The sequence below is a fragment of the Synergistetes bacterium HGW-Synergistetes-1 genome (assembly GCA_002839185.1).
Taxonomy (GTDB): Bacteria; Synergistota; Synergistia; order Synergistales; family Synergistaceae; genus Caenicola.
The window spans coordinates 321,395-362,503 of sequence record PGXO01000004.1 but is presented as its reverse complement, the minus strand read 5'-3'; the positions used below and the strand labels follow the sequence as shown (position 1 = coordinate 362,503).

Sequence of the window (41,109 nt, the reverse complement as noted above, 5' to 3'; positions counted from 1 at the left end):
TCAGCAAGCTTTCAAAGTACTCCCGTTCGACTTGCATGTGTTAAGCACGCCGCCAGCGTTCGTCCTGAGCCAGGATCAAACTCTCCGTTTGATTCTGGTCTCGTTCGCTTATTTCCTTACGTACTGTATTCAATTGGCAAGGTTCAGCGTCACCGTTTACTGTAATAAGATCTGATTGCAACGGCGACAGGAGGTAATATACTACGCTTTGGCGGAAAATGCAAGCTTATTTTAAAATTTTCATAAGGGGTGCTATTCATAAATTTTATTGCAAAATTTACCGTGTTATAATTCACATAATGATGATAGTTTATTAGTAATAAAGCTTAGACATCCGACCTATGGTTGGATCTACTAAATGACTGGAGGCTGCCGCAGTTATGCCTTTGATGCAGTTTAATGACAAAAAGTTTTCTCTTGAGAAAAAAAAGCAAGGAAAAAAGAAAAAATCGTTGATCAACAAGATCTTTTCTCACATAGCTCTTTTCACAGCAATATGCGCAGCTCTTCTGGCTGTTATTCTGGCTGTTTTCCTAAAAGACATATCACAGTCACTTCCGACAACAGAGGAGATACTCGCACATGAGCCCAGCCTGGCTACTATCGTATATGACAGAAATGAAAAGGTCATAACGAGACTTTTCCAGGAAAACAGGAACTGGGTAAAGCTTGACGTTGTCTCCCCATGGATGGTCAAGGCAATACTGGCAGCTGAAGACGACAGATTCTATGATCACTCCGGAATAAGGCCTGTTTCAATATTCAGGGCAGTCCTGGTCGATATTTTTCATCGCGGGGCACGGCAGGGCGGAAGCACAATAACACAGCAGCTTGCCAGGAATCTTTTCCTTACAAAAGAAAAGACAATCGTAAGGAAGGCAAAAGAGGCCATCCTCGCTTTAAGACTTGAAAGGATATACACAAAAGAACAGCTTCTCGAGATGTATCTCAACACTATATATATGGGTCATGGAGCCTATGGCATAGACTCCGCCTCAAAAAAATATTTCGGCAAAGCACCGGGTAAGCTTTCAATAACTGAGTCAGCTGTACTTGCAGGTCTTGTCGCAGCGCCTGAGACATACAGCCCTTTTAGAAACCCCTCAAGGTCTAAGACGAGAAAGGACTATGTTCTCAAAAGGATGCTGGATCTTGACTGGATATCAAAATCTGATTATGACACCAGCGTGAACGATGTGCCAAAACTGGTCAAAAGAGAGGCCAACAGAAGCAACCTCTCTCTTAAAGATTCACCTCACTTTGTCTCATATATACTTTTCAACAAGCTTCTGCCCAATTATGGGACAGAAATGGTATACCGTGGCGGATTGAAGGTACATACGACAATTGATCTGGATCTTCAGAAAAAAGCTGAAGATCTTGTTTCAAAGATGAAGTACGAAGGAGCTCTTGTAGCCCTCGATCCAAATACCGGAGAGATCCTTGCCCTGGTAGGAGGAAGGGATTTTGATGCCAGTAAATTTAACAGGGCCACTCAGGCCTTTCGTCAGCCGGGATCAGCATTTAAGCCCATAGTCTATGCAACCGCCCTGGAAAACGGATACAGAGCCGTTGACCACCTCCTTGACGCGCCTCTCATCTTTCCAAACGGCTGGAAACCGGGAAACTACGGAAGTAAATATGACGGAGAAGTTACCCTCATGGATGCGCTCGCAAGGTCTATAAATACCGTGGCGGTCAGGTTAGCACAGATCGATGGCGTAAGCAGGGTAGTGGAAATGGCAAGGAGGATGGGCATATCAACACCGCATCTGCCTGAAGACCTTTCACTTGCTCTTGGAACTGCGAGCGTTACCCCGCTTGAGATGTGTGTGGCATACTCTACCTTCGCAAACAACGGCTATAAAGTTGAACCATACGGTATAAAGGAAATAAAGGGCAAAAGTGGGGAATCCATAGAACAGAACGGCCCAAAACTGGCAAACGCGATCTCTGTTACAACTGCTGTGACAACGCGCTCAATGCTTGAACAGGTTGCGATGTGGGGAACCGGGGCAAAGGCAAGGATCGACGGGCACCAGACATTTGGCAAAACGGGAACGACAAACGACTGGACTGATGCCTGGTTCGCAGGCGGCATTCCGGGCCTGGTCGTAGTAGTTTACGTTGGGAATGACAACCACACACCGCTTGGCGGAAAAACAACGGGAACTATTGCAGCTGTCCCGGTATGGAAAGAGTTTGTCTCCTTCGCCGTGAAAAAACTCAAACTTCCATCTGATTTCGTTGTGCCTCCCGATGCCGGTGTGGAATCGGTAAGAGTATGCAAAAAGACAGGTTTCCTAGCTGCACCAGGATGTCCGGCTACAAATATACTTCTCCCAGCCGGCCATGCTCCTTCATCCCAGTGCCCATGGCACGGAGGCAGTCTCTCGGCGGCAAGGGCTGATGAAAATGCTCCTCAGCTGATACTCGCTCCTATAGACGACGAAATGACCCATTACAGATATGCAATGAAAGGACTTCCGCAACAGGAGAGCACTGAGGAGGAATCTTCTGTTCCGGAACCTGAAATCCCTATAGCAATAAAGAAAACAATAGATACTGAGCACGCAAAAGTACCTAACAAAACCCCTGATCCCTATAAAAAAGATACGAGCGAGGCTATAAATATGGAAGCAAAATATCAGGAGCTTCTAAAGAGATACAACATTATTGAGTAAAGCTCAAATAAACTCTTTACTTCACTGGGTCCGGCCCTTTGGCCATGGGGAAGGCACATAAATATCCTGGAATAGCTGAAGTGCAAACCTGTCGGTCATTCCTGATATAAAATCGACTGCACCCTGTGGGTCGTCTTTGCATTTTTCCATGCGGTATTTAAAAAGTGCCGTAAGTACATGCTCTACCCTGGAATCCTCTATCTGTGCGTTCGCATGCCTGTAAACACTGCTGTATAGAAACCCCCGCAGCGTCTCTATTGACATAAGCATTGATGGGCTGAATGTCGGCTTGCTGTCGATACTGTTCTCAATAATGTCCATTATCAGTGAGTTGATCCTCTCGGCGTGAGTCGTTCCCATTTTATCAACGACACTTCCGGGTATGTCTGAGAACCCAACTATTTGAGCCCTTAGCGCGTCATCCAGGTCATGGTTCAGGTAGGCGACAGAGTCTGATATCCTAACGACCCAGGCTTCAAGTGTCGAAGGTTCGGTTAGGTCAAATCCTGAATGGACATCCACCTGCCCTTTTGAATGCTGTATTATCCCCATCCTTACCTCCCAGGTAAGGTTCAGTCCCCTTCCATCTTTTTCCAGGCAGTCGACCACTCTCAGGCTCTGGACAGCATGGTGGAAACCGCCAAGTCCATGGTCTTTGGCAAGGGAATCGAGGACTTTTTCCCCCATGTGTCCAAATGGTGTATGGCCAAGGTCATGACCCAAAGCGATAGCTTCCGTAAGGTCCTCATTGAGCATGAGGGCCCTGGCTATAGTCCTGGCGATCTGGGAGACCTCAAGCGTGTGTGTAAGTCTGGTCCTGTAGTGGTCTCCTTCAGGTAGGAGAAGGACCTGCGTTTTGTATTTGAGCCTCCTGAACGACTTGCTGTGTATTATCCTGTCACGGTCTCTTTGGAAGCATGTCCTTACCGAACATGGCTCCTCCTTTTTTGCCCTGCCTTTGCTTTCTGAAGAAAGAGCTGCGAAAGGAGAGAGTATATGTTTTTCAATTTCTTCCCAGCGAACGCGGGTGTTCAAAATGACCATCTCCTAAGTAGGGGCAAGCTGCCGAAAAAACATCGGCGTGAAACAATGGTGAAGCAATGGTTTGGGCTTGAGGATCTTGCTCCGTCTCGTCGTCCCCGAGCGCTTAAATCGGGGATCCAGTGGCTCTAGGTCCTTGCTGTGACAAACTTTTTAAGACCTAAACACAAGTCGCTGGATTCCCGCTAAGGTTCATACAGGAATGACGGTGATTTTAGTTCTCACGATTGTTTAACCGCCCTTACAACTGCTTCACTACCGATTCACGCCGACGGTTTTCCGGCAGATTAACCATGGAGAACTAAAATCTATTTAAGTATGCCGAGGGCAGAATGCGCAGCTGCGAGCCTTGATACAGGCACCCTGAAGGGCGAACAGCTGACATAGTTGAGTCCAAGCTTGTGACAGAACGCGACGCTTGACGGGTTTCCTCCGTGCTCGCCGCAAATGCCCACCTGGATAGACGGATTTACTTTCCGGCCTCCTGTAGCACCGATCTCCATCAGGGCGCCTACACCTTCACGATCGAGTACTGCAAATGGGTTCTGCGGAAGTATTCCTTCCGAAACGTACTGGCCAAGAAACTTTCCTTCCGCATCATCCCTTGAATATCCAAAAGTCGTCTGAGTAAGGTCGTTTGTGCCGAAGCTGAAAAACTGGGCGTGCTGGGCAAGCTGATCTGCCACCAAGGCAGCTCTGGGAAGCTCGATCATTGTTCCAACAAGATATTCCACAGTGCAGCCGTGCTCCTTCATTATCTCGGGTGCTATCCTGTCGACCATCTCCCTGAGTATCCTCATCTCCTCTTTTGTCGCGACGAGCGGGATCATTATATCGGGCACTGGGGTAATGCCTTTGCTGACGAGCTTACAAGCTGCGCTGAATATTGCCCTGATCTGCATCTCATAAATTTCAGGATAGATGATGCCAAGTCGGCATCCCCTGAATCCAAGCATCGGGTTTGATTCATGCAGTTCGTGGACTCTTGCTATCGTATTTTTGACAGATTTTGCCTCGGGACTTCCTGCAGAAAGGTTTTTAAGCTCCTTCTTAAGATCAGGAAGCTTCGGCAGGAATTCATGAAGCGGAGGATCAAGCAGCCTTACTGTGACAGGAAGTCCATCCATCGCTTCGAATATACCCAGGAAATCTTCCTCCTGCATCTTTTCGAGCTTTTTAAGATGTTCGATCCTTTCATCCCTGGTGGATGCCACGACCATGCTCTGCATGACAGGGAGTCTTTCAGGAGCCATAAACATGTGCTCTGTACGGCACAGCCCAATTCCTTTTGCTCCAAAGCCTCTAGCCCTTATGGCATCTTCAGGTGTATCGGCATTGGCCCAGACCTCCAGAGTCGAGATCCTGTCAGCCATTCTGAGAAGTTCACTGAAATCTTCATCAAACTGCGGCTCCACAAGGTCAACTTTTCCAAGAATAACTTCGCCCTTCGTTCCGTCAATGGTGATTAAATCGTTCTTTTTGACAATTGTATCGTTTACTGTGAAGGTTTCTGCAGCAAAGTCGATCTTTATACTTTCGGCACCTGATACACAAGGTTTTCCAAGTCCTCTGGCAACAACAGCCGCATGGCTCGTCATACCGCCGTGCGCTGTTATGACGCCCTGGGCGGCAAAAAGTCCATGGATGTCATCAGGCGTGGTCTCAGGACGGACAAGGATGATCTTTTCACCTTTTTCTCCGCGCTCAGCAGCTTCATCTGCATCAAAAACGACAAATCCGACCGCCGCGCCTGGTGATGCCGGAAGTCCTTTTACAAGAGGTATTAGTTTAGCTTTCGGGTCTATCTGAGGATGGAGAAGCTGCTCGACCTGTTCAGGGGCAACTCGCTCAACAGCTGTCTTTTCGTCTATCAGCCCTTCCCTGAACATGTCCATAGCGACCTTGACAGCTGCTGCTGCTGTTCGCTTGCCGTTCCTGGTCTGAAGTATATAAAGTTTGCCACTTTCGACAGTAAACTCAATATCCTGGGCATCCTTGTAATGCTTCTCAAGGAGCTTAGCAATACGGCAGAATTCTTTATAGACCTCCGGCATAGCGGCCGCAAGGTGTGATATCTCCACAGGAGTTCTGATACCTGCAACTACGTCCTCTCCCTGGGCATTGATAAGGTATTCACCAAAGAGCCTGTTTTCTCCCGTCGACGGGCTTCTTGTGAAACAAACTCCCGTGCCGCAGTCATCCCCCAGGTTGCCGAATACCATGGTAACAACACTGACAGCTGTTCCGTATGACTCGGGAATGTTGTTTATCTTTCTGTAAGTAATGGCCCTTGGTGTGTTCCAGCTGCGGAATACTGCATCTATAGCGAGTCTGAGCTGCTGCCATACATCAACAGGAAAATCCTTGCCCGCTTCCTTTAGAATACCCTTGTATTCCTCGACAAGTTCTTTCAAAGCAGCCGCAGAAAGCTGGTTATCATCCTTAACGCCGTTCTGTATCTTCTTAGCATGAAGTTTTTTTTCAAAACTGGAATGCTCTACTCCCATTACAACGTCTGAAAACATCTGGATAAAACGGCGGTAGCTGTCATAAGCAAAGCGTTCGTCACCGGCAGCCTCAGCAAGGGCTGCAACGGTTTCATCGTTCAGTCCCAAGTTAAGAATAGTGTCCATCATGCCAGGCATTGAGACAGGTGCCCCAGAACGCACCGATACCAGCAGCGGATCTTTTTTTCCACCGAAAGTTTTTCCTGCAAGGGCCTCGACTCTTGATACTGCAGATTTCACATCATCCCATATATTGAGGATAAAATCATTTTCTTTCCAATATTCATGACATGCTTCCGTTGTAATGATAAATCCCGGAGGTACCGGCAGCCCGATCTTCCACATTTGAGCAAGGTTGGCACCTTTTCCGCCAAGAAGGATCTTCATACCTGCGTCACCTTCACTGAAATCATAGACAAACTTTTTAGCTTCGAGCATTGTGTGACCTCCCTGATTTAAAAATTAACGGGTATGCATTCTTATGTTAATATCATTATAACTATTTCAAAAGACTGAAATCTCCAACCAAGAGGAAGAAATTCTGACACTTTTTTAGAAGTGCCAGTCTGTTGTTCCTCAGAGAAATATCCTCGTCCATTACGAGCACATCATTGAAAAATTTTGCAATTACAGGTGCAAGTTCCGAAAGCACTGAAGCAAGTTTTTCCCAGTCAAATTTGTCAACAGAAACCCTGGCCTCTCCTTCAAGCAGGAGGAGCGTCTCATAAAGCTCTTTTTCAGATGACTCGAACAGTTTTGAGAGATCCACATCCCCCGGAGTACTCCCTGATTTATTCAGCAGATTCTTTACTCTTACGGCGGCTGTTATCAGGTCAGCAAAACAAACTTCATCACTTCTCTTTTGAAGAGTCTCAGCCATTCTGAAAGCCTGAAGCGGACGGTTTGATATCGTCTGAAGGACCAGTTCTACAACTTCATGCCTGAATCCTTTTTCCCTCAGCTGGACCTGGAGACGCAGACGTACAAATGCCTTGATCCTGTCCATCATATCCCTGTCCATATCGAATGCAGATGCTGACTTCTCAATGAGCTTATTCAGATCGATATCAAGCGGCAGGCCCCAGATGATCTCGTTTATACATCTTGCGGCCCTGCGAAGACCGTAGGGATCCTGTGATGAGGTCGGTTCTAGTCCGATCTTATATATAGCTGCCAGAGTGTCGGCCCGATCTGCCAGACCTATGAGAGCTCCTGCAAGTCCGGAAGGTATGCTGTCGCCGGCAAACCTTGGTAGATACTGCTCGTAAAGCGCAAGGGCTACCTCTTTCGATTCTCCTGCTTTTTTTGCATATTCCCGTCCCATGACTCCCTGGACATCAGCAAATTCGTAGACCATGCTTGTAACAAGGTCTGCTTTTGCCAGGACTGCAGCTCTCTCAACAACAGCTCGTTTGCTGCCGAGGGAGAGCTCGTCAGTAAGCCAGAGGGCAAGTGCTTTGGTCCTCTGCACCTTGTCATAGACTGATCCAAGCTGTTCCTGGTAAGTTACTGATCTCAGCTCGTTAGCGAGATCGTCCAACGATTTCTGCAGATCCTCTTTCCAGAAGAATGCTGCATCATAAAGTCTGGCCCGAAGGACTCTTTCGTTGCCTTCTCTGACTATTCTCATATCTTTGGCCTTATTGTTGCTGACACCGACAAAATTGGCCATCAGTTTTCCGTCCTTGTTCCTTACGGGGAAATACCTCTGGTTTTTTGCCATTGAAAGAACTAGTACCTCTTCGGGTATTTCGAGGAAATCCTTATCGAAACTACCGTAGAAAACTACAGGATATTCATTGAGGTGTACATTTTCCTCAAGGAGAGCCGGATCGACTTCGACCCTTGCGCCAAGTTCCTTCTCTACTTCAGCGATCCCGCCTAGTATCATGCTTTTTCTCTCTTCCGGATCGGTTATGACAAAATTGTCTTTCATTGCCTTTTTGTATTCGGAAGGATCTTTGATCAGTATCGAACCTGACCCCATGAATCTGTGGCCTCTTGTGCAATAGCCGCTTTTCACTTTTCCGAACTCGACGTTTATAAGTGATTCTCCGTAGAGAGCCATTATCCACCTTACAGGGCGGGCAAAACGAACTGTTGGATCAGCCCAATACATGCTCTTCGGAAAAGAGAGCTTCTTGAGTATTTTATCAAGTATGTGCGGCAGGACAAGCTCTGTAGACTGCCCCTTCTCCCTTTTTTCCGCAACTACATATTCAGTTCCGTTGATCTCCTGTACCTTGAGGTCTGAGACATCCACTCCCCTGCTGCGGGCAAATCCCTTTGCCGCTTTTGTGGGGCTGCCTTCCTGGTCGAAGGCCTGTGCCTTTAGCGGACCTTTGGATAACTCTACACTATCTTTCTGTGAATCAGAGAGATCACTGACCGTAAGAACTAACCTTCGTGGCGTGCACTCTGCCTTTACATTCGAATGATCTATGTGCGCTGAGGCAAGCTCTTCTTCTGTGTATGAAGAGAGGTCGGCCAAAACCTTAGGCATAAAACGCGCGGGAATTTCTTCTGTTCCTATTTCAAAAAGAAGGTCTTTAGCAGACATTATTTTGTGCCTCCTTCAGCTTTTTCAAATTTGTCGAATTTCCCTTTCAGAGGGTGTCCCATCTCTTCTCTCTGTTTAAGATAAGCCTGGCAGCAGGCGCTTGCAATTGCCCTGACCCTGCCAATGTAACCTGTACGCTCCGTTACGCTTATCGCATTTCTTGCATCAAGAAGGTTAAAGGAGTGTGAGCATTTCAGGACATAGTCGTAAGCAGGAAGGACAAGTCCCCTTTCAAGTATCTTTTTTGATTCCGCTTCATACATACTGAAGAGCTGAAAGAGCATCTCGGTGCTTGCCACTTCAAAATTGTATGTCGAATGCTCAACCTCGCCTTTATGATGGACATCGCCGTACTTTACGTTTCCGACCCACTCAAGGTCATATACGTTGTCGACCTTCTGGACGAACATTGCGATACGTTCGATGCCATAGGTAAGCTCTGCAGGGACTACATCCATATCCAAAGATCCCATTTGCTGGAAATACGTGAACTGAGTGACTTCCATTCCATCAAGCCAAACTTCCCATCCAAGCCCCCATGCGCCTGTAGTGGGGTTTTCCCAGTCGTCTTCTACAAATCTGATATCATGCTCTGCAGGATCTATTCCAAGGACCTTAAGGCTCTCAAGATACATCTCCTGGATGTTTTCAGGCGCAGGCTGGATTATTACCTGATACTGGTAATAATGCTGCAGTCTGTTGGGGTTTTCACCATACCTGCCGTCAGTAGGCCTTCTTGAAGGCTCTACATAAGCAACACGCCATGGTTCAGGACCGAGCACCCTCAGTGTTGTTGCAGGATTCATAGTACCAGCACCTACTTCTATATCATACGGTTGCTGGATAACACATCCCTGTGATGCCCAAAAACTTTCCAGGCGCATTATTATTTCTTGAAAATTCACTCTCTGCTGCCTCCTTCAGATAGCACAAAAACTATATTTGATGAATTTTAATCCATATCAGTGAAAAAAGTAACCAGTTTTTTTAACTCATCAGTATATAAAGACGATTTTTCCTGTGATCCTGTCCACTCAATAAATTTATCATGGTTCAAAAGAGCGGCAAACCTGAGGGATTTGAGAGCATCAGCATCAAGGTCCTCCTTATTTGTACCGGAACAGGAGGCACAAATCAGACCGTCGTTGGTCCATCTTGCCCCTGAATCAAGTTTTGAACCACAATTTACACAATACTGAAGCGATGGCGCGAGACCTGCCTCTTTTAGCAGCTTCCATGTAAACCTGTACTCAACTATGTCTACCGGGCAGTTTTCTTTGATCAACAGCATCGATGACCATAATAATATAAGAATATTATTGCTTTCATGTCCTACCATCAGTGTCTTGGAAAGTCTTTTATATAACCTCAGAGCTGATTTCAATTTTTCCGCAGAACATCTGAGGGAAATAAAGTCTTCCTTCACTTCAGCTCCCTGAAGGTAGAGCCTTGCAGGGCTCTGATACAGATCGAACTCTGCCCATACAAGCGGTTCTATTGCACCGCCAAACCTGCACTTGGTTTTTGATGCAGGTGCGCTTACCCAAATTGGACCCATGTCCCTTAAAAAAAGCAGAAGGGATTGCCCCTCTCCTGAGGAATCCCTTCTCTGCAAGACGGTTCCTACCTTCTTATAATACCCCTGAGGAAGTTTATCTGTTTCAAACGAAGATATCAAAAACTATACCCCAGCCGTCGCAGTTCTTCCTGTGACTTTCTCCAACCCGGCTTGACCTTTACCCAAAGCTGGAGATATATCGGATAACCAAATTTCTCTTCAAGTTCTTTCCTTGCAGCCATTCCTATCGTTTTAAGCTTTGCTCCGGACCTTCCGATTATTATCGCCTTCTGCCCTTCACGGTCAACTATTATCGTAGCTCTGATCTCACAGGTTTTAAGCTCCGGGTACTCTTCAGGGCTTTTGAACTCCTCTACCACAACGGCAGTTCCATGGGGAACTTCCTGATCGGTAAAATTCAATATTTTTTCCCTTATCACCTCAGCAGCCAGGAATCGTTCAGTTGCATCCATGAGCATATCCGCGGGATATATTGGAGGCTGCATAGGAAGCATTCCGCTTAAAGTCTCGATAAACACATCCATGTTTGTTCCTTTTTTTGCAGAAAGCGGGATTACAGCGGCAGGAGTGATCCTCGTCTCGTACATTTCCACAGTCTTCCAGAAAACTTCCTGGTCAGAAAACTTGTCGATCTTATTTACGGCCAAAACTATCGGGACGCTGCAATTGGAAAGGAATTCCAATATAAGTTCTTCTTTTTCTCCGATCATACGGTCCCCCGCTTCAACTACAAAGCAGATCAGATCGACCTGTGAAAGGGTTTTAGACGCTTCTTTCACCATAAAGTCCCCAAGCACATGCTTAGGTTTATGTATTCCTGGAGTGTCAACAAATATGATCTGTTCCTTCCCCGTGGTCAATATGCATCGTATCGCATTCCTCGTCGTCTGAGGTTTGGATGAGACAGCTGCGACCTTTTCCTTCAAGAGGGTATTGATTATTGAAGATTTGCCAACGTTAGGACGTCCAAGAAGCGCAACGAAACCGCATCTGTACTCCTGATCTTCATTTTTAATATTATTATTTATCATTTTTAGTCTCTCCTTTCCCGGAGAACTTAAACTGCAGCGGAAGCAGATCGCTAAGCCTGTAGATCACCGGTCTTCCATCCTCTTCAAGCACGACAGACATATCGCTGTTGAACTCCGAAAGAAACTGTCTGCAAGCTCCGCAAGGGGGACAGATCTTTCCTTCAATACCGCCAGCAACAGCGATCGCTACAGGCTTGAGACGGCCTTCCCCTACTGCGGTCGTCATCGCGTTTCTCTCCGCGCATATTGACAGCCCTAAACTGCCGTTTTCAACGTTGCATCCGGATACTACGCTTCCATCTTCAAAGAGTATAGCTGCCCCTACAGGAAAAGAGGAGTAAGGCACATATGCATAGCTCCCTGCCCTCTTTGCTTCATTCAAAAGGGACTTTGCGTCAAAGCCTCTCTCTTCAGGATATTTCATATCCGGCACCTTCTTCCTTAAAAAACTGTTCGACCATTCTATCCTGCTCCATCCACATTTTACCCTCTGAATCTATATCATAATGATCATACCCTATTAGATGGAGGAGACCGTGAGACATTACCAATACAAGTTCTTCTGTGAAGCTTTTATTATTTTCATCGGCATTCTCTGATATTTTATCAGGACATATCACTATGTCGCCAAGGGGCAGGCATTCCCAGCCCGGGGGAGGCACGAAATGTGAATCCTCTTCCCACAAAGGGAAAGACAAAATATCTGTCGATGAATCGATATCCCTGTAACTCAGATTCAGTTCCCTGATCCTTTCAGGATCAACAATAGAAAGAGATATCTCTGCGCACCCGCACTCCTCCGGAAAATTCTCCTTGTTGTTAAGGACGGATGCATAAAGGGCTTCTATCCTCTTCAGGAAATTGTCTGTGTCAGTATTGATCTTCTCTGTTATATACTCTTTTCCTTCAACAATTAGCTTTATTATCATTTGGCACCCGGCTGTCCCTTCTTTTCGGCAGCTGCCCTGATAGACGCGGATATTTCTTTTACCTCACGTGAGTGGTATGTTGACCTTAAAATTTCGATGAAAGATGATTCTATTACCGCCATCTCTCTCATAGTAAAGTCTACATCCCGCATCTGTCCGGCATCGATCTTCTGTTTTATGACGTTTTGTACAAGAAGCCTGAGATCTCGAATGTTTTCAAATGATTTATTTTTTGCCTTGACAGCTGCCTCAACAGAATCTGCAAGCATAATGAGAGCTGTCTCCCTTGACTGGGGGCTGGGACCGGGATACCGGAACTGTTCCTCTGTCGTGTTTTCATCAAGAGCAAGAGCCTTTTCATAAAAATACTTCTGGACTGTTGTCCCGTGATGCTCCGCTATAAACCTTCTCAGTGTCTTGGGAAGCTTTGTCTCTTCTGCTATTTCGAGGCCGTCACGGACATGGGAAATAAGAATAAGACCTGAAAGAGAGGGGGAAAGTTCATCATGGATGTTTTCTCCTCTCATCTGATTTTCAACAAAATATTTGGGATTTTTTAACTTCCCGATGTCGTGGTAGTAAGCCCCTGCTTTTACAAGCAGTCCATTCATCATAAGCTTGTCCGCGGCTGCTTCAGCCATGGTTCCGACCATTAATGTATGATGATAAGTCCCCGGCGCTTCAATCTGAAGCCTTTTGAGAAGAGGCTGCGATGGATGGCTGAGTTCAAGAAGGCGCAGCGGGGAGATAACATCAAAAAGATTTTCCCAGATTGGCAAAAGAGCAATGACCACCGTACTCCAAAAAAGGCTGAACACAAGAGATAGGACAGGCAGTTGATAAGTAAAAAACAAACCTAGCCCCCAGTGTACTGCTATTGAAACTGCCCCAAGACATAGTCCTAAAAAGAACAGGTTTCTCCAGATCGTTACCCTATGGTTAGGCGGGTCAAGGAACAGGATCCTGCCTATGCCCGCAGAAAAAGATGCCATAATGCAGCCAAGTGCCACGATCCCAGGATTGGTGCCAAAAGCTATCATAACGCTGATGATCCCGCCGCCCATTACAATGTGGTAAGAGAGGGAGACCGGCACGGTCAGACAGAGCCAGCCTGTAATACCTAAAACAGCCATTGAATAACCGCCCGTCCTCGCAAACAATAGTTCGAGGGACCATGACACAGCAAGGATGACTGATATATATAACCACTGTCGGAAAGACAGCTTCTCTTTAAGGCCGTTCTCTATCCAGACAGGCCAGAAGCTCCATAGGATGATGGCACCGAGTATAAAGATCAGATGTTTGAAAGGAAACCTGGAATCGGGATATCCCTGCGATGCGAGCAATTTTGCAAGTGAGGGCGTCACTACTTGACCTTTTTGTACAAGCACCTCGCCCGGGCGTATTTCCCTTACGACAGGAGGTATCTGTACGGCTACATCATCCCTCAGTCTCGACGCCATCTCTGAATCACTGTTTAGTGAGGGGTTAAGTACCTTATCTAATATCTGGAATGCAACATTCTTGTCTGACTGGGTCAGCCTCACTACAGAGAGCTCTTTCCATATCAGATCTGTCTGTTCTTCCTTGTTCTGAGACATATTCTTGATTTTTTCAGCTATATTTACGACAGTGCTGACTATGTTGCTCTGGGTAAGTTTAGGCATCCCCGAAAAAAGCCCTAAAAGAGGATTTTGCAGCACCAGTGAATAATCTCCGGACTTTAGGAGTTCTATCTTAGTGGCAACTTCAGAGGCGATCTTTTCGTCCTGAACCATGACGTCGATGATGCGTGAAGCAGCTCTCTGGCGAAGTTCCAGAGTAGCAGCCCTGTCTTCATATCTTGAGGAAGTGAGAGCAAAATATGTTTTTGCTGAAGTGTGTCCTATACGATAATTTTCAAGCCTGTCGAATACAAACCAGTTGCTTATTATAAGCATAGAAGCAACAGCAAGCAGTATCACTCTGAAAGCAATGTACTGTTTGTTGGAAGCTTTTAGTTCAAGATTAGCCTTAAACTGAGATATAAATTTTTTAATTGATGTCTGGCGCTTTTCTCCGTTGTTCATAATCTTCGTAAGCCCTCACTATCCGCTGTACGATCTCATGCCGGACAACGTCACGATTGCTCAATCTGACGAAAGCAATGCCTGGGATGTCGTTGAGGATGTTTTGTACAAGCTTCAGTCCTGATTCCTTGTTGGAGGGAAGGTCGACCTGTGTTATGTCCCCTGTCACTACAGCCTTGGATCCGAAGCCCAAGCGGGTCAGGAACATTTTCATCTGCTCAGGCGTAGTGTTCTGCGCTTCGTCAAGTATGATGAAACAGTCGTTAAGAGTCCTTCCCCTCATGTACGCCAGCGGTGCCAGTTCAATGATGCCTTTTTCAAAATATCTGTTGAACTTTTCAGTCGGCAGAAGATCATAAAATGCATCGTAGAGCGGTCTCAGATAGGGCTCTACTTTATCCATCAGATCACCGGGGAGATATCCCAGCCTCTCTCCAGCTTCAACTACCGGTCTGACGAGAACTATTCTGCTGACTTTGGCCGATTTTAAAAATGCCACTGCCTGCGCTACTGCAAGATATGTTTTGCCGGTGCCTGCCGGTCCAATGGCAAAAGTCACATCATTTTCTCTTATCGCTTGTGTGTATTCCTTTTGTCCGTTTGTGTAGGGACGTATAGGCTTACCCCTGTTGCTTACGCATACAACTTCGTCATAGAGAGATTTTAAATTAACGCTCTCTCCAAGCCCTATCTGGTTCAGCCCATAACGTATCTCTGCGCCGGAAAGTTTTTGTCCGTTCAGCGCAAGCTCCGCATACTGTGTAAGTAGGTTTTCAAGCCTTTTGATAAGTTCTTCGTCCTCGCCCTTTATCAAAAGGCTTGATCCCCTTGCGAAGATCTTGACTGGAAAAGCCTGCTCTACCATACTAAGTATCTCTTCATGTCCCGCAAGGAGCTTCACGATTGACTCTTCGTGAGATGTGAGCGGAGTCAGGCTGTTCTCTGTCATTTTATCGTTAGTCTCTTCCGTTTCTATCATTCCTTAAAAATAAATTATGCTCTTACTACAGATTTAACTTCAGGAACGACCTGCTTTATAGCAGCTTCAACTGTCATGCGAAGTGTCTCCTGGGCATAAGGGCACGTCCCGCATGAGCCGATAAGTTCTACGTAGAGCGTACCGCTTTCTTCGTCAAAACTTATGAAGGATACATCTCCCCCGTGTGTCTGAAGTGCCGGAGACACCTTGGTATTGATCGCATCCATTATCTTTTCCTGTACTGTCATTGATGATTCCTCCTGTGGTTTTTGTCTATTTCAAGCGTCTGGTACGCTTAAAAACTTATTGAATTTCAGCCTGTGCTTGTTCCACTTTCGCCACTGATAACTGCAGGTTTCTTCCGATTATTGGCTGTTAGTGCAATTGTGAAACTGCGACAAAATCAGTCGCGTGAAGCAATGGTGAGCGGTTGTCTTAAAATCTTTGCAGAGCAATGGCTGAGCTGTGGCTGAGCGGTTGCTGGGCCGTTGTAAAACCTTAAAAATCTTTTACCGAGTCATTCCGGTTTGTTTCTCTCCCCGTCATCCCCGTATGCTCTTGAGCGGGGATCCAGGTTTATCGTTTAAATCTTTAATAGCCTGTAATAACCAAAGTTCCAAGCCACTGGATTCCCGATGGATCCATTCGGGAACGACGTGCGGTGGATCTGGATTCCGGGCTCAGTGGCATACGGGAATGACGGGGAATTTAAGTCTTGAAGTTCAAAGATTTAATCTTTAATTCACCGCAGCTTGAAAAGCTGCAAATTCCCCGCGACAGGTCATATCGTAAATACCCGTGGCGCAAACGCCACAATTCCCCCGCTCTTGCAACCGCTTCACGGCGATAAAATCGCCGCTTCACTATTATTTTGTCTGAAGCTTCTTAGCCTTTTCCCAGAATCCGTCCAGTTCATCCAATGTAAAGTCGGCCCAAGCTTTTCCGGACTGCTGAACCTCTTTCTCAACGAACCTGAATCGTTCGGTAAATTTAACGCAGGCTTTGTGCAGAGTGATCTCAGGATCTGCCTTCAAATGCCTTGATAAATTGGCAACGGCGAAAAGGAGATCTCCAAGCTCTTCTTCTATGTCCTCTTTTTCGGCATTGTTGTTAATGTTTTCCTTCAGCTCTGACAGTTCTTCGTCTACCTTAGCCAACACCGGCGCAGGATCTCCCTTTGGCCAGTCGAAGCCGACTTTTCCGGCTCTTTCCTGTATCCTGTATGCTCTCAACAGACCGGGAATACCCCTCGGTACCCCTGCAAGAAGTGAGGAGTCCTCTTTCTTTTTTTGCCTCTCTCCTACTTTGATCTGCTCCCAGTTCCTCAGAACATCTTCGGAACCGTTGACCTCCGTATCCCCAAATACATGAGGATGGCGCCTTATGAGTTTTTCCGTAAGGTGGTCCAAAACTGCACAGATATCGAATTCACCGAGCTCTTCGGCCATACAGGATATAAATACTGCCTGCAGCATAAGATCTCCGCATTCTTCGCAGATGTTGTCCCTGTTATTGTTTTCTATGGCTTCGATAAGTTCATAGGCCTCTTCAATGATGTAGCGCCTCAATGACAGAAAGTCCTGCTCTCTGTCCCAGGGACAGCCGTCAGGAGCCCTCAGGCGTTTCATTACTTCCACTAATTTTATGAATTTATCTCCGGCTGCCTGGTTTATGTTCAATTACAAACCCCCTGATCTTTCTATTCTACCAGATTTAACTGATTTTTCCCTTTATCATTTCGGCCAATATAGTTATTCCCTTGTATCCTCCGGGACCGACAAATCCATCCAGCTTCCGCATCCACGGCAGTTTAAGCTGAAACTCAGTCCATCCCCCGTCAGGGTCCCCCTGGATAACTGTTTCCTGGCTGCTGCATATGATTTTTGTTATTTTAAGTTCATGGGCAGCAGACCTCACACAGGTCAGATCCATTAAAAACTCAAGTGAAGGCGGCAGTTTTCCATAACGGTCAATTGTCTCTTCCTTTAAACTTATCGCCTCAGCCGGAGAATCTGTCTTGAGCATCCTCCTGTAAAGAGTAACTCTCAAATTTTCCTGAGGGAGGTACCCGCTAGGTATAGCTGCAGGAAAGGATATCTCTACCTCAGCCTGTTTTCTTTTTTCTCCCTTAATACTAGCTATCTCTTCGGCCAGCATATCGCAGTATTTCTGGTATCCGACCCTTGTTGAGTTGCCGTGCTGGGCGATCCCTATCAGGTCTCCTCCGCCTCTTATCTGAAGATCTCTATGAGCAAGCTGGTAACCTGCACCCAGCTCATCCAGTTCTGCTATCGCCTCAAGTCGTTCGCTTGCTTCGACGGAAAGATGAACATCAGGAGGGTAGAATAAGAACGCATACGCCTGTTCCTCCCTGCGGCCGACACGTCCTCTCAGCTGGTACATTTGCGCAAGGCCAAGCTCCTGAGCGTCGTCAACTATCAATGTGTTTGCCATTGGTATATCGAGCCCGCTCTCAACTATAGTCGTGCATATAAGTATGTCTATCTCCCCAAGAGAAAATCTCATCATCGTTTTTTCAAGCTGAGCTTCAGGAGTCCGACTGTGTGCAACCTCAATATTTAGCTTCGGAAAAAGTCTTTTCAGCATAACAGTGCGTTCGTGTATGTCGTTGATCCTGTTATGCACGAAAAATACTTGTCCTCCCCTGTTTTTCTCCCTCAAAACTGCACTTTTCAAAAGTTCCTCAGACCATGGTCTGACTACAGTCAGTACGGGCAGACGTCTCTGAGGCGGAGTCTGGAGGACTGACATGTCTCTTAGTCCGCTCATGGAAAGCGAAAGGGATCGGGGAATGGGAGTCGCAGATAGCATGAGCACATCGACACCGGGAGTCATTTTCTTTAAATGTTCCTTGTGCATTACACCGAAACGGTGTTCTTCATCAACGACGACAAGCCCCAGGTCTTTGAATGCCACATCCTGACTCAGCAGTCTGTGTGTGCCTATGATTATGTCGACCTTTCCCTCTTTAAGATCTTCCAGTATCTTTTTCTGGGCCGAGAATGACACAAACCTTGATACAACCTCTACTCTTACAGGAAGGTTCCCAAATCTGGATGAAAAAGTTTCGTAGTGCTGTTGAGCCAGTAGTGTTGTTGGGGCAAGTATGGCCACCTGCTTGCCGCTGAAAGCGGCCTTACCGGCAGCCCTTATCGCAACCTCAGTTTTGCCGAAGCCAACATCACCTACAAGCAGCCTGTCCATAGGTACCGGTCTCTCCATGTCAGCTTCTACATGCTGTATGGCTTTTATCTGATCGTTTGTTTCGACGTAAATAAAACTATTTTCAAGCTCCTTCATCAATTCCCTGTTCGATGAGAAAGAAAAACCCTTCGTAAGCTCTCTGGCAGCATATATCTGAACAAGTTCTTTTGCGGCCTTTTCCGCCATCTCTTTTGCTTTGGCAGAGGCTTTTTTCCACTGCGTTCCCCTTAGGCTGTCTGGTGCCGGTTCCTGCCCGGGCAAAGGCGTCCACGGAGATATCTTATAAAAATGGAGTATCGGGATGAGCAGCCGCCTGTCCTCAGCAAACTGAAGGATAAGATACTCCTCTTCTCCCTCCGCTGATTCTATGGACTGTGGGCCAAGATATCTCGACACGCCGTAATCATCATGCACTACCCATTGACCAGGTATGAGTCCAACTCCCCAGTCGCTTGGAGCTATGACTTCAGTTCTATGCCTCGAAAGTGAGACACCTGAAAGTTCAAGGTCAGTCAGGACTGCCTTTTTAGTCTCCAAATCAATAAAGCCTTCTGAAAGAACTCCTTTTACAGTTTTAAAACCTCTTGACTCAGCCCAGGAAATATTTTGTTTAGATTCTGAATAGACTTCAATGTCGCAGCCCTCACGCAAAAGTTCTTCGCAGTAGTGGTCTACATCCCTCAATTTTCCCCTGAAAAGAGGGAACTGCTTTATTGCGAGCCTTTCGGAGGTATTCTTAACGTCTCTTGTCACCCTTATCCGCCTGTACTTTGTAAAGTAACTGCAGAGATCCTCCCATTGTTTCCACGGGACTGCGTTCTGTTTGTCGCGATCAAGGTTCTGCCATAACCAGACAGAATTTTCAGCTGTGGTATCCAAACCTTTGGGATCGAAGAAAACGACTCTCATTTTATCCGGAAGGAATTTTTCAAGCTCGACCTCTTTTTTCGAGATCAGGCTTTTTAAAGAACATTTATATAAGGTCCGAAGGCTTTTCTGTGTTTCAGGGTCGAAAAACCTTAAACTTTCAATTTCATCATCAAAAAATTCAAGTCTTACAGGAAAAGGGTCAGAGGGGCTGAATATGTCAACAATGCTCCCTCTTGAGACAAACTGGCCCGGCGACCATACAAGCTCATTTCTTTCATAGCCCTTCTGGGCAAGCCATCCAAGCAGTTTTTCCCTTGAAGTCTCTGTTCCCTGTTCGATCTCATAATATTCGCCTCCTACAGAAAACGGGGCAAGAAGTGATGCGGGAGTTGCAGCCATGACACCGCCTTCATGCCTGAAGTTTTCAAGGATGCCCCCCCTTTGAACTTTTAGTGCTTCTGACCTTGATTCATCTTCCGTCAGCGGCATATCCGGAAGCATTTCGACTCTATTAAAGACCCCCAGCATTTCACAATCAGCGGCGAAATCCCTTACCTGCCTCTGGTCAGGAAGCAAAACAAGCAATGAGACATCAGGGCCTCTTACGACCCAGCTCCTCATTGCTCCTTTTGATGCCAGATGTACTGATTTATTCCGCAGCCAGAACTCTTCATCGAGCTCAAAGAGGCTGCTTATTGATCTGCTCTCTTTTTCTTTATCCTGCATTGGTCAAAACTCCATAAAAAAACGCGACCTCCGGTCACGCTTTTTCCTGATCATTAAGCTTGAGTCCGTTAATAGAGCCCATAGCTTTTTGGATATCATATTTCAGCCAAATATTTAAGGCTTCCCATGCAACATCCTCAAGTTTGCACCAGAGTTCTTTCTGTCCGGGAGGGATCCTTCCAAGTACCCAATCAGCCATATTGATCGGCCCCTGCGGTTCACCGACCCCGATCCTAAGCCTTGGAACCTCCAAAGTTTTGAGGGCTCCCAAAATGGACATCATACCTTTCTGCCCACCTGCAGAACCTTTTTCCCTTATCCTTACCCTTCCAAATGGAAGGGCGGCGTCATCATAAATAACAAGGACCTCAGACGGCTCAATATTCTGATAGCGTACAGCTTCTGCCACAGATAAACCGCTGAGGTTCATGTAAGTGTAAGGTTTAAGGAGTGAGATCCTTTCTCCGTTATGAAGAATTGGCCCCCAAAAGGCTCCTTTGAATTTTGCCTGGGGCTCTGAAAGCCCAAGTCTTGAAACAAAAGTGTCTATCATAAGCCAGCCGGCATTATGTCTGGTCCAGGCATACTCAACGCCCGGGTTACCGAGCCCTACTATTAATTTCATAACGATGTCGAATCTTCTCCGATGTTATTCCTCGTCCCCTTCTTTAGCCTTGCCTTTCGCCACTACTTCAACCTCTGCTGATCCCTCTTCAAGGAGGTCTCCTTCTGTCTCAGAAACTGCTCTTGGCTGACTAATATGAAGTACCAGCGTGTCTTCGGCGGTCAGAAGATCGCAATCCTCAGGCAGGGTGAGATCCTTAATGAAGATCTCTCCTCCGATCATGAGTTCGGCAATGTCTACAACAATATCCTCAGGGATGTCGCGAGGCTTGATCTCAACAGAAAGTGACCTTGTGATCTGGTTAAGAAGTCCGCCCTCTTTTATTCCGGGTGCCAGTTCCTTGTTGATCACCCTGATCGGTATCTCGACTTTTATCTTGTGTCCTTTAAGTACCTGATAAAAGTCGATGTGACGTATGTTCTGGGTAAGAAGGTGGCGCTGTACGTCCCTGATTAGCGCCATGCATTCTTTGCCGTCAGACATACCGAGTTCGATAACTGTCGTCTCTCTTGCTTCGCTGTTCGCGATAGGAGCGATAGCTCTTGCAGATACAGTTCCGGCAAGTCCCTGCTTATATTCAGGTCCGTAAAGGATAACAGGTATAAGGTTCTTTGCGCGGATCTTCCTGCAGACGCCGGTTCCCGTCTTCTCTCTTATTGTAAATTCAATTTTCTGCTGCTGTTTTTTTGCTGCCATTGAATGTTTCCTCCTCAGATAATATATGCTTGGTAATTTTTTTTTTGCTCTATGTCTTTCAACGACGGAAACCGCCGCAGAGATACCGTGGGTCGTTTCTAGCGGAAAAGGATGCTTACTGAATGTTCAGAATGGATCCTTCTCAGCGCTTCTGCAAAGAGAGGTGCGATCGGCAGAACTGTCAGTCTGTCAAACTTCTTCTCTTCCTTGAGCGGGATCGTATCTGTTACAACGACCTCCTTGATGAGAGAAGCCTTCAGTCTGTCTATTGCAGGGCCGGAAAGGACTCCGTGCGTCGCGCAGGCATAAATTTCTTTCGCGCCTCTTTCGCGGAGCGCTTCGGCTGCCTTTACCATAGTACCGGCAGTATCAATTATATCGTCGACAAGGATCGCTGTCCTTCCTTCTATGTTTCCTATTATCTCCATCACTTCGCAAACATTCGTCACTTCGTGGGAGCGTCTTTTGTCAACAATAGCGAGTTCTGCGTTGCCTATCTGTTCAGCAAATTTTCTTGCCCTAACAACTCCTCCGATATCAGGCGAGACTACTGTTACCAGCCCCTGATCAACTTCTTTTTTGAGTGTCCTGTGAAAATAAGAAGCAAGAAGCGGAACGCCTGTAAGGTGGTCAACGGGGATATCAAAAAATCCCTGTATCTGGCCTGCGTGAAGGTCGGCAGAAATGACCCTGTCTGCTCCTGCCTTTTCAAGAAGGTTTGCTATCAATTTCGATGTGATAGGTTCCCTCGATCGTGTTTTTCTGTCCTGCCTGGCGTAGCCAAAATAGGGCATGACAAGGTTTACACGATATACAGATGCTCTTCTCAAAGCATCTACTATGATAAGAAGCTCCATCAGGTGCTCGTTGGCAGGTTCACAAGTCGGCTGCACAACATATACGTCGGCTCCCCTGACACTTTCTTCTATCGAAACGCCTATCTCACCGTCAGAAAACCTGAACAGTTTAGACGCTGAAAGGGGAACACCGAGATTCATGCATATGCTTTCAGCAAACTGCTGATGAGCACTCCCCGAAAAAATTTTGACTTCCCTTAAACCTGCAGACATGTCAATTTCCTCCCTTATGGATCTTTCTGCGGGAACTCCAGCCCTCTATATTTTTCTGTCTTGCTCTTGCAACACCAAGAGCGCCTTCAGGAATATCCTCTGTTATCACAGAACCTGCCGCCGTAACGACATTATTTCCTATAGTGACCGGCGCTACAAACATTGTATCACTGCCGACAAAACAATTGTTGCCAATTTTTGTAAAATTCTTTTTTTCTCCGTCATAATTACAGGTTATCGTACCTGCTCCAATATTTGTATGTTCACCAATATCAGCATCACCCACATATGATAAATGAGGAACCTTTGCACCCTTCCTCACAATGCTCTTTTTAATCTCGACAAATCTTCCGACGTGAACATTCTGATGAAGTTCTGCTCCGTCGCGGATAAATACGAAGGGTCCTATTATCGAATTTTCACCGACCCTGCTCTTTTTGATCCTTACTGATCCGACTATCTCAACATTATCCTCAAGCACAGAGTCCTGGAGGACGGTAAAACTTCCTATCCTGCACGCGCTTCCTATCGATGTTTCTCCCCATATCTGGACGTTGGGCTGGATCTCAGTGTCCTCTCCGAGGCTGACCCTGGGACCGATCCAGATAGAAACCGGATCATTACACCTTACTCCCATTCCCATCCACTTATCGAGTATCCTTTTCTTCATAACTGCAGCGGCATCAGCCAGCTGGTTAGGGTCATTTATTCCAAGGAATTCCGTAGGATCAGGCGCTTTAACAGCATCTGTCCGTCCGCCGTTTTTTTCTATAAGAGCTACAGCATCCGGAAGGTAATATTCTTTCTGGCTGTTCATGCAATTCAGATCGTCTATGACCGCTGACAGCGCGCCTGTATTGAATACATACATCCCGCTGTTCACTTCACGGCATTTCCGTTCGTCAGGCGTCGCGTCCTTGTGCTCTACTATCCTTACTGACATGCCGTCTCTTATCACCCTGCCGTAACCTGTGGGATCAGTGAGGTCGAAGCTGAGAAAGCTGCAGCTGTTATTTTTATCTATGTGCGTATCAATAAATTTCTGAAGGGTCACAGCCCTAATCAGAGGAGTGTCCCCAGGGAGAATGACTACGTTTTCAAAATCCTTCCACCAGTCCTGCGCAAGCTTTGCTGCATGTCCTGTGCCAAGCTGTTCCCTCTGCCAAAGAACATTTATTTCGGGAAACTCATTCTTTGTCCATTCCTCGACTGTTTCACCAGAAAAACCAACCATTACAGATATGTCATTGAAACCTGCAAACTTTAACTCAGAAAGGGGGTAGTAAAGAAGCGGTTCTTCCATTATTTTGTGAAGGACTTTGGGCGTTTTACTGCGCATACGTGTACCTTTGCCTGCCGCCAATATCAATACACAGAATCGTCTCTGTTCATGCTGCATGACTCCGGCTCCTTTCATCAAAAACATAAATTTTATATAAAACACAGTAAAACATTGAGAAGGCATTATCATTGCCTACCCGGTCAAAAAAATGCTGGCTGGGGTGGATGGATTCGAACCATCGGTGGCGGATCCAAAGTCCGCTGCCTTTCCTCTTGGCTACACCCCATAACGTGCAACGGACATTATAGCCTGTATATAGAAAATTAGGCAAGTAGAGGGGCTCTATATTATAGTCATTATATTTCAGCATTTTCCGCATAAGATATACAATTATTTTTATATGATTTATAATGACTCTTAAGTCGGATTCTATTTAAACCGGAGGTATAAATATATGTGGACAATAAGTGAAGGTATAAACATTTTAAGAGGACGAGGGGCAAAAATTACCGCTCAGAGGATCGCGATATTGAAGCAGCTTGAAGGCAGGACAGATCATCCGTCAGCTGACATGCTCTACAAAGAACTCGCTGTTGATTACCCGACGATGTCTGTTGCTACTGTTTACAGCACAGCTCAGCTTCTTGCGGATGCGGGGCTCATAAAAATACTCAGCATAGACGATAAAAGAGTATATTTTGATCCGACAACATCCACTCACGGTCACTTCCTTTGCAGAAACTGCGGAAAGCTTGTTGACCTCAAAATTGATGAAGAGGGATTCTTCAAGTCAGCCAGCACTGCTCAGAACAGCATTGCTCAGATAGACAACGCGGAAGTATTTCTCTACGGTCTTTGCACAGATTGCTTCAGCCAAAAATAACAGGTCCGTTTATATTTAATAAGGAGTTCACCTTTCTGCAGCATATCGTATCGAAAACCACAAACACTCTTCTTTTTGTAACGATAATTTTGCTGTCTGCAACTGTAGTTTATGCTCCTGCTCGCGCAAACACTGCACCTTCAACCCTTTACCAGATAAGTATTCCCATGGAACCAGGCAAAGATGTGACCGTAAGTTCAATAGACGGTACAACTGCTGTTATCGGTCAGGTAACCGCTTTGCCGCAGACGACAAGATGGCCCAGCTACAGTGCCAGTGCATGGGGTACTCCTGGAGAAGTATGCGCATCAGCTGTCAACGCTGTGCATATGCTCGTTTCTGTTGAAAAAGAAAAAGGAAGGACACTCAGTATCATCCCACGCGAGACAATCGCCCCTGCCGCGGGTCCCGGAGCATCCGTGGTAATCTCCTCGAAGGCAGGAACCGGAATTTTTGGTGCCTGGGCTCCTCCTGTAGGGTCAAAGATCTCGGTTATAAAAAAAGGAACAGATAAGCCATCCCAATTATCTGTCAATAATCTCCCCCAAAAGGGTGACACTCTTATCGTCACTGTTCAAACAATGGATCATGGATACATGGCTGAGATCGAAAACAGACCGGGTGGAAGGGTCACAGAGTGGAGCAAAGACGGATATCGCATCATAGGTCGTGTGATCAGGCCTCTTGCCGGAACAGGGCGTTTTGAAGGCACTTTGTTCCAAAAAACCGGCTCGCTTAGGGCAAATCACTGCGGTGTTATCGATTTCAGTTCCTCGCAAAGGGGCAAGATCGGGGGATTCCAGATAATTCCCTGGGATCACGCACTATTATCAAAAGAAATGCAGGGCTCGTGGGACATGACCCAATGGATGATAATCGGTCCAAGTGACGGAAGGTCTATGATGGGAGGTACATCCCCTCTTTTCAAAGGTGTTCTTGTCTCCGGTCCGTCAGAAGGGGAACTTCTATGGGACATATGGTCGACCTATGGAAGAAGATCTCTCATCCTGGCAAGAAAAAACGGGGGCCCGTGGGAAAAACTTCCTGAAGTCACCGGCAGAAATGATTACGCGCTTAAAGATGTGACACACCTCAAAATATATTTCCCGTTCACAGATGAACCGGCTCTTTAAAGAATTCTAAAACGATTTTGCAACCTAAAAATAGAAGCAGGGCAATTGCCCTGCTTTTTCATATCTTCACATTCAATTCTTTTTCGATAGTATCTATGATGATCTTCCTGAGATCATGATCCTGAAGGGCCTTTATAATGGTCGCTTTGATCCAGCCCTCCCTTACACCGCAGTCCAATCTTCTTCCCTTATACAAAAGCGCATAGACAGGCTCTTCTTCCAGCATCGAAGCAATAGCGTCAGTAAGCTGGTATTCGCCTCCCCTGCCCCTCTTTATGCTTTTGAGGTGCTTGAATATAGAAGGAGAGAGTACATATCTTCCCATTATTGCCAGGTTTGACGGAGCATCATTCGGATCTGGCTTCTCGACGAGCCCCTTCACCCTGTAAACTCCCGGTTCCACCTCTTCTGCATCAACTATCCCATACCTGGAAGTATCTTCTTTATCAACTTCCTCAAGGCTCAAAACTGAACCGCTGTATTTTTCTCTCACTGATTCAAGCTGAGCAAGCACTGTAGGCTCAGCTATCATTACATCGTCAGGCAGCAAAAGCCCAAAGTATTCATCATTACAGAATTCTTCTGCGCACATAACAGCATGGCCAAGTCCAAGAGGCTTCTCCTGAAGAGTGTAATGAAAGTCGGCAAGTTCAGGTATCTTTTTCAACTGTTCAGCCAGGTCTTCCCTGCCTATGTCCATAAGATGTCCCTCAAGCTCAGAAGAATGCTGGAAGTACTGAAAAATGGTTTCCTTCCCCGTACCTGTAACGAAAATTATTTCTTCGCATCCCGATGCTACCGCCTCATCTACTCCATAATGGATTAGTGGCCTGTCTATAAGAGGCATCATTTCTTTAGGGATGTCCTTTGTTACCGGCAGGAACCTCGTCCCAAGTCCGGCAACCGGGAAGACGGCCTTTCTGATATGATGGAATGTCATTTAATTACCCCCTGTACATGCTATTTCAAGTATAGTATTTTCAAGCATGTCTGCTGTAGCATTCATTAGATCGTGGTTCCTCGACTCAACAAATATTCTTATCAGCGGTTCGGTGCCTGATGGCCGCAGGAGCATCCTTCCTTTTCCTTTAAGCTCATTCATCGCAATTTTTTCAGCTTTCTTAAGCCTGGAACTGCCCAAAATTAAATCTTTGTTTTCAATCCTGAGATTTCTGAGTACCTGCGGGTATCTGTCAAATCGGTCAGAGAGCGTGGATATGTCTTCACCCAGATCAGAGATCGCTCTTAGAAACAAGAGGCCTGAACATAATCCATCTCCGGTGTTTGCAAAGTCAAGAGCGATCAGGTGACCGGACTGTTCCCCACCAACTCGGCTTTTTTTCTTACGCATAGTGTCAAGGACATATCTGTCTCCTACACCGCACCTGAAAACCTTTATCCCGTCTTTCCTGAGCAGATCCTCAAGAACCATGTTGCTCATAACGGTAGCTACAACACCGGAACCAAGAGTCCCCTTCATTGAAAGCCAGCGTCCTATCACCCAGAGCATGATGTCACCATCGATGATCCTGCCCTTTCCGTCGCACATCAGCACTCTGTCTGTGTCGCCATCGTAAGCTATACCTATGTCTGCCTTTTTATTTATAGTCTTTTCCCTGAGAAAACCCATATTTGTGACCCCAACACCCAAATTTATATTTAAACCATCAGGTTCGTTAGCGAAAATCGAGACTTTGCCCTTCCAATTCTTGAACAATGGTTCCACCAGCGCTGAAGCGGCACCGTTGGCAGCATCGATCACGATCGAATATTCCCTGTTTTCAACCTTATCCATAATTCCAATGAGAAATTTCAGGTAATCATCCGTTAGGCCGGGGGCGTTGGTGATCCTGCCTATGCTCCCATGGATCGGCCTCTCTATTTCTTCTTTCACATCGAAAAGAGATTCTATTTCCAGTTCCTCATCGTCAGATAGCTTGAAACCTTCTCCGTCAAGAAATTTAATGCCGTTATACTCTGCCGGGTTATGGGAAGCACTTATGACAGCCCCTCCGTCAAAATCGCCAGCCGCGACGGAATAACTTACCCCTGGAGTCGGGATCTCGCCTATTGTATAAACATCCCCTCCTGCTGATGTTATTCCTGCACACAGCGCATATTCGATCATGTGTCCGGAATAGCGGGTGTCTCTGCCAACAACGATCTTAGGCTTAGAATTGCCCCTTTTTAAAAGAAAAAGCGTAAATGCTCTTCCCAGTTTCATGGCCGATTCAGGTTTCATCATCCCCCTGTTTGCGATATCCCTGACACCGTCTGTGCCAAACATGCGTCTTACTTTAGTATTTTCCACCCAAGCCACCCCTTAATAAATAGCAGAACTGCGGCAAGAACATGCCGCTTGAGTCGGTTGCAAATCAGTCGGGAATCAGTGGGGAGTCAGTGGTTAAAATACCCAAACCCCAAATCACCATAATCCCGGCATATCACATTCTCTGCATCTCCGTGTGCCCTTGATCATAAAAACAGTGTTTCTCGTTAGATAAACTTATAGAAAAAGATTTATTTCCGCCTTACTACAAATGCGTTCTTGAATCTGAGATTCGTCTCTTTTGTCTCCCCGGTATGCCTCTGGTGTAACTACCAGCCGATTCGTGCAACTTGTAACTCGTTGGCTCTCTTCCCGTCAGCCGGGATGACGGAGATTGGGCTTAGGTCTTACCTATTGACTACCAACTGATTTGCAATTGATTCACCACCGATTCCCGCGACAAGACTATAGTCGCTGTCCCCAATAACCGCTTGCCAATAGCTTGCCCGTCCTTACAATCGCTTCACGGCGATAAGATCGCCGCTTCACTCAGGACACAAGTCCTGCCGTTTAGCCATTGCTTAGCCATGTCTTTAATCCACTACTGTTACTGTTACCTGTTCAGGTTCTATCCTTAGGACTTTGAAATCAGATCTTAGATTCTTTACAAGTACCGGCAGATTTAGCTGCTTTGAAACTATATTGGATACGTCTACGTAAAGATCACAAGGCACAGACCCCGACTGAAGTGCATCAACATCTGCCTTTGTACCCTGGATAGTCAGCTTTACAGACTGCGGAGAAATTTTCCATTCTCTCCCCTGTACAGCCCCCTCAGTCATGACCCCAACATTGTTATATGTCTTATCCGCAATTTTTTTTCGAATATATATTTCTACTCTTGCCCTTTCAGGGCCGCTTATCTCTATCTCAGGCGTTATTTCAACAGGCTGGAGCGGAAGCATAAGGTTCAGATTCTGATCAAGCCCGGATATATCCACCGGCGGCAAAACAAGGGATGTCATCTTTTTCACAGCAGTACTCTTTCCCTTGATCGCTACGCTCTCTGGTATTACCTTCACAGTGTCAAGCTCATATCCTTCGGCAGGTGTTCCGACAACAGAGACCTCGACAGGTATGCTCTCTCTCAGTATCTCGTTTTCGAGAGTGACAGTCACTCCGACCTTCTTCGGGGTTATGGTGATCCGATCGGCACTTCCGGAAGTATTTGCTACTGTAACAGGGAGCATCATGCTCTCACCGTCTTTGATCTTAGAGCCTGGAATAACTGTCTCAATAGCCTGAACGGCAAGAACATCAGATTCAGGACCGCTTATCACAGCTTCCTTGGGAAGGATCTTTGAAGATGATATGACCATACCTTCAGGTATATTTCCTTCGACCCTGTAAGATATACTCACCGTACGCTCTACATGCCTGTATATTTCAACATCAGCTGTTGAGGGCTGCCAGCTTCTTAGCCTTACGAAGGACGGTGTGCTGATGCTTATCGGAAGGCTGTATTTGCCCGGCTGCAGTCCCTGGAGGTCTACCCTGACCGAAATGTCAGTCTGTTCGACCCTGGAAAGAGCATTGAGGTTTCCTGCCAGCTTAATTTCTACTTTTCTTGAATTGTCGAACATTGAGTACCCCCTCTGGAGGTTCACATACTCAATGTTAGCAGACATCGAACGAGTTCCGTCGCTATTTCCGTCCCATGCGACAAAAGCCCACAACATAAGTGAAATTACTAGAGAAACGGTAAAAAGACCAAGGTTAGACCTAAGTCTTCCCGTTCCACGTATATTGATCCAGCGATTCAGCCTTTCAATATATCTTTTAGCTATATCCTGCATTCTCCGAACGTCCTTTGAGCTGCCGCTGCTGCTATTGTTATTATTCTTCATTTGGAACACTCCCCGGCCACTGCTGAACGATCTCTTCTCTCAGCCTGTCCATGAAGTTGGAACCTCTGCCTTCATAGCTGAAATAATGGCCGCATATACTTCTGAGCTGGACCTCGCTCAATGGTTTTGAGAGCCGGCCGCCAACTGCAACTGTGATTTCTCCTCGTTCTTCAGAAACAGCTATAGCAAGAGCATCAGACATCTCTGTAACACCGAGGGCAGCTCTGTGCCTGGTTCCGTACCATCTTGAAATGTCAGTCTTTTCTGTGAGCGGCAAATAACATCCAGCTGCTATGATATTATTCTGGTCTATGACTACCGCACCGTCGTGAAGGGGAGTGCCAGGCCAGAAGATCGATACCATCAATTCCTCTGTTATGTCTGCCTTGAGAGAAACAGCTGTCCTCCATACCTCTTTAAGACTTGTGTTTCTCTGAAGTACACAAAGAGCTCCTATCCTCTGAGATTTGCAGTAAAGCATAGCCTTGGTGAGGTTATCGGCTTTTATGTCTACCATCTCTTCATTGTTGTCAACTTTCCACAGGTGCCCCTTGCCAAGTTCTTCAAGCATGTGCCTCAGTTCAGGCTGGAACAGGATGGGGATTACAATAATGAAAGCACTCAAAAGTTTTCCAATCATCCAAGAAAGGCTTCTCAGTTCAAGGATGTTAGCTAAAGCGCCGATCAGTCCTATGATCATTACACCTCGTATGAGCTGCATGGCACGAGTTCCGACCAGGAGCAAAAGAACTCTGTATATAATAAAGGCAACAATAAAAATGTCAGGGATATCCTGCCAGCGCAAATCAAAAAACGGCAATGGTACCACCTCCTTTTACTATTATCACTTACTCTCCCCTGAGTTTTCTGAGCAGCGCAAGATTCCCCTCATCACCCATTCCCTCTTTGGGCGTTTCAAGTACTGCCGGAACATCTTCAAACCTTATATCGTTTACCAGCATTGAAAAGGGGGCAAGCCCTATAGTTCCTTCTCCCAGGTGCTGGTGCCTGTCTTTTTTGCTTCCTTTTTCCATCTTGCTGTCACTAAGATGCCAACAATGTATCCTTTCCAGGCCAACATTCTTTTGGAGTATTCCTACCAGCCTGTTATATGATTCGTAAGTCCTTATCTCATAACCTGCTGCAAAAACGTGGCAAATATCCACACAAAAACCTATCCTGGGATCATCTTCCAAAAGATCAAGAAGGCCGGAAAACTGAGCCACGTCACCGCCAAGCACTGAACCCTGTCCGGCCATGGTCTCAAGCAAGATCCTTACTTTCATCTCACAGGTAAGATTGAGCACTTTCCGGAGAGATGCAGATACCTGCTTCAAAGCCTCTTCCCGGGTCCCATTGACCGCAAATCCGGGATGGAGGACAACATCGCCGATACTTAGGTTATTACACCTTTCCAGCTCACTGATCAGCGCTTCTTCACTTCTTTCTCGTGTAGCGTCTGTACCTGCAAGGTTTATCAGGTAAGAAGCATGAGACACCACTTTTTTGACTGAGCTTTGTTTAGATGCTATGTAAAAATCCTCGATCTCCTGAAATGAGAGCGGTCTGTTTAGCCATTGACGCTGGTTCCTCGTGAATATCTGCATTGACTCACAGCCAATTGCGTCAGCTCTCTGATATGCTTTGTGAAGGCCTCCCGCAGTTGATATGTGAGCTCCTATAAGAGCCACTACTGGCTCCGCCCCAGATAAACAACGCCGCGTATCCCGTCAAGAGTAATTAACATACCGTCCTCGACCGCATCAAATATCCCGGAAACTCCAACAATTCCCGGAAGTCCCATATCTAAAGAGGCAACTGCAGTATGGCAGGAAAAACCGTCCTCTTCACTGACGACGCCTGCAGCCCTTTCCATGGAGGGGATAAACCCCCTGTCAGTTTTTCTTACGACCAGGATCGAACCAGGTGTTACCTTCTCATTTGCTTCCTCGCAGCTCTCTGCCTTGCAAACGACCCCTCTGACTTTTCTTTTTATAAGCGAAAGTCCTTTCCCAATTATTTCTCCAACAGTATAGACCTGAACTAAGTTAGTACTGCCCGGAACTCCAAGTGGGATCCCAGATGTGAACACTACGTTATCTCCGCCTTTAATAAGCCCTTCTTCCTGGACTAAGGAGAGAGAATTTGAAACAGATTCTTCTACATCTGTAGTGAATGGACAAACCAGTGGATATACTCCCCAGACAAGCGCCAGTTCACGCCATGTTGAAAATGATGGTGTCAGAGCAATGACCGGACAGTCAGGTCTGTATTTGCTCACCATTCTTGCTGTTGACCCGCTCCTCGTTAATGAAAGGATAGCAGCAGCACATACTGTTTCGGAAATATCCCGTGCAGCACGGCTTACAGCATCCGCTATCTCTCCGCAGTTGAAAAAGATCTTAGGTGTCCTTTGCCATTCCCTGAGGTTTTCTTCTGTCCTCATTAATATTTTATTCATTATCTTTACTGATTCAACAGGATATTTGCCGCTTGCTGTTTCACCTGAAAGCATAACTGCATCTGCACCGTCTATTACAGCATTGGCGACATCGCTTGCCTCTGCCCGCGTTGGCTTTGGATTACGGATCATTGAATCAAGCATCTGAGTTGCGACTATAGCCGGCTTTCCCTGTGAGCGGCATTTTTCGATTATCTCTTTCTGTACCATAGGGACATCCTCGGTGGGCATTTCTACACCAAGATCACCCCTAGCGACCATTATTCCGTCAACGACAGCAAGTATTTCATCTATATTTTCGACCGAGTGTCTTGTTTCTATCTTTGCGATTATCTTTGATTCGCCCGAATTTTCCTCCAAAACTTTTCTTACGCCAATGATATCTTCCTTTCCTCTGACGAAAGAAACAGCTATATAGTCAACTTTGTGCTCAACACCCCATCTGATGTCGCTAATATCCTTATCTGTAAGTGTCGGTACTGAAAGGTTCGCTCCCGGGACGTTGACGCCCTTCTTTTCACCAAGTTCTCCGCCAACCAGAACACGGCATTTGATCGCTGCGGGGTCAAGGGCTTCCACTGACAGAAGAATAGAACCGTCGTCTATAAATATTTCCTGACCAACAGAGACCTCCTTATAGAGATCAGGATAATCTACATATACTCCATCTGCGTTCCCCACAACGTGCTCAAAAAAAAGATAGAATTCTTTACCCGACTCAAGCAGGATCTTTTCATGATTTGGCAGCATGCCGGTTCTGATCTCAGGACCCTTTGTGTCGAGAATTGTTGCGACTGGCCTGCGAAGTGTGGCTTCGACCTTGCGGACATTGTCTATAGTCCTTGTATGCGATGCATAATCTCCGTGGCTGAAGTTAAGACGAGCAACATTCATCCCTGAGTTCACAAGCTGAGTGATGATTTCCTCCTCCCAGCACGCCGGACCCATTGTGCAAATTATTTTAACTTTTCTCTCTAATCTTTTCATAATAGGTTCATACACCTTTTACTTTCCGCTCTTGATCTCACCGTGTTTTGTCAATATAGTGGCAGAGCCTCTGATTTTCATTGCCGATATGTGTTCTGTAAACTGGGCGATCCATACTTCCCCTTCGTCAAGTTTCTCAGTGTGCAGAAACCTGTTCTCGGCACCTCTCGTTACACCTATGACTGTAACTCCGTTCTCAAGCGCTTTCACCGCGATATAATCTCCACCGGTGAGGCGTCCTTCGCTCTCGCTCTGAGGCATGAATACCTCTCCTCTCGTCTGCTTTTGTTCGTCAGGAACAATATGCCCTGCCCTTTGATTGATCTATGATATCCGCACACAGTTTCTCGTTAAGGTCTACCTTGATCGACTTGAGCAAGGAGACAACTGTCTGTTCAGAATTAACTAATTTAAGCAGTACGTCATACTTTCCCGGATGTTTGCGAAGCAGTTTGCAGAGATCTCCATAAAAAACCTCTCCCAATCCATCCGCTTCAACAGTAATTGTAACATGTGGCACAAGGAACAACTGAAAATCTTCTTCAGGGTATACCTCATCGGCAAGTATGGAAAGTCCCCTGTCCTGTCTCACCTGTCCCCTGATAAAGTAAAGAGCTCCTATATTCAGAATTGGTTTGTATTTGCTCCACTGTTTCGGGAACATCACAGCTTCGATAGTTGCTTCAGAATCCTCAAAATCCAGGACTCCCATAGGGTCTCCTTTTTTTGTATAGCGCTCCTTATATGAAGTAAGCAGACCGGCTGTGACGACCTGCTGGTTACCGGCCTGCCAGAGCTGCATATCTGAGAATGAGCAGTTGATATAGTTCTTGATAATGGGGAAATAGTTATCGTAAGGGTGACCTGAAATATAAAGCCCCATGCTCTCTTTTTCAAAATCGAGCTTTCCCCTGACAGAAAAATCTTCACATTCATCCATCACCGGGTCGAGCACAGCATCCTCAACATTGTCGAAAAGAGAGCATTGATTGGTATCAGTACACCTTTTTGACGCGTACTCCAGAAACGAAGGCAGCGCGTTAAGAAGCTTTGCCCTGTTTTTTTCAAGGCTGTCGAAGGCTCCGGATTTTATGAGGTTCTCTATTACGCCTCTGTTTACCACCCGCGTGTCTATTTTCAGGAAGAAATCCCAGAAGGATTGAAATGCACCCTCTTTATCACGCAATTCTATGATGTTTTTTACTGCGCTGTGTCCTACCTTTGCAACTGCAGATAGCCCAAGCCTTATTATCTCTCCCGATGCAGAGAAATCTTCTTTGGATTCATTAATATCAGGGGGCAATACGGAGAAACCGGCCTCTCTCACACTTCTTATATACTGCCCCAGTATGCTCATTTTGGATCCAACTATGCTGGAAAGATACGCAGCAAGAAACTCCGGCCCGTAATTGGCTTTGAGCCAGGCGGTCCTGTAGCTTATAAGGGCATAGGCCGCGCTGTGAGACTTGTTGAATCCATATCCCGCAAATTTTTCTATGATGTCATAGATCTCTCCGGCTTTTCTTGCATCTACATTGTTTTTGACTGCACCGCCGATGAATTTCTCACGCTGTTCAGCCATGACCTCGACTTTTTTCTTTCCCATTGCCCTCCTGAGGAGGTCGGCTTCCCCAAGAGTGTAGCCTGCAAGTGCGGACGCGCTCTGCATGACCTGTTCCTGGTACAGGATGACTCCGTAAGTCTCCTTCATAGATTCTGCAAGTGCCGGATGGAGGAAGTGGACCGGTTCTTCCTTGTGTTTGCACCTTACATACTGGTCTGCCATTCCACTTTCCAGCGGTCCCGGTCTGTAAAGGGCGACAAGGGCTATCAGGTCTTCAAAACAGTCAGGCTTCATCCTTATGACCAGTGCGGTCATACCGCTGGATTCGAGCTGGAATACCCCCAGGGTGTCACCACGCTGAAGCATTTCGAATGTCTTCTGGTCATCCATCGGTATCTCTTCGAGGTCTATGGTCCCTTTGCCGTTGGACTTGATATTTTCCAGCGCCCCCTCAATAACAGAAAGCGTCCTTAACCCAAGAAAATCCATTTTTACAAGCCCCAGCTTTTCAACAGGATCCATTGAATACTGTGTCACTATCTGGTTTTCTCCGAATTTTCTCACCGGGACCATTTCAATTATAGGTTTAGGAGTAATGACGACGCCTGCGGCATGCTGCGAACAGTGTCTTGAAATCCCCTCTATGTTAGCTGATATGTCGAGGAGTTTCCTTACCGCAGGTTCAGTATCGTATATGGCCTTGAGGTCAGGGACTCCTGCAAGCGCCTCGCCTATGTTGGTAATCCCGGATTTAAGTGAATCGGGTATCAGCTTCGTGACTCTCCTAACGTCAGGAACAGTCATTCCTAATGCCCTGCCAACATCCGTGATCGCGCCCTTACTCTTCATCCGGTCGAAGGTAATGATCTGTGCTACCCTGTCACTGCCGTACTTTTGCACTATATACTCTATAAGTTCGTCCCTTCTTTTATCGGAGACGTCAGTATCGATATCAGGCATGCTTATGCGTTCCGGATTAAGAAAACGTTCAAAGAGCAGATTGTATTTGATAGGATCAAGGTCTGTTATGCCAAGTGACCAGGCCACCACTGAACCTGCTGCGGATCCTCTTCCGGGGCCGATCGGTATGCCCCTGTCCTTAGCAGCGGAGATGATGTCCGCAACTATGCAGAAATAGCCTGGAAATCCCATTTGTTCAATTACGCCGAGTTCGTAGTAAAGGCGTTCAATATAATTTTCCGGAGGGGAATCGCTTTTAAGTCTCTTTTTGAGACCCGCCTCTGCTGTCCTGCGCAGATAAGACTCCAGGGTCTCACCCTCGGGAAGCGGAAATTCAGGAAGGTAATAATGTCCCATCTCAAGTTTTACATCGCATCTGTCTGCAATTTTCTGCGTATTGAGAAGGCATTCAGGGATATCTGTGCCGAACAAGTCCCACATTTCCTGGGGCGATCTGTAGTAATAATCATTTCCCCTGAACCTGTACCTGTTCGGATCATCTACATTACTGTTTGTCTGGACGCAAAGCAGGACGTCATGCCACTCCGCGTCTGTTTTACGCATGTAGTGAACGTCGTTTGTTGCTATCAGAGGATAATTTCCTTTTTTTGCCATCTCGATCAAACTTTTATTGACGATGGCCTGCTCAGGGATGCTGTTGTGCTGCAGCTCAAGGAAGAAATTTCCTTCACCAAGGATGTCTCTGTAAAGTGCAGCTCTGGATAATGCGCCATCCGTGTCACCTTTCAGTATCAGTCCCGGTATCTCTCCGCCAAGACAGGCAGAGGCACCAATTATCCCCTTACTGTATTTCGAGAGCAGTTCATGGTCGATCCTTGGTTTATAGTAGAAGCCGTCTGTGTTCGCAACAGAGACTATCTTCATGAGGTTATGGTATCCCTCTTCATTTTCGGCAAGAAGTATAAGGTGGTACTGGTTTTTGCCCTCCCTGCAGGTGTAGCCGTTAGGGTCGACATAGACCTCGCATCCAAGAATAGGTTTTACTCCCTTAGCCCTGCATTTGTTGTAAAACTCCACACATCCGTACATGACTCCGTGATCTGTAATTGCAATGGAATCCATTCCCATTTCGACAGCAGCCGATGCAAGGTCATCACACTTATTTGCGCCGTCCAGCAGGCTGTATTCACTGTGGACGTGCAAATGAACAAATGGTCTGTCACTCATCAGTCAGCGCTCCCAAAATCATCAGTCTCGTTATCTCCGTTCGCATCCTTGACATAAAGAACTTCAGCCCCAAGCAATTTTATGATTCTGTCAGTGTCGGCAATGAGTGATCCCTTTGGAGCTTTGTCGCGGATATTTGAATTATCCTCCCCGACTCGGTTTTCAACAGGAAGGTTTTCGGGCATCACCGCAGAATTTTCCTTCCCGGCCGGGTCTTTTACCCCACAAAGTTCTTCCAGGGCCTTCGAAAGGAGCTTACGGTTTTGGGGCACCATAAGATATGTATGTGATGGTGAGTGAACATCGGAATCAAGTTTCCATTCTGAATCTTCTATTAAAATGCCGTTATTCAGCAGAGCTGCCCCAATTGCTATCCCCCTGTTTCCAAGCTTTGAAAGGAGTTTTGCATAGTTCTTGTCCGGCAGCTCTTCAAAAGAGGCCGCTTCTGTGGCTTGCAAAGGCGGAATATCCGCAACTCTTTCAGTGAGAGGCTTATGGACATTCGCTGTCGGTTCCGCCTGCCGGACCATGTGGTCCGGTCTTGGCTGCTCTGTCTCTGCTGATCGTAATCTCTCCTGAGGTTTGATGATTTCCAGAACCGAAGACAAAGTATCATTTTTCCCCTCGATGATGTTGACCAGCTCTAACATTATCAGTCCGGAAAAAACCTCCATGCGCATGCCATACCTTGCCCTTGGCAATAGGCTGTTGCAGAAAATGCAGGCGGACCTAAGCTTTTCTGCATTCCAATGCGGAGTTTCTTCCCTGAGGAACTTGCCCTCTTCTTCAGATATCTCAAGGGCTTCCATTCCCTTTTCTCCCCAAAGGGAGAATATCCACATGTCCCTGAATACTGCAAAAAGAGATTCCGTAAGCCTCTCTACTGAAATACCCCTGCCAAGCATTGCGTGGAGTGCTGAGTTTGATTCATTGGGATCAAGGCGGAGGTTTATTACCCATTTTTCCAGTTCTGTCCTGTTGCTTCCACCTGTCAGAGCCTTAACGCTTTCAAGGGTAAGATTTCCCTTTCCAAGAGAAACAGCCTGTTCAGTAAGTGACAGCGCATCCCTAAGTGCACCGTCTGCCTGCCTTGAAATTTCCCACACTGCTTCCATGTCGGCCTGGATATTTTCGGTGGTGCAGACATACGAGACTCTGTTGACCATGTCCGCCATGGATATCCTGTGGAAAGGGATGTGCTGGCACCTTGACCTGATCGTAACCGGCACCTTGTGGGGTTCAGTCGTTGCAAGAAGAAAGACCACGTTAGCGGGCGGCTCTTCCAGAGTCTTCAGAAGTGCGTTGAAAGCTGCTTCGGTAAGCATATGGACTTCGTCGATTATATACACTTTATAAGGGGCGATCAGTGGCTTGAGGTTGACATGACTCTTTAGGTCACGGATCTCATTGATGCCCCTGTTTGATGCGCCGTCTATCTCTATAACATCAAGATGCTCACCCTGGGCGATCGCTTTGCATGCTTCGCATTCACCGCATGGTTCACCGTCTGATCCGAGATTTTGACAGTTGAGTCCTTTTGCGACAAGACGGGCAGCAGATGTTTTACCGCAGCCACGCGGACCTGAGAAGAGATATGCATGACCAAGGTGACCTTCTTTTAAAGCTTCACGGAGGACGCTTACTGCTGCACTCTGTCCTACCATTTCAGAAAATTTCTGGGGTCTGTATCTTCTATAAAGTGAAATGTACATTCTACCCCTCCTATTCAGCTCTATCTATTTTACAGGAAGAACAAGAATTATTGACCTCAGTTTGTGTGAGTAAATATAAAGATCCTATGATCATCAGGCTATTCGTAGTAATCTGCCAACGGGTTATCCCTTCTTGCATCAGCAAGCGTCGTGATCACTCTATCTCTTATTTCAGGTATTGAGGGCATTTCTTCCGGCATTTCATTTTCACTCAATATTACCTTGCCCTTGATGATAAGAGTCTGATCTCCCGGGTCACCATGAACTGTCACATCATATGGAGCAAGTTCCAGCGCAAGGTTATCGTCTAGCCGTCTTTTGAGCTCGTTTAGAAATTTAATTGATCTATCACCTTCAGGCAAGTCAACAAATGTTTTACTATCAATGATCAAAACTGCCCTGCCATCCTTAACTGAGACCTCGGTCTTAAGTCTCTGGACAACATCCTTTCTGTCGACCTCTATTCCATTGTCTTTCATATACTTAAGGGCTGCTTTTACCCTCTCTTCGACTTCAGGGTGGGTCTGGAATATTCCCGGATCTACATAAGCTCTTTTCATACGTTCGACCTGGAGGCGTTCCATCGTTGTAAGCATTGCTGCCGGGTTATAGCCGGCTTTGTACATTATGTCTATTCCTCTTGCATCGGCCTCTTTTTCAAGCTCTATACTGTATGCTCCCATTATCGCAGTCTGAATAGCGCTTGACAGCATTGCGGCAGCCATTCCTCCGCCCTGGGTCGCAGCTATCATTCCTGCCAGTGTCAGCAGATTGAGCCTGTTGTTCCGCGCAGCCTGAATTATGCCATGTGCTCTGTCGGCGTGTACGAATTCGTGAGCCAGTATCGCTGCTGTCTCATCCTCGCTCTTAAGGAAATCAAGCATTCCAGTAGTAATGTAAGTAAACCCTCCCGGAAGTGAAAAAGCGTTTGGATCCTTCATCTCCAGGATCTTCACGTAGTACTGAAGATCTCTCTGAAGATAAGGCGTCAACTTGTTTGCGATCATCGCAAGTTTTGCCTCTCGAGATGGGTCATGAACGCGCGGTATTTCCTTCTCGACCTGCTCGGCTGTCTTCTTCCCTATCTTTATCTCTCTTGAGATGGTCTTATCCGTAGGCTCTGGGGAGGCAGCTGCGAATGACTGTGCAGTACACAGGAGGAGCAGCGAAAAAACTGCCATGATAAAAAGAAAAGATCTTCTCAACATCTTATCCCCCCTTGAACGATGGTGGAACAGCGATTGCAGTTGTAAAAATCGGCTGAGCTGTTGCTGAGCAATGGCTGAGCGATCGCTGAGCAGTTGTAGAAACTTAAAAATCTTTTACCGAGTCATCCAGCTATGCTTCTATCTCCGTAATCCACGTATACCTCTGGTGTAACTACCAGCCGATTCGCGCAACTCGCAACTCGTTGGCTCTCTGGCCGTGAGCGGTGATCCAGTTTCTTTTGTTTAAATCTTTAAATGCCTGTAATAACCTAAGTTCTAAGCCGCTGGATTCCCGATTGGATCATTCTGGAACGACAGTGATTTTGAACCTCCGAGGCCTTGGACCGCAATTCTCCGCCTGCGGTTATCCCGCCTGCCTTTACGACCGCTCAGCTACTGCTTAGCTACTGCTCAGCCATTGCTCAGCTGTATTATTATTCGTAATAATCCGTCAAAAAATTCTCTCTTCTCGCCTTTGTAAGGGCCTTTATTATATGGGCCCTTATATAAAAAAGGTTCGGCATTCCATCGGTGAGGTCTTTCTCGTAAAGCAGAGGTCTGCCTGAGATCAAAATCGCTTTGGTGCCAAGTATATTTTGCACCTGTATGTCATATGGGGCTGTCTCAAGTTGCAGGTCTCTGTCAATTCTGGATTTGAATACTTCGAATATGTTATCAGTCCTGTCGTTCTTCTCTGCACTCATAACCTCCGTGTTGTCAATACTTAGGATTATCCGGCCTAAATGATCCTTAGTACTTACCCGAAGTATGTTCAGTACACTCTTTCTTTTTATATCTATGTTGTTCTCTTTAAAGTACTGTAATAATAGCGCCACTCTTTCTTCCATGTCTGTATTGGCCTGGATCATATCTGTCTGGACAGGGTCAGTCAGTCTTTTCTCGTCATTTCTCTTCAGGAATTTCATCGTTTCCATTACTGTCTCCAATGGTTTGAATCCGCTCT

General features: G+C 46.3%; 31 protein-coding genes, 1 tRNA gene and 1 other annotated feature (1 of these 33 running past the window's edge). Of the genes, 3 read left to right on the top strand and 29 right to left on the bottom strand.

Annotated features, from left to right (window positions below; genetic code table 11):
• Position 1 precedes the first annotated feature (1 nt).
• Positions 2-91 (bottom strand) — a sequence feature (possible 16S ribosomal RNA but 16S or 23S rRNA prediction is too short).
• 298 nt (positions 92-389) lie between these two features.
• Positions 390-2,684 carry a penicillin-binding protein gene (locus tag CVV54_05240; GenBank protein PKL04894.1) on the top strand — a complete coding sequence of 765 codons (2,295 nt, stop codon included), beginning with the start codon at positions 390-392 and terminating at the stop codon, positions 2,682-2,684.
• Between the two features lie 21 nt (positions 2,685-2,705).
• Here CVV54_05240 and CVV54_05235 read toward each other — a convergent pair whose 3' ends face one another.
• The 18 genes from CVV54_05235 to CVV54_05150 form a co-directional block, all read right to left on the bottom strand.
• Positions 2,706-3,719, bottom strand: a complete 1,014-nt coding sequence (locus tag CVV54_05235) for a deoxyguanosinetriphosphate triphosphohydrolase (GenBank protein ID PKL04865.1) — start codon at positions 3,717-3,719, stop codon at positions 2,706-2,708.
• A gap of 314 nt (positions 3,720-4,033) precedes the next feature.
• Positions 4,034-6,670 (bottom strand): pyruvate, phosphate dikinase, encoded by a 2,637-nt coding sequence (locus CVV54_05230; protein ID PKL04864.1) that lies wholly within the window; start codon positions 6,668-6,670, stop codon positions 4,034-4,036.
• Positions 6,671-6,731: 61 nt separating this feature from the next.
• Positions 6,732-8,792 carry a glycine--tRNA ligase subunit beta gene (locus CVV54_05225; GenBank protein ID PKL04863.1) on the bottom strand — a complete coding sequence of 687 codons (2,061 nt, stop codon included), beginning with the start codon at positions 8,790-8,792 and terminating at the stop codon, positions 6,732-6,734.
• Positions 8,792-9,697 (bottom strand): glycine--tRNA ligase subunit alpha, encoded by a 906-nt coding sequence (gene glyQ / locus CVV54_05220; GenBank protein PKL04862.1) that lies wholly within the window; start codon positions 9,695-9,697, stop codon positions 8,792-8,794. The genes CVV54_05225 and glyQ overlap by 1 nt, the downstream gene beginning before the upstream one ends.
• A 47-nt stretch (positions 9,698-9,744) precedes the next feature.
• Positions 9,745-10,470 (bottom strand): DNA repair protein RecO, encoded by a 726-nt coding sequence (gene recO / locus CVV54_05215; protein PKL04861.1) that lies wholly within the window; start codon positions 10,468-10,470, stop codon positions 9,745-9,747.
• Entirely contained in the window at positions 10,467-11,402 is a 936-nt protein-coding gene (locus tag CVV54_05210) for a GTPase Era (GenBank protein ID PKL04860.1), read from the bottom strand. Before CVV54_05210 ends, recO begins: the two co-directional genes overlap by 4 nt.
• Positions 11,392-11,826, bottom strand: a complete 435-nt coding sequence (locus CVV54_05205; protein ID PKL04859.1) for a cytidine deaminase — start codon at positions 11,824-11,826, stop codon at positions 11,392-11,394. Before CVV54_05205 ends, CVV54_05210 begins: the two co-directional genes overlap by 11 nt.
• Positions 11,813-12,331 (bottom strand): rRNA maturation RNase YbeY, encoded by a 519-nt coding sequence (gene ybeY, locus CVV54_05200; protein ID PKL04858.1) that lies wholly within the window; start codon positions 12,329-12,331, stop codon positions 11,813-11,815. Before ybeY ends, CVV54_05205 begins: the two co-directional genes overlap by 14 nt.
• Positions 12,328-14,400 (bottom strand): hypothetical protein, encoded by a 2,073-nt coding sequence (locus CVV54_05195; protein ID PKL04857.1) that lies wholly within the window; start codon positions 14,398-14,400, stop codon positions 12,328-12,330. The genes ybeY and CVV54_05195 overlap by 4 nt, the downstream gene beginning before the upstream one ends.
• Positions 14,366-15,379: a phosphate starvation-inducible protein PhoH gene (locus CVV54_05190; protein ID PKL04856.1), complete on the bottom strand. Its 1,014-nt coding sequence runs from the start codon at positions 15,377-15,379 to the stop codon at positions 14,366-14,368. Before CVV54_05190 ends, CVV54_05195 begins: the two co-directional genes overlap by 35 nt.
• A gap of 14 nt (positions 15,380-15,393) precedes the next feature.
• The gene (locus CVV54_05185; protein PKL04855.1) at positions 15,394-15,627 is read right to left on the bottom strand and encodes a NifU family protein; all 234 of its coding nucleotides are present in this window, start codon (positions 15,625-15,627) and stop codon (positions 15,394-15,396) included.
• A gap of 618 nt (positions 15,628-16,245) precedes the next feature.
• A complete protein-coding gene (locus CVV54_05180) occupies positions 16,246-17,052 on the bottom strand; it encodes a nucleoside triphosphate pyrophosphohydrolase (protein ID PKL04893.1) in 807 nt (268 codons plus the stop codon).
• Positions 17,053-17,092: 40 nt separating this feature from the next.
• Positions 17,093-20,200: a transcription-repair coupling factor gene (gene mfd, locus CVV54_05175; GenBank protein ID PKL04854.1), complete on the bottom strand. Its 3,108-nt coding sequence runs from the start codon at positions 20,198-20,200 to the stop codon at positions 17,093-17,095.
• A gap of 34 nt (positions 20,201-20,234) precedes the next feature.
• Complete coding sequence (locus CVV54_05170) at positions 20,235-20,825, bottom strand: aminoacyl-tRNA hydrolase (GenBank protein PKL04853.1); 591 nt, start codon at positions 20,823-20,825, stop codon at positions 20,235-20,237.
• Positions 20,826-20,849: 24 nt separating this feature from the next.
• Complete coding sequence (locus CVV54_05165; GenBank protein ID PKL04852.1) at positions 20,850-21,521, bottom strand: 50S ribosomal protein L25; 672 nt, start codon at positions 21,519-21,521, stop codon at positions 20,850-20,852.
• Between the two features lie 98 nt (positions 21,522-21,619).
• Entirely contained in the window at positions 21,620-22,591 is a 972-nt protein-coding gene (locus tag CVV54_05160) for a ribose-phosphate pyrophosphokinase (protein PKL04851.1), read from the bottom strand.
• 1 nt (position 22,592) lies between these two features.
• Positions 22,593-23,990 (bottom strand): UDP-N-acetylglucosamine diphosphorylase/glucosamine-1-phosphate N-acetyltransferase, encoded by a 1,398-nt coding sequence (gene glmU / locus CVV54_05155; GenBank protein PKL04892.1) that lies wholly within the window; start codon positions 23,988-23,990, stop codon positions 22,593-22,595.
• A gap of 95 nt (positions 23,991-24,085) precedes the next feature.
• Positions 24,086-24,159: transfer RNA gene (locus tag CVV54_05150), tRNA-Gln, on the bottom strand.
• Between the two features lie 168 nt (positions 24,160-24,327).
• Here CVV54_05150 and CVV54_05145 point away from each other — a divergent pair.
• Both CVV54_05145 and CVV54_05140 read left to right on the top strand, forming a co-directional pair.
• Positions 24,328-24,756 (top strand): transcriptional repressor, encoded by a 429-nt coding sequence (locus tag CVV54_05145; GenBank protein PKL04850.1) that lies wholly within the window; start codon positions 24,328-24,330, stop codon positions 24,754-24,756.
• Positions 24,738-25,889 carry a hypothetical protein gene (locus CVV54_05140; protein PKL04849.1) on the top strand — a complete coding sequence of 384 codons (1,152 nt, stop codon included), beginning with the start codon at positions 24,738-24,740 and terminating at the stop codon, positions 25,887-25,889. The genes CVV54_05145 and CVV54_05140 overlap by 19 nt, the downstream gene beginning before the upstream one ends.
• A gap of 58 nt (positions 25,890-25,947) precedes the next feature.
• On the opposite strand, the gene galU is transcribed toward CVV54_05140, so the two are convergent.
• The 11 genes from galU to CVV54_05085 form a co-directional block, all read right to left on the bottom strand.
• Positions 25,948-26,829 carry a UTP--glucose-1-phosphate uridylyltransferase gene (gene galU, locus CVV54_05135; protein ID PKL04848.1) on the bottom strand — a complete coding sequence of 294 codons (882 nt, stop codon included), beginning with the start codon at positions 26,827-26,829 and terminating at the stop codon, positions 25,948-25,950.
• Positions 26,830-28,176 carry a phosphoglucosamine mutase gene (glmM, locus tag CVV54_05130; GenBank protein ID PKL04891.1) on the bottom strand — a complete coding sequence of 449 codons (1,347 nt, stop codon included), beginning with the start codon at positions 28,174-28,176 and terminating at the stop codon, positions 26,830-26,832.
• 575 nt (positions 28,177-28,751) lie between these two features.
• Positions 28,752-30,065, bottom strand: a complete 1,314-nt coding sequence (locus CVV54_05125) for a hypothetical protein (GenBank protein PKL04847.1) — start codon at positions 30,063-30,065, stop codon at positions 28,752-28,754.
• Positions 30,055-30,885 carry a TIGR00159 family protein gene (locus CVV54_05120; GenBank protein ID PKL04846.1) on the bottom strand — a complete coding sequence of 277 codons (831 nt, stop codon included), beginning with the start codon at positions 30,883-30,885 and terminating at the stop codon, positions 30,055-30,057. The genes CVV54_05125 and CVV54_05120 overlap by 11 nt, the downstream gene beginning before the upstream one ends.
• A 28-nt stretch (positions 30,886-30,913) precedes the next feature.
• Positions 30,914-31,756: an endonuclease gene (locus tag CVV54_05115; protein ID PKL04845.1), complete on the bottom strand. Its 843-nt coding sequence runs from the start codon at positions 31,754-31,756 to the stop codon at positions 30,914-30,916.
• Positions 31,756-33,513, bottom strand: coding sequence for a pyruvate kinase (gene pyk, locus CVV54_05110; protein ID PKL04844.1), 1,758 nt, complete (start codon positions 33,511-33,513; stop codon positions 31,756-31,758). The genes CVV54_05115 and pyk overlap by 1 nt, the downstream gene beginning before the upstream one ends.
• An 18-nt stretch (positions 33,514-33,531) precedes the next feature.
• Positions 33,532-33,774, bottom strand: a complete 243-nt coding sequence (locus CVV54_05105) for a trp RNA-binding attenuation protein MtrB (protein PKL04843.1) — start codon at positions 33,772-33,774, stop codon at positions 33,532-33,534.
• Positions 33,775-33,805: 31 nt separating this feature from the next.
• On the bottom strand, positions 33,806-37,225 hold the full coding sequence (locus CVV54_05100) for a DNA polymerase III subunit alpha (GenBank protein PKL04842.1): 3,420 nt from the start codon (positions 37,223-37,225) through the stop codon (positions 33,806-33,808).
• Positions 37,225-38,937, bottom strand: a complete 1,713-nt coding sequence (locus CVV54_05095; GenBank protein PKL04841.1) for a DNA polymerase III, subunit gamma and tau — start codon at positions 38,935-38,937, stop codon at positions 37,225-37,227. Before CVV54_05095 ends, CVV54_05100 begins: the two co-directional genes overlap by 1 nt.
• A 98-nt stretch (positions 38,938-39,035) precedes the next feature.
• Positions 39,036-40,145 (bottom strand): peptidase M48, encoded by a 1,110-nt coding sequence (locus CVV54_05090; protein ID PKL04840.1) that lies wholly within the window; start codon positions 40,143-40,145, stop codon positions 39,036-39,038.
• 434 nt (positions 40,146-40,579) lie between these two features.
• On the bottom strand, positions 40,580-41,109 hold the 3' portion of the coding sequence (locus tag CVV54_05085) for a hypothetical protein (GenBank protein PKL04839.1). 685 nt of this gene lie beyond the right edge of the window; only the last 530 of its 1,215 coding nucleotides appear in the window; its start codon lies off the right edge, out of view; its stop codon occupies positions 40,580-40,582.

What these genes read in the sequence shown, in the direction of transcription:
- CVV54_05240 (PKL04894.1), top strand. Translation starts at nt 390, where the DNA reads ATGCAGTTTAATGACAAAAAGTTTTCTCTTGAGAAAAAAAAGCAAGGA.
- CVV54_05230 (PKL04864.1), bottom strand. Translation starts at nt 6,670, where the DNA reads ATGCTCGAAGCTAAAAAGTTTGTCTATGATTTCAGTGAAGGTGACGCA.
- CVV54_05090 (PKL04840.1), bottom strand. Translation starts at nt 40,145, where the DNA reads ATGTTGAGAAGATCTTTTCTTTTTATCATGGCAGTTTTTTCGCTGCTC.
- CVV54_05165 (PKL04852.1), bottom strand. Translation starts at nt 21,521, where the DNA reads ATGGCAGCAAAAAAACAGCAGCAGAAAATTGAATTTACAATAAGAGAG.
- CVV54_05170 (PKL04853.1), bottom strand. Translation starts at nt 20,825, where the DNA reads ATGAAATTAATAGTAGGGCTCGGTAACCCGGGCGTTGAGTATGCCTGG.
- CVV54_05105 (PKL04843.1), bottom strand. Translation starts at nt 33,774, where the DNA reads ATGCCTCAGAGCGAGAGCGAAGGACGCCTCACCGGTGGAGATTATATC.
- CVV54_05095 (PKL04841.1), bottom strand. Translation starts at nt 38,937, where the DNA reads ATGTACATTTCACTTTATAGAAGATACAGACCCCAGAAATTTTCTGAA.
- glmM (PKL04891.1), bottom strand. Translation starts at nt 28,176, where the DNA reads ATGTTTGGCACAGACGGTGTCAGGGATATCGCAAACAGGGGGATGATG.
- CVV54_05100 (PKL04842.1), bottom strand. Translation starts at nt 37,225, where the DNA reads ATGAGTGACAGACCATTTGTTCATTTGCACGTCCACAGTGAATACAGC.
- pyk (PKL04844.1), bottom strand. Translation starts at nt 33,513, where the DNA reads ATGAAAAGATTAGAGAGAAAAGTTAAAATAATTTGCACAATGGGTCCG.
- CVV54_05190 (PKL04856.1), bottom strand. Translation starts at nt 15,379, where the DNA reads ATGATAGAAACGGAAGAGACTAACGATAAAATGACAGAGAACAGCCTG.
- CVV54_05225 (PKL04863.1), bottom strand. Translation starts at nt 8,792, where the DNA reads ATGTCTGCTAAAGACCTTCTTTTTGAAATAGGAACAGAAGAAATTCCC.
- CVV54_05145 (PKL04850.1), top strand. Translation starts at nt 24,328, where the DNA reads ATGTGGACAATAAGTGAAGGTATAAACATTTTAAGAGGACGAGGGGCA.
- CVV54_05160 (PKL04851.1), bottom strand. Translation starts at nt 22,591, where the DNA reads ATGTCTGCAGGTTTAAGGGAAGTCAAAATTTTTTCGGGGAGTGCTCAT.
- CVV54_05210 (PKL04860.1), bottom strand. Translation starts at nt 11,402, where the DNA reads ATGATAAATAATAATATTAAAAATGAAGATCAGGAGTACAGATGCGGT.
- CVV54_05195 (PKL04857.1), bottom strand. Translation starts at nt 14,400, where the DNA reads ATGAACAACGGAGAAAAGCGCCAGACATCAATTAAAAAATTTATATCT.
- ybeY (PKL04858.1), bottom strand. Translation starts at nt 12,331, where the DNA reads ATGATAATAAAGCTAATTGTTGAAGGAAAAGAGTATATAACAGAGAAG.
- CVV54_05205 (PKL04859.1), bottom strand. Translation starts at nt 11,826, where the DNA reads ATGAAATATCCTGAAGAGAGAGGCTTTGACGCAAAGTCCCTTTTGAAT.
- glmU (PKL04892.1), bottom strand. Translation starts at nt 23,990, where the DNA reads ATGCAGCATGAACAGAGACGATTCTGTGTATTGATATTGGCGGCAGGC.
- CVV54_05125 (PKL04847.1), bottom strand. Translation starts at nt 30,065, where the DNA reads ATGAAGAATAATAACAATAGCAGCAGCGGCAGCTCAAAGGACGTTCGG.
- mfd (PKL04854.1), bottom strand. Translation starts at nt 20,200, where the DNA reads ATGCAGGATAAAGAAAAAGAGAGCAGATCAATAAGCAGCCTCTTTGAG.
- CVV54_05185 (PKL04855.1), bottom strand. Translation starts at nt 15,627, where the DNA reads ATGACAGTACAGGAAAAGATAATGGATGCGATCAATACCAAGGTGTCT.
- galU (PKL04848.1), bottom strand. Translation starts at nt 26,829, where the DNA reads ATGACATTCCATCATATCAGAAAGGCCGTCTTCCCGGTTGCCGGACTT.